At 41.4% G+C, this 57,671-nt stretch carries 52 protein-coding genes and 1 other RNA gene (1 of these 53 cut by a window edge); 33 read left to right on the top strand and 20 right to left on the bottom strand.

Translation table 11 applies throughout. From position 1 onward, the window contains the following. Positions 1-103: 103 nt before the first annotated feature. The 14 genes from F565_RS0107515 (at position 104) to F565_RS0107585 (ending at position 12,018) form a co-directional block, all read left to right on the top strand. Entirely contained in the window at positions 104-1,618 is a 1,515-nt protein-coding gene (locus F565_RS0107515) for a TROVE domain-containing protein (RefSeq protein ID WP_020212596.1), read from the top strand. A gap of 1,332 nt (positions 1,619-2,950) precedes the next feature. Beyond that, the gene (locus F565_RS0107525) at positions 2,951-4,375 is read left to right on the top strand and encodes an RtcB family protein (protein WP_026299942.1); all 1,425 of its coding nucleotides are present in this window, start codon (positions 2,951-2,953) and stop codon (positions 4,373-4,375) included. A 76-nt stretch (positions 4,376-4,451) separates the two neighbouring features. Then, positions 4,452-5,111 carry a M15 family metallopeptidase gene (locus F565_RS21315; protein ID WP_169336017.1) on the top strand — a complete coding sequence of 220 codons (660 nt, stop codon included), beginning with the start codon at positions 4,452-4,454 and terminating at the stop codon, positions 5,109-5,111. 96 nt (positions 5,112-5,207) lie between these two features. Beyond that, positions 5,208-5,984 carry a 3'-5' exonuclease gene (locus F565_RS0107535; protein WP_020212600.1) on the top strand — a complete coding sequence of 259 codons (777 nt, stop codon included), beginning with the start codon at positions 5,208-5,210 and terminating at the stop codon, positions 5,982-5,984. A gap of 16 nt (positions 5,985-6,000) precedes the next feature. Continuing rightward, a complete protein-coding gene (locus F565_RS0107540) occupies positions 6,001-6,612 on the top strand; it encodes a fumarylacetoacetate hydrolase family protein (protein ID WP_020212601.1) in 612 nt (203 codons plus the stop codon). Next, complete coding sequence (locus F565_RS0107545; RefSeq protein ID WP_020212602.1) at positions 6,612-6,956, top strand: Hpt domain-containing protein; 345 nt, start codon at positions 6,612-6,614, stop codon at positions 6,954-6,956. The genes F565_RS0107540 and F565_RS0107545 overlap by 1 nt, the downstream gene beginning before the upstream one ends. 3 nt (positions 6,957-6,959) lie before the next feature. After that, the gene (locus F565_RS0107550; protein ID WP_020212603.1) at positions 6,960-8,207 is read left to right on the top strand and encodes a competence/damage-inducible protein A; all 1,248 of its coding nucleotides are present in this window, start codon (positions 6,960-6,962) and stop codon (positions 8,205-8,207) included. Positions 8,208-8,287: 80 nt separating this feature from the next. Continuing rightward, positions 8,288-8,524, top strand: coding sequence for a 50S ribosomal protein L28 (gene rpmB, locus F565_RS0107555; RefSeq protein WP_020212604.1), 237 nt, complete (start codon positions 8,288-8,290; stop codon positions 8,522-8,524). 27 nt (positions 8,525-8,551) lie between these two features. Beyond that, positions 8,552-8,734 (top strand): 50S ribosomal protein L33, encoded by a 183-nt coding sequence (rpmG, locus tag F565_RS0107560; RefSeq protein ID WP_008253902.1) that lies wholly within the window; start codon positions 8,552-8,554, stop codon positions 8,732-8,734. A gap of 12 nt (positions 8,735-8,746) precedes the next feature. Further along, positions 8,747-8,899, top strand: coding sequence for a DUF4295 domain-containing protein (locus F565_RS22640; RefSeq protein WP_020212605.1), 153 nt, complete (start codon positions 8,747-8,749; stop codon positions 8,897-8,899). 105 nt (positions 8,900-9,004) lie between these two features. Then, entirely contained in the window at positions 9,005-9,958 is a 954-nt protein-coding gene (gene ftsY / locus F565_RS0107570) for a signal recognition particle-docking protein FtsY (protein WP_020212606.1), read from the top strand. Between the two features lie 14 nt (positions 9,959-9,972). Next, the gene (locus F565_RS0107575; protein ID WP_020212607.1) at positions 9,973-11,202 is read left to right on the top strand and encodes a porin family protein; all 1,230 of its coding nucleotides are present in this window, start codon (positions 9,973-9,975) and stop codon (positions 11,200-11,202) included. 100 nt (positions 11,203-11,302) lie between these two features. Beyond that, positions 11,303-11,722 (top strand): lipocalin family protein, encoded by a 420-nt coding sequence (locus F565_RS0107580; protein ID WP_020212608.1) that lies wholly within the window; start codon positions 11,303-11,305, stop codon positions 11,720-11,722. Further along, positions 11,722-12,018: a DciA family protein gene (locus tag F565_RS0107585; protein WP_020212609.1), complete on the top strand. Its 297-nt coding sequence runs from the start codon at positions 11,722-11,724 to the stop codon at positions 12,016-12,018. Before F565_RS0107580 ends, F565_RS0107585 begins: the two co-directional genes overlap by 1 nt. Before the next feature lie 49 nt (positions 12,019-12,067). Here F565_RS0107585 and F565_RS0107590 read toward each other — a convergent pair whose 3' ends face one another. Further along, positions 12,068-12,703 carry a porin family protein gene (locus tag F565_RS0107590; protein ID WP_026299943.1) on the bottom strand — a complete coding sequence of 212 codons (636 nt, stop codon included), beginning with the start codon at positions 12,701-12,703 and terminating at the stop codon, positions 12,068-12,070. An 89-nt stretch (positions 12,704-12,792) separates the two neighbouring features. Between F565_RS0107590 and xerD the strand changes: the two genes are divergently transcribed. The 3 genes from xerD (at position 12,793) to F565_RS0107605 (ending at position 15,671) form a co-directional block, all read left to right on the top strand. Then, complete coding sequence (gene xerD / locus F565_RS0107595) at positions 12,793-13,698, top strand: site-specific tyrosine recombinase XerD (RefSeq protein WP_020212611.1); 906 nt, start codon at positions 12,793-12,795, stop codon at positions 13,696-13,698. A gap of 82 nt (positions 13,699-13,780) precedes the next feature. Further along, positions 13,781-15,283 (top strand): PAS domain-containing sensor histidine kinase, encoded by a 1,503-nt coding sequence (locus F565_RS0107600; RefSeq protein ID WP_020212612.1) that lies wholly within the window; start codon positions 13,781-13,783, stop codon positions 15,281-15,283. After that, positions 15,270-15,671 (top strand): response regulator, encoded by a 402-nt coding sequence (locus tag F565_RS0107605; protein WP_020212613.1) that lies wholly within the window; start codon positions 15,270-15,272, stop codon positions 15,669-15,671. Before F565_RS0107600 ends, F565_RS0107605 begins: the two co-directional genes overlap by 14 nt. A 112-nt stretch (positions 15,672-15,783) precedes the next feature. On the opposite strand, the gene rny is transcribed toward F565_RS0107605, so the two are convergent. From rny to F565_RS0107620, 4 genes are all read right to left on the bottom strand, one after another. Next, on the bottom strand, positions 15,784-17,349 hold the full coding sequence (gene rny, locus F565_RS0107610) for a ribonuclease Y (protein ID WP_020212614.1): 1,566 nt from the start codon (positions 17,347-17,349) through the stop codon (positions 15,784-15,786). Between the two features lie 56 nt (positions 17,350-17,405). Further along, positions 17,406-17,511: non-coding RNA, 6S RNA (ssrS, locus tag F565_RS22645), on the bottom strand. A 60-nt stretch (positions 17,512-17,571) separates the two neighbouring features. After that, entirely contained in the window at positions 17,572-17,862 is a 291-nt protein-coding gene (locus F565_RS0107615; protein ID WP_020212615.1) for a cell division protein ZapA, read from the bottom strand. Positions 17,863-17,868: 6 nt separating this feature from the next. Continuing rightward, positions 17,869-18,159 (bottom strand): hypothetical protein, encoded by a 291-nt coding sequence (locus F565_RS0107620; RefSeq protein WP_020212616.1) that lies wholly within the window; start codon positions 18,157-18,159, stop codon positions 17,869-17,871. Positions 18,160-18,335: 176 nt separating this feature from the next. Here F565_RS0107620 and F565_RS0107625 point away from each other — a divergent pair, with 176 nt between their 5' ends. Genes F565_RS0107625 through F565_RS0107635 form a run of 3 tightly spaced genes read left to right on the top strand, consistent with a single transcriptional unit; the run spans position 18,336 to position 23,313 of the window. Continuing rightward, positions 18,336-20,057, top strand: coding sequence for a M23 family metallopeptidase (locus tag F565_RS0107625; RefSeq protein ID WP_020212617.1), 1,722 nt, complete (start codon positions 18,336-18,338; stop codon positions 20,055-20,057). Continuing rightward, positions 20,041-22,533 carry a TonB-dependent receptor gene (locus tag F565_RS0107630; RefSeq protein WP_020212618.1) on the top strand — a complete coding sequence of 831 codons (2,493 nt, stop codon included), beginning with the start codon at positions 20,041-20,043 and terminating at the stop codon, positions 22,531-22,533. The genes F565_RS0107625 and F565_RS0107630 overlap by 17 nt, the downstream gene beginning before the upstream one ends. 45 nt (positions 22,534-22,578) lie before the next feature. Then, the gene (locus tag F565_RS0107635) at positions 22,579-23,313 is read left to right on the top strand and encodes a hypothetical protein (protein WP_020212619.1); all 735 of its coding nucleotides are present in this window, start codon (positions 22,579-22,581) and stop codon (positions 23,311-23,313) included. Positions 23,314-23,462: 149 nt separating this feature from the next. Here the strand turns inward: F565_RS0107635 and F565_RS0107640 are convergent, their stop codons facing one another. The 6 genes from F565_RS0107640 to F565_RS0107665 all read right to left on the bottom strand — a co-directional run bounded on the left by F565_RS0107640 (position 23,463) and on the right by F565_RS0107665 (position 30,023). After that, positions 23,463-24,161: a hypothetical protein gene (locus F565_RS0107640; protein WP_020212620.1), complete on the bottom strand. Its 699-nt coding sequence runs from the start codon at positions 24,159-24,161 to the stop codon at positions 23,463-23,465. A gap of 12 nt (positions 24,162-24,173) precedes the next feature. Beyond that, positions 24,174-24,803: an HAD family hydrolase gene (locus F565_RS0107645; protein WP_169336018.1), complete on the bottom strand. Its 630-nt coding sequence runs from the start codon at positions 24,801-24,803 to the stop codon at positions 24,174-24,176. 138 nt (positions 24,804-24,941) lie between these two features. Continuing rightward, positions 24,942-26,771, bottom strand: coding sequence for an ABC transporter ATP-binding protein (locus F565_RS0107650; RefSeq protein WP_020212622.1), 1,830 nt, complete (start codon positions 26,769-26,771; stop codon positions 24,942-24,944). Further along, positions 26,771-28,498 carry a phospho-sugar mutase gene (locus tag F565_RS0107655; RefSeq protein ID WP_020212623.1) on the bottom strand — a complete coding sequence of 576 codons (1,728 nt, stop codon included), beginning with the start codon at positions 28,496-28,498 and terminating at the stop codon, positions 26,771-26,773. Before F565_RS0107655 ends, F565_RS0107650 begins: the two co-directional genes overlap by 1 nt. A gap of 35 nt (positions 28,499-28,533) precedes the next feature. Continuing rightward, positions 28,534-29,484: a glycosyltransferase family 2 protein gene (locus tag F565_RS0107660; RefSeq protein WP_020212624.1), complete on the bottom strand. Its 951-nt coding sequence runs from the start codon at positions 29,482-29,484 to the stop codon at positions 28,534-28,536. Then, complete coding sequence (locus F565_RS0107665; RefSeq protein ID WP_020212625.1) at positions 29,484-30,023, bottom strand: DUF4199 domain-containing protein; 540 nt, start codon at positions 30,021-30,023, stop codon at positions 29,484-29,486. Before F565_RS0107665 ends, F565_RS0107660 begins: the two co-directional genes overlap by 1 nt. A gap of 230 nt (positions 30,024-30,253) precedes the next feature. Between F565_RS0107665 and F565_RS0107670 the strand changes: the two genes are divergently transcribed. From F565_RS0107670 to F565_RS21320, 3 genes are all read left to right on the top strand, one after another. Further along, positions 30,254-30,529: a type B 50S ribosomal protein L31 gene (locus tag F565_RS0107670; protein WP_020212626.1), complete on the top strand. Its 276-nt coding sequence runs from the start codon at positions 30,254-30,256 to the stop codon at positions 30,527-30,529. 817 nt (positions 30,530-31,346) lie between these two features. Beyond that, positions 31,347-32,525 carry a GlmU family protein gene (locus tag F565_RS0107675; RefSeq protein WP_020212627.1) on the top strand — a complete coding sequence of 393 codons (1,179 nt, stop codon included), beginning with the start codon at positions 31,347-31,349 and terminating at the stop codon, positions 32,523-32,525. Beyond that, positions 32,525-33,142 carry a thermonuclease family protein gene (locus F565_RS21320; protein WP_020212628.1) on the top strand — a complete coding sequence of 206 codons (618 nt, stop codon included), beginning with the start codon at positions 32,525-32,527 and terminating at the stop codon, positions 33,140-33,142. The genes F565_RS0107675 and F565_RS21320 overlap by 1 nt, the downstream gene beginning before the upstream one ends. 166 nt (positions 33,143-33,308) lie before the next feature. Here F565_RS21320 and F565_RS0107685 read toward each other — a convergent pair whose 3' ends face one another. The 4 genes from F565_RS0107685 to F565_RS0107700 form a co-directional block, all read right to left on the bottom strand. After that, entirely contained in the window at positions 33,309-33,758 is a 450-nt protein-coding gene (locus F565_RS0107685; RefSeq protein WP_154652560.1) for a PepSY-like domain-containing protein, read from the bottom strand. Positions 33,759-33,903: 145 nt separating this feature from the next. Next, positions 33,904-35,214, bottom strand: a complete 1,311-nt coding sequence (locus tag F565_RS0107690; protein ID WP_020212631.1) for a sensor histidine kinase — start codon at positions 35,212-35,214, stop codon at positions 33,904-33,906. 36 nt (positions 35,215-35,250) lie between these two features. Then, positions 35,251-35,928, bottom strand: a complete 678-nt coding sequence (locus F565_RS0107695) for a response regulator transcription factor (protein WP_020212632.1) — start codon at positions 35,926-35,928, stop codon at positions 35,251-35,253. Positions 35,929-36,096: 168 nt separating this feature from the next. Then, the gene (locus tag F565_RS0107700; protein WP_020212633.1) at positions 36,097-37,698 is read right to left on the bottom strand and encodes an ABC transporter substrate-binding protein; all 1,602 of its coding nucleotides are present in this window, start codon (positions 37,696-37,698) and stop codon (positions 36,097-36,099) included. Positions 37,699-37,934: 236 nt separating this feature from the next. On the opposite strand from F565_RS0107700, the gene gltB reads away from it, so the two are divergent. The 4 genes from gltB (at position 37,935) to mtaB (ending at position 46,503) form a co-directional block, all read left to right on the top strand. Beyond that, on the top strand, positions 37,935-42,467 hold the full coding sequence (gene gltB / locus F565_RS0107710) for a glutamate synthase large subunit (RefSeq protein ID WP_020212635.1): 4,533 nt from the start codon (positions 37,935-37,937) through the stop codon (positions 42,465-42,467). 209 nt (positions 42,468-42,676) lie between these two features. After that, on the top strand, positions 42,677-43,270 hold the full coding sequence (locus F565_RS0107715; protein ID WP_154652561.1) for a hypothetical protein: 594 nt from the start codon (positions 42,677-42,679) through the stop codon (positions 43,268-43,270). A gap of 2 nt (positions 43,271-43,272) precedes the next feature. After that, the gene (locus F565_RS0107720; protein ID WP_020212637.1) at positions 43,273-44,790 is read left to right on the top strand and encodes a glutamate synthase subunit beta; all 1,518 of its coding nucleotides are present in this window, start codon (positions 43,273-43,275) and stop codon (positions 44,788-44,790) included. Positions 44,791-45,132: 342 nt separating this feature from the next. After that, complete coding sequence (mtaB, locus tag F565_RS21325; RefSeq protein WP_051087083.1) at positions 45,133-46,503, top strand: tRNA (N(6)-L-threonylcarbamoyladenosine(37)-C(2))-methylthiotransferase MtaB; 1,371 nt, start codon at positions 45,133-45,135, stop codon at positions 46,501-46,503. Positions 46,504-46,561: 58 nt separating this feature from the next. Here mtaB and F565_RS0107730 read toward each other — a convergent pair whose 3' ends face one another. From F565_RS0107730 to F565_RS0107750, 5 genes are all read right to left on the bottom strand, one after another. After that, a complete protein-coding gene (locus tag F565_RS0107730; RefSeq protein WP_020212639.1) occupies positions 46,562-47,182 on the bottom strand; it encodes a porin family protein in 621 nt (206 codons plus the stop codon). Between the two features lie 103 nt (positions 47,183-47,285). Beyond that, positions 47,286-47,921, bottom strand: coding sequence for a class I SAM-dependent methyltransferase (locus tag F565_RS0107735; protein WP_020212640.1), 636 nt, complete (start codon positions 47,919-47,921; stop codon positions 47,286-47,288). Between the two features lie 5 nt (positions 47,922-47,926). After that, positions 47,927-48,643 (bottom strand): 3-ketoacyl-ACP reductase, encoded by a 717-nt coding sequence (locus F565_RS0107740; protein ID WP_020212641.1) that lies wholly within the window; start codon positions 48,641-48,643, stop codon positions 47,927-47,929. A gap of 112 nt (positions 48,644-48,755) precedes the next feature. Next, a complete protein-coding gene (locus F565_RS0107745; protein ID WP_020212642.1) occupies positions 48,756-49,040 on the bottom strand; it encodes a GNAT family N-acetyltransferase in 285 nt (94 codons plus the stop codon). Positions 49,041-49,042: 2 nt separating this feature from the next. After that, entirely contained in the window at positions 49,043-49,768 is a 726-nt protein-coding gene (locus tag F565_RS0107750) for a pirin family protein (RefSeq protein WP_020212643.1), read from the bottom strand. 118 nt (positions 49,769-49,886) lie between these two features. Between F565_RS0107750 and F565_RS0107755 the strand changes: the two genes are divergently transcribed. The 6 genes from F565_RS0107755 to ilvN form a co-directional block, all read left to right on the top strand. After that, a complete protein-coding gene (locus F565_RS0107755; RefSeq protein WP_020212644.1) occupies positions 49,887-50,546 on the top strand; it encodes an alpha/beta fold hydrolase in 660 nt (219 codons plus the stop codon). Between the two features lie 202 nt (positions 50,547-50,748). Then, entirely contained in the window at positions 50,749-51,639 is an 891-nt protein-coding gene (locus tag F565_RS0107760) for a lytic transglycosylase domain-containing protein (RefSeq protein WP_020212645.1), read from the top strand. A 609-nt stretch (positions 51,640-52,248) separates the two neighbouring features. Beyond that, positions 52,249-53,148 carry a branched-chain-amino-acid transaminase gene (ilvE, locus tag F565_RS0107765; protein ID WP_020212646.1) on the top strand — a complete coding sequence of 300 codons (900 nt, stop codon included), beginning with the start codon at positions 52,249-52,251 and terminating at the stop codon, positions 53,146-53,148. 225 nt (positions 53,149-53,373) lie between these two features. After that, a complete protein-coding gene (ilvD, locus tag F565_RS0107770) occupies positions 53,374-55,053 on the top strand; it encodes a dihydroxy-acid dehydratase (protein WP_020212647.1) in 1,680 nt (559 codons plus the stop codon). Between the two features lie 17 nt (positions 55,054-55,070). Next, complete coding sequence (gene ilvB / locus F565_RS0107775) at positions 55,071-56,828, top strand: biosynthetic-type acetolactate synthase large subunit (protein ID WP_020212648.1); 1,758 nt, start codon at positions 55,071-55,073, stop codon at positions 56,826-56,828. A gap of 577 nt (positions 56,829-57,405) precedes the next feature. Next, on the top strand, positions 57,406-57,671 hold the start of the coding sequence (ilvN, locus tag F565_RS0107780) for an acetolactate synthase small subunit (RefSeq protein WP_035642085.1). It continues 322 nt past the right edge of the window; only the first 266 of its 588 coding nucleotides appear in the window; its start codon is at positions 57,406-57,408; its stop codon lies beyond the right edge, outside the window.

Genomic DNA, 57,671 nt, shown 5'->3' on the forward strand with positions numbered 1-57,671 from the left:
CATTTTCACTGCGCACCTGTGCATGCATATTTGCAATGTCAGGATGAGACAACAAATACTCTCCTAAACAACAGCAAGATAACTAACCTAAAAGATTTGTATTATGAAATTCAATTTTTTAAACAGGCAAAAAAACGTAACCGTAAACCATGAAGGAGCAAAGGCATACAAAATGACTCCGGAACTCGAACTGTATGCTGCCGTTGTAACAACCGGATTGAATGATACATTTTACGAATCAGGTAATGTAAGGCTTGAAAGAATAAAAGCACTGATAGTACAATGCGATGCTCAGTTTGTAGCTAAACTGGCAATATATGCAAGAAAAGAAATGTACCTGCGATCTGTACCAATGGTATTGCTGGTAGAACTTGCAAAACAGGCACAGGGCACTGCGGTGGTAAGTAAATCGGTAAGCAATGTTATACAGCGTGCCGATGAGATAACAGAGTTGCTTTCGTACTACCAGGTAGCCAACCAAAGAACCGGTACCAAGAAACTGAACAGCTTGTCTAAACAGGTGCAAAAAGGCCTTGCGGCTTCCTTTAATAACTTTGATGAATACCAGTTTGCCAAATATAACCGTGCAACCGATGTTAAGCTTAGGGACGCTTTGTTCCTGGTGCACCCTAAAGCAAAAGATGAGGCACAGCAAACCATATTTAATAAAATAGCTGCCAATACACTGGCTACACCTTATACATGGGAAACAGAACTGTCTGAACTTGGTAAGACCAGGTTTGAGAATGCAGAACAAAAGAAAAGGGCTGTGGCTGCTAAATGGGGCGAGCTTATAGAGAGCAAAAAAGTGGGCTATATGGCACTTATGCGGAACTTAAGGAACATTGTTGAAGCAGAAGTATCGGCAGAACATATACAGATGGTATGCGATTATATAGCCAACGAAAAGGCCGTTATGGCATCAAAACAATTACCGTTCAGGTTCCTTGCCGCCTACAGGGAAATAAAAACCCTTCAAACAGGTTATACATCGGCTATACTAAGTGCGCTTGAAGATGCTGTAATGCACAGTGCCAAAAATATTAAAGGCTTTGGCTTTGGTACATCGGTAGTAATTGCGGCAGACGTTTCCGGGTCTATGCAGCAGCCGGTATCGGCAAAGAGTAAAGTGCAATTGTATGATATAGGCCTTATGCTTGCCATGCTGTTGCAGTCGCAATGTAAAAATGTGGTAACCGGTATGTTTGGCGATACATGGAAGATAATCAACATGCCACAGCGCAATGTACTTGCCAATGTTTTGGAATTTTACAGGCGGGAAGGCGAAGTAGGGTATGCTACCAATGGTTATAAAGTTATAGATGACCTGATAGTAAGAAAACAAAAAGCCGATAAGGTAATGTTGTTTACAGATATGCAAATGTACAGCGATAATGGCCTGGGCTATTTTGAAACTTCATGGATGCGATACAAAGCAATAGCGCCAAATGCTAAATTGTATTTATTTGATTTGGCAGGCCATGGTGCACAGCCGCTTGATGTAAGGCGCAACGATGTTTACCTAATAGCAGGCTGGAGCGACAAGATATTTGATGTGCTTTTTTCTATGGAAGATGCAGGTAATGCACTAACTAAGATAAACAGCATAGAGTTGTAATAAAAACGCTTTAATTATTGCCTGTTAGCAGGGTTAAAGGTTAGGGTTGTGGGGATATCTGGGAGGAATTGCAGTATTCTATGATGGAATGGCTATAACCGCATGCAGGTTCGATTCCTGCTATCTGTAAAGATAGGTGCCCGAATAGGTAAAGGCTTGGAATATATGCGCCTCTCAGAGCCTTACATTTTTAAATTGAAATAAACAGGTGCCGTAAATAAGGGTTACTTCGCCATTCACGCCCTTGGTCGCGGGTTCGATCCCCGCCTTATCCCGACTCTGTTTACAGATCGGGTATGTAGCTCAGTTGGTTAGAGCAAGGATACAGTCCCTTTTTGTTTTTTGCCCTGTTAAAATATAAGTAGTGCTCCCGTAGCCAACGGATGTTGCGGGAGTTTATAAAAAATTAAAGTAAACGGCAGGTGTCGCAGATAAGGATTTCTTCGTCTTGGGTAGCGCAATGCAGGTTCGAATCCTGCTGCTATTGCTAACGCACAAGCATAGTCTAAAACAGGATATGACTCGTTAGTAAGGTCTTATCACTATATAACCCTGCTGAGTTTATTGTAGCAGTTCCCGCAACAGGATGGATGTTGCGGGAACATACAAAAGAGATTAAAAAGTAAGTGCCGTTACAAAGGGTTTCATCGTTGTGTCGTGGGTTCAATTCCCATCATTATTGGGTTTAGGCCCTGGTAATGTAGCTCAGCCGGTTAGAGCAAACACTCTCGGTAATTGTTGCCTTATGCAGTAGCTCTCCCGTGGCCGGCTGGATGCTGCGGGAGATTAATAAAATCAGGAATACTACCCGTTCAGGGTAAATAAAATACCGGTAAGTGTCGTAATTAAGGGTTACTTCGTTGGTTATTGCGGGTTCGAGTCCCGTCGCTGCTACTGTAAAGTTGCAGCGTTACAGTCCCTTTTTGCCTGTTGCCTTACCACCATTATACAGGATGCCGTAAGTGTGGGATACTTCGTCTCAACTCAGGGGAGGAATAGCGCAGCCGTTTTATGCGGCAAGGCTATCCGGTTCGACTCCGGCGCCGACACGCCCCATCATGCCCGCACCACCCTTTGCTCCTGTAAAAATATTAAGATGCCGTTTACAAAGCGTTACTTCGCCCGGCTGAATAGTTTGGGGTAACACCCGGCTATGCAGGTTCGAATCCTGCAAGTACAAAAGCGCTTGTTGCCATTGCTCTTAATAATAAGAGTGCCGTTGTTATGTGTTACTTCGAGTCAAAGAAAAACCCACACATTACACTTATTGCCTCTTTATTAATTTATTATTATTTAAAAAAAACTAATTTTAAACATCAAACCCATACCATTATGGAAACTTTAATAAACGGAAACGAATTACTAAACGCAGGGTATCAGCGAGGTGGCATATTAGGCTTTGCCTTAAAAATTGCCAACTCTAAATTTACAAGTCAACCAAAAGAAGATGTGATAGCTCTTTTTAAAAAAGTAAAAGACTATCCTGAAAGTTTTCTTGATGATGAGGTATTGCAGCCATTGGCATCGGCCATGATAGAAGAGGCAAATGCACCGGTAGAGGAAACCATCCCGCTAAAAGAAGAGGGTAGTCCTTACATAATATATGGCGAAGGCCAGATAGAGCAGGGTGCTAAAAACCAGATGGATATAGCCATGAAATTGCCTGTAACCGTTGCAGGAGCGTTAATGCCCGATGCCCACCAGGGTTATGGCTTGCCAATAGGCGGGGTACTGGCTACAAAAAATGCTATTATACCTTATGGTGTTGGGGTAGATATAGGCTGCCGTATGGCACTGTCTGTGTACGACATTCCCGAAGAGCACTTTCTGCTTAACGAAGCAAAATACAAAAGGGAGCTTATAGCGCATACTAAATTTGGCGCGGGGCATGGAAATCACGGCAGGTATAAAGCAGACCACAATGTGCTCGACAGCAACGATTTTAATCTTACTCCTTTTATAAAAAAGCTGCACGATAAAGCCTGGTCGCAATTAGGAACATCGGGCGGGGGTAACCACTTTGTAGAATTTGGTATTATAGAATTCCCGGAGCGCGATGAGGTGCTAAATATTGATAAAGGCCGTTACGTAGCATTGCTTACACACTCGGGTTCAAGAGGCTTTGGTGCAACTGTGGCGGGGCACTACACCCAGCTTGCCAAACAGCTATGCAAGCTGCCTAAAGAAGCTGCTAACCTGGCCTATCTTGACCTGGACTCTCAGGAAGGGCAGGAGTACTGGATAGCCATGAACCTTGCAGGCGATTATGCTTCGGCATGCCATCAGGTAATACACGATAAGTTAAAAGCGGCGCTTGGCGCACAGGTACTTGCTAAAGTAGAGAACCACCATAACTTTGCCTGGAAAGAAATGCTAAATGGCGAAGAGGTTATTGTGCACCGTAAAGGCGCTACACCTGCGGCTAAAGGTGTTATGGGTATTATTCCGGGAAGTATGACCGCACCGGGATTTTTAGTAAGAGGTAAGGGAGAGGCAAATGCTATAAACTCGGCATCGCATGGTGCAGGCAGGCAAATGAGCCGTACCCAGGCTATAAAAAGCATTACAAAAGACGATATGAGGCAGGTGCTCAAAGACCACGGTGTATCATTAATAGGTGCCGGGCGCGATGAAGCACCTATGGCTTACAAAGATATTAATGCCGTTATGGCATCGCAGACTGACCTTGTAGATGTTGTGGCAAAATTTACCCCAAAACTGGTACGTATGGCCGATGATGGAAGCAGGGAAGATTAATCTTATTACAATATTTTTTAAAGCAGCCTCATTTTGAGGCTGTTTTTTTATGTTTATATTTGTTTTTTACCATTATATGAAAATCCTGAAAAACATATTTCTGTTAAGTCTTATTGTACTGCTTTGTTCGGCAGTGGCAAAAGATCCGTTAGCTAACTTCAGCGAAAGCGATACACTTATACATCAGGATACGGTAAAAGAGTGGAGGGAAATCAACTTCGATTCGCTAAACATTGTTAATAGAATGGCTTATGCAGACACGGCTAACTTTATGCACGAAAAAATATATCCGTGCGCGCGCTGTTTCCTGCGCCCCGAAGTGGCCGATGCTTTAGAGAAAGCTAATGAAGCAGCACAGGATAAAGGGTATAAACTTATAATTTATGATTGCTACCGCCCGTATGGTTACCAGCATAAAATGTATGAAATTGTAAACAACCCACTTTATGTTGCCAAGCCCGGAAAAGGTTCTAACCACAACCGCGGTGCCGCAATAGACCTTTCCCTTACTGATGCCGAGGGTAACCTGCTCGACATGGGTGGTGCCTTTGATGACTTCTCTGAAATTTCACACTACGGTGCCACAGGAATTTCTAAAGCTGCTAAGAAGAACCGTAAGCTGCTGCGCAACATTATGGTTAAAGCCGGTTTTACACCATACGAAAATGAATGGTGGCATTTTGACTACCGACAAAAGCGCTATCCTACGGCAGGCTTTAAATGGGATTGTAAATAGTTTAGCCAGTCCATTGCATTTTTACCTGCAAATAGCGGCATAAAATCTTCTTTTTAAATATTTCTAAGCCTATATTTGTATTAGACAAATTAAAATATGGAACTTAAACTGAACAGGCCAATTTGTTTTTTTGACCTTGAAACAACCGGTACAGATATTTGCAAAGACAGAATTGTAGAGATCTCAATATTAAAAGTATATCCTAACGGAAATAAAGAAAGCAGGACCTGGCTGGTAAACCCGGAAAGGCCTATACCTGTGCAAACAATTGCTTTTCATGGTATAACCGATGACAAAGTGGCTAACGAGCCTACCTTTAAGCAGCTTTCGCACCAGATATACAGCCTTATTAAAGATTCTGACCTTGCAGGATATAATTCTGACAGGTTTGATATTCCTTTACTGGCAGAAGAGCTGCTTCGTGCAGGCCTTGATTTTGATATGAAAAACCGAGTATCGGTAGATGTGCAAACTATCTTCCACAAAAAAGAAGAGCGTACCCTTAGTGCTGCCTATAAGTTTTACTGCGGGCAGATACTGGAAAATGCGCATAGTGCAGAGGCTGATACTAATGCAACTTACGAGATTTTAAAATCGCAGTTAGACCGTTATGAAGACCTTGATAACGATATGAAATCACTATCTGAATTTACAACCCGTAAAAAGGCGGTAGATTTTGCCGGTTTTATTGCATTAGACGAAAATGGCGAGGAGATATTTACTTTTGGCAAGCATAAAAATGCAAAGGTAAATAAAGTGCTGGAACAGGAGCCGGGCTACTATGGCTGGATTCAGAATGCTGATTTCCCGCTGTATACAAAAAAAGTGCTTACGGCTATTAAGCTGAGAAAATTAAATAACAAACTGGCATAACCATTCGCTGTATAGTATGAAGATTATTTGCGTAGGGCGTAATTATGCCGACCATATAGAAGAGCTAAAAAACGAAAGGCCACAGGAGCCTGTACTTTTTATGAAGCCGGATACGGCGGTGCTGCAAAAGCAGTTTCCGTTTGTAATACCGGAGTTTAGTAATGAGGTGCACCACGAAATAGAGCTTGTGGTAAAAATTAATAAAGTAGGCAAGTACATAGATGCTAAATTTGCCCATAAATATTATGATGAGGTAACGGTAGGTATAGATTTTACCGCCCGCGACCTTCAGGATAAACTTAAGGCAAAAGGACTGCCGTGGGAAAAAGCCAAAGCTTTTGACGGATCGGCAGTTATAGGTGATTTTGTGCCGAAAACAGATTTTGAATCGTTAGATAATGTTAACCTGCAGCTTACCAGTAATGGTAACATAGTGCAAAATGGCAATACCCAAAGCATGCTTTGGAAAGTAGATGAGCTTATTGCAGAAATATCGCAATATTTTACGCTAAAAACGGGCGATGTAATTTTTACCGGAACCCCAAAAGGCGTTGCAAAAGTGAGCCCCGGCGATGTGCTTGAGGGCTTTTTAGAAGATAAAAAATTATTTAAGGTACAGGTAAAATAATGGCACTCAACTACAATTTAACTAAGGTATATGCAATTTCAGATAACGATACTGAATTTGCAAAGCAAATAGTGACGCTTTTTAATGAGGAGGTTCCGGCAGAAGTGAAAAATATTCGCAGCGGACTCAAGGAAAAAGATCACAACAAAGTATATCATGCCGCCCATAAAATTAAGCCAACGCTTGATTTGCTGGGTATGGACCTGGCGTATGAAGATGTGCTGGCTATAGAAAGCTGGAGCAAGGCAGAGGGTAAAAAGAAAGAAATTAAAGATGTTGTTAAAAACCTTAAAAATCTGGTAGGGCTTACTGTAAAAGAGCTTAAAAAAGATTACAACCTGTAGCTTATGAAAGCAGCCGTTGTTACCGTAGGCGACGAAATACTTATTGGCCAGATAACCGATACCAATTCGGGATACATTGCCAAGGCGCTCGATAAAATAGGTATTGGCGTGTTCGAAATGCTGTCTGTAAGCGATGACAGGCAGCATATAATTGATACCCTTGCTTTTTTACAAAACAGGGTAGACGTTGTTATTATTACCGGTGGCCTGGGCCCTACTAAAGATGATATTACCAAGAAAACCCTTTGCGAATATTTTGATGACCACCTTGTGGTTAACGAGCAGGTGCTTGTGCATGTGGTAGCACTTATAGAGAAGGCAATGCAAAGGCCGGCGTCTCAAATGAATAAAGACCAGGCACTCGTACCGTCTAAAAGTACAGTGCTGCATAATGCCGTAGGTACTGCGCCGGGAATGTGGATGAAGCGGGGCAATACCGTTTATATTTCCTTGCCGGGTGTACCTTACGAAATGAAATACCTTATAGATAATGAGGTGGTGCCAAAGCTGGTAACCGAGTTTGAGAGGCCTTATATTATACATAAAACTATAATGACCTACGGGCAGGGCGAAAGCCTTGTAGCAGAGCGTATAGAAGACTGGGAGAACAATTTGCCGGATTTTATAAAGCTGGCATACCTGCCTGCCCCCGGCAAGGTGCGCTTAAGGCTTAGTGCCCGCGGTACCGATGAAATTTTACTGCGCAACAGTATAGAAACCGAAGCAGCAAAACTTGATGGCCTTATTGGTGATATTATTGTGGGCTATGATGAAAATGAAACTATAGAGGTTGTTTTAGGCAGGCTGCTTACGCAAAATAAATTAACCCTTGCTGCCGCCGAAAGTTGTACCGGGGGTAAAATTGCACAGGTGTTAACGAGTGTGCCGGGGTCATCGGCTTATTTTAAAGGTAGTGCCGTAACCTATGCAACACAGGCAAAAATAGATATCCTGGGTGTGCCAAAAGAGCTTATAGAGGCAAATAGTGTGGTTAGTGCACCCGTTGCAGAGGCTATGGCGGCCAATGCTAAAAAAATCTTTCGTGCTGATTATGCGATTTCTACAACCGGAAATGCAGGCCCCGATAAGGGTGAGGCAGATGCCGAAGTAGGTACGGTATACATTGGCATTGCCACGCCTACAGGGGTTTACAGCAAAAAACTGGAACTGGGGCAGCCGCGTGAAAAAGTAATAGAGAGGGCGGCAGGTAAAGCACTGGAAATGATTTATCAGGAAATTTTAAAAAACTAACTGATTGTATTTGCGTAGTACTTTTATTTTTTGTTTCTTTGCACCCTGAATTTGAATAACGATATAAAAGCGAGAAAATAATGTCAAGAGTTTGTGCCCTTACCGGTAAAAGAGCGATGGTTGGAAACAATGTTTCCCACGCTATGAATAAAACTAAGAGAAAGTTTAGTGTAAACTTAGTGAAGAAGCGTTTTTATCTTCCTGAAGAAGACAGGTGGATCACTCTTAGGGTAGCTGCTTCTACTATCAAGACAATTAACAAAAATGGTATAGCTGCAGTTTTGAAAGAAGCTAAAGCTAACGGATTTATTAAATAATCCTTACCCAAATACATATACAGCAAGATGGCAAAGAAAGGCAACAGAATCCAGGTGATTTTAGAATGTACTGAGCATAAGACTTCAGGCGTTCCGGGTACTTCAAGGTATATTACCACAAAAAATAAAAAGAATACTCCTGACAGGTTAGAGATTAAAAAATTTAATCCTATTTTGAAGAGAGTGACTGTACATAAAGAAATAAAATAATAGTATTAAGTCATGGCAAAGAAAACCGTAGCATCGTTACAAACATCTTCAAAAAGGTTAACTAAGGCAATCAAAATGGTAAAATCGCCTAAAACAGGCGCTTATACTTTTGTTGAAAGCGTAATGGCTCCTGAAGAAGTGGATACTTTTCTTAAAAAGAAATAATTATCCGTACCAATATATAGAAAAGCTACTTTCAAATACTGAAAGTAGCTTTTTTATTTTTTATCTTTACCCTCGGAAAAAACAAAGACTATTTCTTACAAACCTATGAATTTCTTTAAAAAAATATTTTCTTCCGAAAAGAAAGAGACCCTTGATAAGGGGCTCGAAAAAACGAAGACTTCCTTTTTTTCTAAACTTACTAAAGCCGTTGCAGGAAAATCATCTGTAGATGATGAGGTGCTGGATAACCTTGAGGAAATCCTCGTAGCATCAGACGTTGGCGTAGATACCACCCTTAAGATCATAACGCGTATAGAGGAGCGTGTATCGCGCGATAAGTATGTGGGTACAGATGAGCTTAACCGTATATTAAGGGAAGAAATTGCAGGATTACTATCTGAAACCCATTCGGGCGAAGCTACAGAATTTGAAATACCGGCTAATAAAAAACCGTATGTTATTATGGTTGTAGGGGTTAATGGTGTAGGTAAAACTACAACCATTGGCAAACTTGCAAACCAGTTTAAAAAAGCAGGTTATAGTGTTGTTCTTGGTGCGGCAGATACCTTTAGGGCTGCGGCTATAGACCAGCTTCAAATTTGGGCCGACAGGGTGGGCGTGCCTATAGTAAGGCAGCAAATGGGCAGCGACCCGGCATCTGTAGCGTTTGATACGTTGCAAAGCGCCGTGAGCCAAAATGCCGATGTTGTTATTATAGATACTGCCGGGCGGCTACACAACAAAGTTAATTTAATGAACGAGCTTACCAAAGTAAAAAGGGTAATGCAAAAGGTTATTGATGATGCACCACATGATGTGCTGTTAGTGCTTGATGGCTCTACAGGGCAAAATGCTTTTGAGCAGGCTAAACAGTTTACTGCTGCTACAGAGGTTACTTGCCTGGCTGTTACTAAACTTGATGGTACGGCAAAGGGTGGTGTTGTAATAGGTATATCAGACCAGTTCCAGATACCTGTTAAATACATAGGAGTAGGCGAAGGTATAGAAGACCTGCAGGTATTTAACAAATATGAGTTTGTAGATTCGTTCTTTAAATAGATTCCATTCGCTTCATGAAGATAGTTACCTGGGTTACCTGTTTTTTGTTTTGTATAGTTAGTAGTGCGCAGGATGTTAAGGGGTATTATGTATTAAATGCCAAAACCAGGGTTGAAGGCTATTTTAAAAATACAGACTTTACCGATATATCTACTCTTGAATTTAAATCCTCATTGTTTAGCGATTATAAGACTATAGATATTGCACAGCTAACCGAATACGGTATGGGCAATAATTTTAAGTTTAAAAAGCTTACCATAAAATACGATAAATCTGATATTTATGATGACAGGCTAAGTACTGTAAAAGATCCTGAATGGGTTGAGGTTACTGCTTTTTTAAATATTATTGCCGAGGGTAGTGCTGTGTTATATTCTTATGTTAGCCCGCACGGCACAAAATTTTTTTACAGTACCAGGGAAAATGAAAATCCACAGCAGTTTATTTATAAAAAATATAAGGAGGATGGGCAAATAGCTGTAAATAATAATTTTAGGCAGCAATTATTTTCTAATCTTAATTGTGGTAATTTAAGTATAAGTAGTTTTTATGATATTGAATATACAAAAAACAGCCTTACATCTTATATAGAAAAATATAATTCCTGCAAGGGCTCAAAGACCGCTTTATATTCTAACAATTACCATCAAAAATCTAACTTTAAACTTACCATTTTTGCAGGTGTCTACAATACGTCATTTGGTATAAAAAATGCTAACCCTAAAATTAAAAATAATAGCTCTGTTACTTATAGTTTAGGTGCCGAGGCTGCTGTAACAGTAGCGTCTGGCCGTGCAGATATTTTTGGGAGGCTGGAGTATGAAAATGTTTCTGCAGATGCGAGTGGTACTGCCTATCAGGGTTATAATACGCTTACACATGTATATAAAATTAATACCGGTTTAGTAAATTTACACCTTGGACCGCGTTATAATTTACTTATTAATGATAATAATAAGCTTTTTGTAGATGCAGCTATAGTATTTAATTTTCCTTTAAAAAAATCTATTAACCGTGACAGCTACACTCTTACAGGAACGCAGTATACCTACGGAGGGCATGACGCAACATATAATCTTTCTACAGCTATAAGCGGCAATATAGGTATAGGTTATGTTTTTGGCAATAAATTTGGGGTAGACTTGCGCTATAAAACTAATCGCAATATGTTTAATGGTGTTTCTACTGGTTATACTACACATTTAAGTGGGTTAGGCCTTAGCATTAGGTATACTGTAAATTAATAAGGGTTGCAATGCAAAAAAAATATGTTTAAATCTTTAGCATATTAACTATTTGCAGAAATTTTTTAATGCCTAAATTTGCCTCCTGAATTATATTTACATGAAAAAAATTGCCCTGCTGCTTTTTACATCCTTTGCTATATTTTCATGCAGCAATAAGGTAGATATTGATGATCTGTCTAAAATTAACGGTTACTGGGAAATAGAATCGGTTATAATGCCTGATGGAAATGAGAAGGATTATACAGTAAACCCTACCATAGATTATTTTGAAATTAAAGGTAAATCAGGTTTCCGTAAAAAGGTAATGCCTCAGTTTGATGGTAGTTACAGGGTAAACGACCTTTCTGAAAAGATAACCATTATACAGAAAGATAATAAAGTTTACATGGATTATGCCACTAATTATGCCAAATGGCAGGAAGAGTTAGTAGAGCTTGATCATGACTTACTTGTGGTAAAAAACCAGCATGGCATAGAATACCACTATAAAAAACCAAAACCTTTTTCTGTAAAATAATGGCAAAGCGGCTTAACGAAAACAGCTCTATAGGCGATGTGCTTAAAGAGATCATGCAGGTTAATAACCTGCAGCAGGGAATGGATAAGATAGATGTGCGCGATGCCTGGAAAAGCTTAATGGGTAATGGCGTTAATAACTATACCCGCGAAATTATGCTAAAGGGTACCACGCTTTATGTAGAGCTTACATCGGCAGTATTACGTGAGGAGTTAAGTTACGGCAAGGCAAAGATAGTTAGCATGATTAATACCGAACTGGGCCGGGAAGTGGTTAAAGATGTGGTATTACGATAACAACAAAAGGCTGCATGTAGCAGCCTTTATATTTTATTTTTGATTGGTATTAGAATTTAAATCCTACGCCTAACTGGAAAACAGAGTTTTGTATGTTTGCATCTTTAGCAATATCTGTAAGGTCTCTTACGTATCTTGCAGTTGCAAATAAACCGCTTTCAGTCTGGAAAGTAAGTCCACCTGCTGCACCTACCTGGAATGTTTTAAAATCAGGAGCTGCCGGGTTGTCTTCTAAATCAATATCACCGTTGTCAGAATTTGGGTTAAAATCAAACTCATCATTTACAAGGAAGCTAAACTGTGGCCCTACCTCTATGCTAAGCCCTTTTACAATGTAAAATTTAGCTAATACCGGTACATTGATATAATCTAACTGTAGCTCTGCTTTATCGCCGTCACTGCCCCTAAAATCATATTCGGCACCCTGACCAGAATATAACGCCTCTACCTGTACAGAAAATATATCTGCGACAGGGATCTCTGCAAATGCTCCTACATGAAAACTTGTCCTTGAGTCCGGGCTATCAATATCGCCACCATCAAGTGTTGCAAAGTTTACACCACCTTTTACACCAAAGCTTACAGCCATAGAATCTTTGTTGCTTGCATCTTCCTGAGCATTTGCTACACTTACAGCACCTAATAAAAGTGCACTTACAGATAATAATTTAAATAGTTTCATCATTAAATAGTTTTAGTTTTGTGAGTTCAAAATTATATCAATAGTATTGCTGTAATTCCGAAGGAATTCTTAATTCACATAACTTTAACCGTATGAAAAGCTGGGTTAAATACATAAACGACTACAAATCCTACCTTAAAATAGAGCGTGGGCTATCGGTTAATTCGGTTACAAATTATGCGTTTGATATGCAAAAGCTAACTGATTACCTGACTGATAACTCTATTAATGTGTCGCCTGTAAATATTACAGATGATACCCTGCAACAGTTTATTTATGATGTATCATCTCAGGGATTAAGTGCGCGGTCCAGGGCACGGTTAATTTCGGGTCTTAAGAGTTTTTTTAACTTTTTAGTGTTCGAAGACTACCGAAAAGACATGCCAATGGAGCTTATTGAAGTGCCAAAAATAGGCAGGAAGTTGCCCGATACGCTTTCTACAGCCGAAATAGACAGCCTTATTGCAGCGATAAATCTTAGTACTGCCGAGGGCGAACGCAACCGTGCCATACTGGAAACCTTATATAGTTGTGGGCTTAGGGTATCAGAACTGGTTACATTAAGGTTGTCAGATCTTTTTTTCGATGAAGGTTTTATTAAAATTACCGGTAAGGGCAACAAGCAAAGATTTGTACCTATAGGCAGTTTTACTCAAAAATATATCGATCTGTATACAACAACTATACGCCCACATTTAAATATTAATAAGGGGCATGAAGATACTTTGTTTTTAAACAGGTGGGGCAGAGGGCTAACCAGAGCTATGGTATTTACAATTATAAAGCAGTTAGCTGTAAAAATAAATTTGCAAAAAAGTATTAGCCCGCACACATTCAGGCACTCATTTGCAACACATTTACTCGAAAACGGTGCCGATCTTAGGTCTATACAGCTTATGCTGGGACACGAATCTATAACAACAACTGAAATTTATGTGCATCTTGACCGAAAATTTCTTAATATTGTGTTAAATAAGTACCATCCAAGAAAAAACTAACTTTTTTTGAGATATATGGATAAAAAATATTTTTATTTAAGTATCTAAGCTTATTTTTGTAACTAAATTGGCTTTATTCACGATGTCCCAAATAGATGATGCAGAAAGCGATAGCGCTTTTTATAAGAAACTGATTGATGAGATTCCTGATCTCATATTTAAAGCCATTTTTAACGATGGTACATTTAAGGTGGTTTTTTGTAACGAATCGATAACTGATTTGTTAGAAATTACCCCTCAAATGTTTATGGATAATCCGGACACGCTAACTTATGAGCGTATTATACCCGACGACCAGCAGGTTTTTTTAAAAAAGATGCAGGTTTCTAAAAAAAAGCAGGAAAGATATAATCACGAATTTAGGGTAATGCTACCCAATAAGGGTTTGCGATGGATGCGCATAACGGGTAAGGCAGAAAAGATGGCCGATAAATCGGTTATGTTTTACTCGCGCATAAGCGATATTACTGATTTTAAGCAGCATGAAGAGAAAATGAAACTCGCCGATGAGCGTTTTGAATTTGCCATGAAAGCTTCATCTGAAGGTATTTGGGATATGAATATTATAGACGAGGAAGTTTACTTTTCCGGGCAGTTAATGAAAATAATTGGTAAGGAAGAGAAAGAACTTGTAGTACCGGCATCGTTCTGGACGGAGAGGATACATCCCGACGATATACAGCTTTATAATAATACAAGGCAAAAACACCTTACAAAAAAAACACCTTATTACGAGAGCGTTTACCGCGTTTTAACAGATCAGGGCAAATACCGCTGGGTATTGAGCAGGGGCAAAATTATAAAATATAACAGTGATGGTAAACCTTTAAGGGCTGTAGGTACTTTGCGGGACATTACCCAGATAAAGGATAAAGAGATACAGCTGGGCAATACCCTTAATATAATAGGCGACCAAAATAACAGGCTAAGCAATTTTGCGCACATAGTTTCGCACAACCTTCGGTCTCACGCCAGTAATTTAAAAATGCTGCTCGACCTGTTTAAAAATGCAGATAACGACGAAAGAGACGAGATGCTGCAACACCTCGAAGGTATATCAGATGGGCTTAGTATAACCATAAGCCACTTAAAAGAACTTGTAGAAATACAGACAGAGATAAAAAATGTAAAGGAAACATTAAACCTGAGACACTATCTTAAAAACATATTATCTATACTGCATAACGAAATTACAAAGCATAGTGTTACCATAGAAATTAATATACCGCTTGATGTAACGGTAGAATATAATCCTGCTTATTTAGAAAGTATATTGCTTAATTTTACCACAAATGCCATCAAGTATTCCAGCATAGACAAGAAACCTATCATATCATACGACTTTGGTATAGAAAATGGTTTCAAGGTACTCTCTGTATCAGATAATGGATTGGGTATAGATTTAAAAAAACATAAAAACTCGTTATTCGGGATGTATAAAACATTCCATAAAAATCAAAACTCAAGAGGTATAGGTTTATTTATAACTAAAAACCAGGTAGAGGCAATGGGCGGGAAGATTGAAGTTTTTAGTGAAGTGAACAAGGGTACAACTTTTAAAATTTATTTTGATGAGGAATATTAACAGTATGTATGTTATTGATGACGACAGGATATACCACTTTTTGCTTAAAAACCTGTTTAAGCAAAACGGGATTACTATTAATGCTACTTTTTTTAATAATGGCCAGGAGGCCATAGAGGCTATTAAACTCACTAAAACCGGCGAGACCGAAATGCCCGACCTTATTTTGCTTGATGTTAATATGCCTATCATGAATGGATGGCAGTTTCTGGAAGAATATTCTAAAATTAAGGATAACCTTACTAAAACATCTACCGTTTACATGATAAGTTCATCTAACGACGAAGTAGATATTAATAAGGCGAAAAGCTATGGCGATATTGTAAAAGATTATTTCCTTAAGCCAATATGCAAAGAAGATCTTGATAAGATATTTACATCTAATTAATCATAAATAGATACAAAATAAGAGAGCTGCCATTAGGCAGCTCTCTTATTTTGTATAAAGTAGTAAAGTAACTTTGGTTCTTAGTAACTAAGTGTCTAAGAACCAAAGAACCTTATTTAGCTATATTAACAGCCCTTGTTTCCCTGATCACAGTAATTTTTACCTGGCCCGGGTAGGTCATTTCTGTTTGTATTTTATGAGAAATATCAAAAGAAAGTGTAGATGCCATATCGTCGCTTACTTTTTCACTTTCTACAATAACACGAAGCTCACGGCCTGCCTGTATGGCGTATGCGCTTTTAACACCCTGAAAACCGTATGCAATATCTTCAAGGTCTTTAAGGCGTTGTATGTAAGAATCCAGTACCTGTCTTCTTGCACCCGGCCTTGCGCCAGATATGGCATCACAAACCTGTATAATAGGCGATAACATGTATTTCATCTCTATCTCGTCGTGGTGAGCACCAATGGCGTTGCAAACCTCTTCTTTTTCGCCATATTTTTCTGCCCACTGCATACCAAGGAGTGCGTGAGGAAGATCGCTTTCAGCATCCGGCACTTTACCAATATCGTGTAGTAAGCCCGCCCTTTTAGCAAGTTTAACGTTAAGGCCAAGTTCTGCTGCCATAATACCACAAAGTTTAGATACCTCGCGGCTGTGTTGCAATAGGTTTTGCCCGTAAGAAGAACGGTATTTCATCCTGCCCACAATTTTTATAAGTTCTGGGTGCAGGCCGTGTATACCAAGGTCTATCACGGTACGTTTACCTACTTCTATAATTTCGTCTTCAATTTGTTTAGCTGTTTTACCCACAACCTCTTCAATACGTGCCGGGTGAATCCTGCCATCTGTAACAAGTTTGTGCAGGGCAAGGCGTGCAATTTCTCTCCTTACAGGGTCAAAACAAGATAGTATAATAGCTTCCGGGGTGTCATCTACAATGATCTCTACGCCTGTAGCAGCTTCAAGCGCACGTATGTTACGTCCTTCACGGCCAATGATACGGCCCTTAACATCATCCGACTCTATGTTGAATACAGATACACAGTTTTCTACCGCTTCCTCTGTACCCACACGCTGAATCGTGTTAATGATTATTTTTTTAGCCTCCTGCTGTGCAGTAAGCTTAGCCTCTTCTATAGTGTCCTGAATGTGGCTCATGGCACTGCTCTTAGCTTCGGCCTTAAGGCTGTCTACAAGTTGGTTCTTAGCCTCATCGGCAGATAGGCCTGCAATAACCTCAAGTTGCTCTACCTGGCTTTTATGCAGCCTGTCTATCTCGGCCTGTTTTTTATCAAGGTGTTCTATACGGGTAGTATAGTCAGTAACTTTAGCTTCTGCCTCGTCTGATGCTTTTTTGGCTTTAGCCAACTCGCTCGATACCTGAGATTCTTTATCACGGGTACGTTTTTCTGCTTCTGCTATTTTTTTGTCTTTGCCTAAAATAACCTGCTCGTGCTCTGCCTTAAGCTCAAGAAATTTTTCTTTAGCACGCAGCTCTTTATCTTTTTTAAGGTTTTCACCCTCTGTAGTAGCATTTTTTATAATAGATTCCGCCTCTTTTTTCGCATTGTAGGTAAGGCTGGCAGAACTTTTCTTTTCAAGAAATTTAGCGATACCAAAGCCAATACCTGCTCCTGCAATTATACCAATAATTATAAATAAGATTGTGTCCATAGTTTTTGTTTGTGTGTATATAGAATAAAAAAAGCCTACATCAGTGGTAATTGTATAAACTCGATAAGACAAGTTTTGGGCTAACCCGCTGTTCAAGGATCTGCTCAGGGCAGCTTGCTATAGTAGCGACGATTCACCCATTTTAAAGAATTGGCGTTGAGTTTATCAAAAAAGTACTAATGTAGGCAGTATTATTGACGTATGTAAAGAACGTTATATTCGTTATTTGAGAAAGTCTCCCAGTTTTTCATCCATCAATTGCAGCCTTATAAGCGCCTCGTCCATATCGGCCGATTTGTCCAGCTGTTTTTGTTCTACCTGTGCTGCAAACTGTAGTGCACACATAGCAAGTACATCCTGCTTATCCCTTACGGCATAGTTTTCTTCAAACTGCTTTATCATGGCATCAATTTTTTTAGAAGCGCTGCGCAACCCTTCTTCCTGCGACGGGTCTACCGTAAGCGGGTATACCCTGTCTGCAATTGATATTTTTATCTTCAGTTTATCGTCCATTGCTTTCTAATCAGAAAGTTGTGCTATGCAATAATCAATTTCGCGGATCAATGAATTTATTCTGAGTTTTGTCTCTCTTTTGTTGTCGTCACTGCCCAGTAATGAGTTAGCCATCCTCAAAGTCTCGTTTTGCTGTTTAAGCATAGCGATCTCTTCCTGCTGCCTGCCTATAAGCGACGCCGATTGTGTTATTTCGTCCTCCATCTTCTGGTTAGCCCTTTGCAGGGTTACCAGTTTGTTCGCAAGCTTAATAAGCTTACCTTCAAGAGAATCAACTATTTCGGTTATTCCGCCCATGACAGCTAATTTCATTACATCATTGCACAAAGTTAAGATTACTTTAATTAGAAACAATAGGTACACTAAAAAATGTTCAACTTTTTTCGGTAAAGCGTAATAATTTACTGTGTAAATAGTTATAACTTTAAGCTAAACACTACTGTTTTTTTGCCGCTTTTTTATATTTTAGCCCCATGAGATGTTGTATTTTTTTTCTTTTATTTGGCTTAACGCTATGGGCACAAACCCCTTACCCACAGGATTATTTTCGTTCTCCTATGGATATTCCCATTCACCCCTCAGGAACCTTTGGCGAACTTCGTGGTAACCACTTTCACGCCGGGCTCGATTTTCGTACCAATCAAAAAGAAGGCCTGCCGGTTTTTGCTGCTGCTGCCGGTTATGTATCACGCATTAAAGTATCCAGCTATGGTTATGGTACCGCCTTATATATAGACCACCCTAACGGCTATACCACCCTTTACGGACATTTATCGTCATACGGGCCTAAAATAGAGGCTTACGTTCGCGCAAAGCAGTACGAAAAAAAATCGTTCGAGATAGAATTGTTCCCCAAACCGGGAGAACTCCCTGTTACCCAGGGCGAGCTTGTGGCATACTCCGGCAATACAGGTGGCTCCGGCGGGCCGCACCTTCATTTTGAATACCGCGATACCAAGACAGAGATGATCATCAACCCACTGCTTTTTGGGCTTGATAAAAAAATGAAGGACGATAAAAAACCGGGCATTACCGGCATAGTAGTATATCCGCTAAGTGATGATGCCGTGGTAAACGAGTCTAAAAAGCCCCTTATCATCAACCTGAAACTACAGCCTGACGGTACCTATATAGCCGACAAGATACTCGCAAAAGGTAAGATAGGTTTTTCTATAAGCACTACAGATAAGTCTACCGGGAGCATGGGTAACAATGGCATTTACAGGGTAGAAACTTACTTTAACGGCAGCCCTCATTTTAGCTATATGTTTAGCACTTTTGCGTTTAATGAGTCGCGCTTTGTAAATAATTTTATAGACTATCCGCGCTTTTACAGTACGGGGCAGCGTTACCAAAAGCTATTCGTAAAAACGCCTTACTCGCTATCGTTGCTTAAGCACAACAGCCGTAATGGCCAGTTTGATATAGTTAAAGACACAACAACGCAAAACTACCGCATAGAGGTGTACGATTTTCATGGCAACAAGGCAATGGTAAACGGCAGCATACAATATGCCGATGTGCCGGCTACCGTTACAGTACCCAAACATATTACCCCTTATTTTGTAAAGGCTGCTAACGATAATAATTACAGCAAGAACAATGTATCGGTATTTATTCCTGCCAATGCTTTTTATGAAGATTTTTACATGGATTTTGACGTGAAAGATTCTATACTGCATTTACATAACGCCACTGTGCCGGTGCACACTTTTGTAACCGTATCGTTTGATGTGTCGCACCTTTCTAAAGAGCAGTTGCAAAAAACGTTTATTGCCGGCTTTAGCGATAAGCGCATAAGCTATAACGACAGCTATATGGAAGATGGCAGGCTTACTGCCAAGGTAAAGCAGCTTGGTAATTTTAAGCTGGCCCAGGATGTAACACCGCCCAAAATATTTAGCCCAAGTTTTACCGAAGGAAAGTGGCTCACGGCCAATAAAACATTTAGCCTTAAAATGAGTGATGACCTATCGGGCATTGCAACGTATGATGCATGGCTTAACGGAAAATGGATATTGATGCACTACGATTACAAAACCCGCGTTATATACCATAATTTTAGCGATGGAGTAGTAGCCGAGGGCCGCAACGATTTAAAAGTTACGGTTACCGATAATGTTGGAAATTCTACTACCTTTGAAACACATTTTTTCAGAACACAAAACACCACCCCTGTTGAAAACGATAAATAAGCTTATAGCCCTACTGATATTATTTATAAGCACCACAGCCTTTGCGCAATCTAAACCTTTTATTTATGGTATAGTGCTCGACGAAAGCGGCCAGCCTATTGAAGGTGTATATGCATATTACGACACCAGTAAAGGCCGTGTGGAAACTACTACTAACCGCAACGGAGTTTATAAGCTTGATATACCTGTTATAGAAAAGGTAACGGTTTGGTTCTCTCACCTTAGTTTTAAGGGTTTATATGCAGAGATCGCTAACCTTAGTCCTGGTGAAAGTTTTGAGTTTAATTTTACATTCAAGCCGGACACTCAAGTAATGCCTATATTGGTTATCGACAAAGAAACCGGAAGAAAACAGTTAGAAGGGATTACTACAATATCACCAGATCTAATAAAAAATATACCAGGTGCCAATGCAGGCGTTGAAAATATTGTGAAGCTATTAGGCGGAAATTCTAATAATGAGTTAAGTACGGGCTATAACGTGCGCGGTGGTAATTTTGATGAAAACCTTGTGTATGTTAATGATATAGAAATTTACCGTCCGTTCCTTGTACGTTCAGGGCAGCAGGAAGGTTTAAGTTTTACCAATACCGCAATGGTAAAAAATGTTGATTTTTCTGCTGGTGGTTTCCAGTCAAAATATGGCGATAAGCTATCGTCGGTTTTAGATATTACCTACCGTACCCCGGAGCGTTTTGGGGCTGCGCTCGAAGCGAGTTTTCTTGGCGGAAGCCTTACCGTTGAAGGTGTCTCTAAAAATAAAAAGTGGGGCGCTATTGTAGGTGCCCGTTACCGCGATAACAGCCTTTTAGTAAACAGCCAGGAAACAGAGTCTAACTTTAGGCCTACGTTTACCGATATACAATCGTTGGTTACTTTTAACCCAAATGAAAAATGGGAACTAAGCTTTTTAGGTAATATATCTCAAAACAAATACCAGTACCAACCGCTCTCAAGGCAAACCAACTTTGGTACTATAGACGATCCTATTGCGCTGCAAATACTATATGACGGACAGGAAAAAGACGAATACCAAACCTATTTTGGAGCTTTTACAGCCAAACATAAAATTTCAGATACTTTCAGCCTTAAGCTCATAGGGTCTGTGTACCATACACAGGAACAGGAACATTATGATATACTGGCGCAGTATGCATTGGGCGATGTAGATACAAATATAGGGTCGGATACCTTTGGAGATATCCAGTTTGCCCGTGCGGTAGGCTCGCAGCTTACCCATGCCCGTAACGACCTTGATGCCCTTATTGCCAATGCCGAGGTGAAAGGTTACCACACTTTAGGCAAAAGCCAGATAGAGTGGGGCGCAAAATATACCCGCGAAGACATTCGTGACCGCCTTGTAGAATGGGAAGTAATAGATTCTGCAGGCTTTTCTATCCGCCCGCCGGTGGTAGATATCCGTAATGACCAGCCTTACAATCCTTTTACCGGCGATCTTGTTCCTTACAACAACATTCGTTCAACCAACTTTGTCACTATTAACAGGGTTTCGGGTTATGCGCAGTGGAGCCACAAAACTAACTGGGGCGACAGCGAAGTGTTTTTAAATGCAGGTGCAAGGGTGCACCAGTGGCAGGTAGATGTGCCAGATGGCAGCGGCAAAAGCCAGATAGTGGTTAGCCCGCGGGCGCAGTTTGCCATTAAGCCTAACTGGGAAATGGATATGCTTTTTCGTCTCTCCGGTGGGGTGTACCAGCAGCCGCCGTTTTACAGGGAGTTAAGAGATTCTACCGGTACGGTAAGGCCTAATGTTAAGGCACAAAAGTCGATACATATAGTTGCGGCCAACGAGTATAGCTTTAAGCTTTGGGATCGCCCTTTTAAACTGGTATCTGAAGCGTATTATAAAAAACTTGATGATGTAAATACCTATACTTTAGAGAATGTACGTATACGCTACCGTGCTGATAATGCTGCTACGGCTTATGCTTATGGTGTAGATGTACGTATGAATGGTGAGTTTGTATTGGGTACAGAATCTTGGGTGAGTTTAGGGTACATGAAAACCGAAGAGAACCTTAACAACCGTGGCTACATTGCCCGCCCTACAGACCAAAGGCTTAAAGTTGCAATATTGTTCCAGGATTATGTTCCTAATATCCCCAACCTAAAAGCGTACCTTAACCTTACGTATAATACAGGCTTGCCGGGAGGTTCGCCATCATACGCAGACCCTTACGACTATCAGTCGCGCCTTAAAGATTACCGCCGTGTAGATGCCGGTTTCTCTTATGTGTTTGTAAACGTAGGCGATAAAAAAATCACACCCCCTAAAGCGTCGTGGCTTAAACCCTTTAAAGAGCTTAGCCTGGGCTTAGAGATCTTTAATATGTTTGATAACCAAAACTCTATAACTAATACATGGGTGCGCGATGTGTATACCAAAAGCCAGTATGGGGTGCCTAACTACCTTACAAGCCGTGTTTTTAGCCTTAAGCTATTGGCAAGGATATAATTATTAAAACATTTTGCTTATTTTTGGTAGATACCTTGTAATACAATGAAAAAAGCCGCGATTATAGCCTTAGCCCTTACAGCAACCATTTTTGCAAGCTGCAAAGAGGAGAAGCCAACGCCTAAAGTAATTTATAAAAATAACAGTGAGGCAAAAGCCCAGCCTAAAAAAGTAGACTCTTCAGCGATTATTGTGGCCGATTTGCCTGTGCACATGGAGGGTACTAAATATCTTATACATCCTGTGGGCGGCATTAGGGTTTATGAAGATACCGGTAATAACAGCAGTTACGATAGCAGCCGGACTAACAACCCTGTTAGTTATGCAATATCTAACTACAATCGTTTTGAGATTACAGGTTACTTTGAGAACCTTAAATTTCAGCATGTTGATTCTACTGCGCTGCATTCCTTAACCGATTTAAAGGTACAGATACAAACTGCTACGTACTTAAGTACAATTGCCGATAAAATAAAAAAGCAAGTATTAGTTTACACCCTGGCAGACGCAGACACTAACCTTGACGGCAAACTTAATAGCAGCGATATTAAGTCGCTTTACATTAGCGATATTAGTGGGAAAGGATTTAAAAAACTATCGGGTAATGTGCAGGAGCTTGTAGACTGGAACCTTATAGAGGCGCAAAACCGTATTTATTTTCGCACTATAGAGGATATAAACAAGAACGGTGCTTTTGATAAAAATGACAAAATGCATTACCAGTACGTTGACCTTCTTTCTCCGGAATGGGTTGTAACGGCTTATGAACCTGTCGAGTAAGTTAACAGTATTCAGTCTCAGTTTGCAGGTCATGCATACCGAATAAAAACTATGGTTACTTATGACTGAATTTTTCTCTATAATTATGATTTCAATTCAGGTTGGTAGGCAGGAGTGAAGTTGCTGAAAACTGAGACTGCGACTGGAAACTAAATAAGTATATCACTCTCAAGATCTGATTTTTCTATCTTAAAATCAAAACCAAGCTGTTGCATTAACTGTATAACAAGATTTTTGTACCAGTTCTCTGACTTGGGGTGAATATAAATTTTCTCTATTAGCTGGTTAATATCTACGTTTACCTTAGCACCCTCATTAATGTGTAAGTTGTGCTTGGTAAGGTCGGATATTACACGAACCTCCCGCTCATACTGAAAGCTTTTTCGCTTAAAAAGAAAGGGGAAAAAGTTATTATCAAACGGTATGTACTCCTTTTTATAATCTATGTATTTTACCTCGCCAATGTGCTGCTCATAACGGTTTTCGGGCGCCATGGCATCTTTCATCCGCTGCACGGTACTTTGTATGGCAAGGCCTTCGTTATTCTTGGTAAATATCTGCCACATGGCATACGATTCGTACTCATTAATGTGCCAGCTGCTTATAACCACATTTTCGCGGTGCGACTTATAATTATCTACAAACTCCGGGTTGCTTTGTGCAATGCGCCTTATCTCTTCGAATGTAGGCTCGCTGAATGTGCCTTCATACTGGTCTTCAAACTTATCCGACCGCGACATAAACATTTGCCTGCACAGCAGCATATCTAAAAATTTAGACAGGTCCAGGTATTTCCATACAATGGTGTCAGGATCCGGAATGGTAATGTCATCAGTATGTACGTACATGTTTTGTGGTGTTTAGGTGCTAAAGGTATCTATAATAGTTATGAGTTCTTTAAAGTGGGCAATTTTATAATCGGCTTCTACAGCATCAGTAATACTATCTTTATCATACAAAACGGTAGGGATGCCCAATTCTTTAGCAGCTTTAATTTCGCTTTCGGGATCATCGCCTATAACCAACACTTCATGCGGGGCATAGTCGTAGCGGATTAATATATCAGCAAAAACCTCTTTTTTGCTGCTTATAACAGGGTTTACAATATGCACCTCATTAAAGTCATTTTCAATGCCCAGTTGTTTAATCTTGCTCATTTGCATGTTCTTAAAACCGGTGGTAACAAGAAAACGGTCGGCGGTAATGTTTTTAATTTCAGGGTAGTCTTCAAAAGTATCTATAGGCTCATTATAAGTAAGCGTTTCCTGTAGTTCTATAGCTTTATTGGTAAGTTCCGGGCTAAGGTTATGACGCTGCGCCACGATCCTGAAAGGGGTGCGCATGGTGGCATACTTAATAGCGTCCATCTGTTCGTTATGCAGGCCGCTTTCGGCAATAAGGTTAAACACCGGGCCAAACAATTTTTCGCCAATGGCGCTTACAGGAAATATGGTATTATCAAGGTCGTAAATAATAGCTTTAATAGGCATGTACATAGGGGATTTAAAAGTTAAAGGTACACCATAAAAAAATAGCTGCAAAAAATGCAGCTATCCTTAACTAAATATTATTGTTGTAGTTTGTCAAATCAACAAATCGCCGAATCGACAAAAATTATATTTAAAAATCTATTCAAAAGACTGCATCATAACCAGTTTGTGGTAGGTGCCGCCAAGTGCAATAAGCTCGTCGTGCGTTCCCTGCTCTACAATGCGGCCTTTTTGCATAACCACAATAAGGTCGGCTTTTTGAATGGTAGACAGCCTGTGCGCAATAACTACCGATGTACGGTTTTGCATCATGTTTTCCAATGCCTGCTGTACCAGTCTTTCACTTTCGGTATCAAGGGCAGATGTAGCCTCGTCCAGTATCATAATAGGCGGGTTTTTTAGTACCGCACGTGCAATGCTAAGGCGTTGTCTTTGCCCACCCGAAAGTTTGCTTCCGCTATCGCCTATATTGGTGTCAATACCCAGTGGCAAATGCTCTACAAATTCGAGTGCATTAGCTATCTTTAGAGCATTGTATATTTCTTCATTGGTAGCATTTTCTTTACCAATACGAATATTGTCGGCTATAGTACCATTAAACATAATACTGTCCTGTGTTACCAGGCCAAACAATTCACGCATTGGGTGTAATTTGATGTCTTTGAGCTCTACACCGTCTACAGCAATACTACCGGCAGAAATATCATAAAAACGGAGTAGTAAGTTAGCTATAGTGCTTTTACCCGAGCCGGACTGCCCTACGAGCGCTATAGTCTTACCTTTGGGTATCTCTAAAGAAAAATCCTTTAGTACCTTTTGCTCTTCATAAGCAAAAGTTACATTCTTTATAGAAATAGCGTTTTCAAAACCGCTGATATCTTTAGATGCAGGCGAATCCATGATTACGTTTGGTGTATCAAGTATTTCAAAAACACGCTCGGCGGCTGCAACACCATTTTTAACCTGGTAAACTGCTTTAGATATAGCTTTAGCAGGTGTAAGGATATTGTAAGCCAAACCTATATATGCCAAAAAGAGCGACCCGGTTAAAGATCCGTCCACTAAAACGAGGTTTCCCCCGTAAAACAATAAAACGGCAATAACTACAATTCCTAAAAATTCTGAAAGAGGGGAAGCAAGGTTATTCTTTTTTCCAATTTTGTTGGTAAGCACATACAGTCTTTCGGTAGAACCTGTGAAAATAGTACTGAAAAAAGATTCAGAGTTAAAGGCTTTAATTACCTTAAGGCCACTGAGTGTTTCTTCAACAATAGATATCATGAAACCGTTTTCCCGCTGTGCACGAATGGATTGCCCCTTTAATGATTTACCTATTTTAGATATTAAAAGGCCTGATACAGGTATAAATATAAAAACAAATAAGGTTAATTTCCAACTGATATTAAACATGGCTATCAGCGAGAAAATTATTGTAAGCGGTTCTTTAACAATGAGTTCCAATACGGCAAAAAAGGAGTTCTGTACCTCATTAACATCTCCCAGCATACGCGCCATAACGTCGCCTTTCCTTTTTTCAGAATAATATGAAACCGGCAACTCTACTATTTTGTGGTACATTTTATTGCGCAGATCGCGCAACACCCCCGATTTTAACTTCATAAGGTGCTGTAAGCCTAAAAAGTTAAACAGGTTTTTAAACAAAAAAGTGGTTATAAGTAATGATATTGTTAGTAACAGCGAGTAGTTTAACCCTTTAGTTTGATTAAGTTTGGTAATATAGTAAAACAGGGTTTGTTTTGCATAATTACCAATTTCCATTATACCATCAAACTTAGGTAATGATGTTACTTTCTCTCCATCACTAAAAAGTACATTCAAAACAGGGAAAACCAATACCATTCCCAACGTTCCGAATAACGCATATAATACGTTAAACGTTACATTCCAAATGATATTGGTTTTGTACTTTTTTGTATATGGAATTAATTTTTTTAAATTCTCATCCATTAGTTAAGTGCCATTTCGGCGATAATATTCTTAATTTTCTGGTCTAAAGCAGCTTCCACTTCTTTAAAGTTCGCTACATCATCCAGCGTGTCGTTTACGCTAAAGTAAAACTTAATTTTAGGCTCTGTACCGCTTGGGCGTGCACATATTTTAGTACCGTCTTCAAGATAGTAGATAAGTACATCACTTTTTGGCATATCCAGTACCTCTTCCTCGTTAGTAAGCAGGTTTTTAGCAATAGAAGACTGGTAATCTTCTACCATAACCACACGCTGACCGTTAATTTCTTTAAGCGGGTTGTCGCGCAGGCCTACCATCATTTGCTTAATTTCGGCAGCACCTTCCTGGCCTTTTTTAGTTATAGAGATAAGGTATTCTTTATAGAAACCATATTTAACGTATAGTTTTAAAAGCTCCTGGTAAAGCGAGCTGGCCTTAGCCTTAGCCTGTGCAGCAATTTCGCTAAGCAACAGGGTAGAGGTAACCGCATCTTTATCGCGCACGGCATCGCCCACCATGTAGCCAAAGCTTTCTTCGCCACCGCCAATGAATTCCTGCTCAGGGAAATCAACGATCATTTTAGCGATCCACTTAAAGCCTGTTAAACCTACTTTGCACTCTATACCGTAAGCCGATGCAAGTTCCTGCATCATAGGTGTAGACACTATGGTAGAGCCTATAAACTGCTTGCCGTTAAGCTTGCCTTGTTTTTTCCACTCCTCTAAAAGAAAGTTGGTCATGATAATCATAGTCTGGTTACCGTTAAGCAACGTCATAATGCCATTGCCATTTCGCACGGCAACACCCAGCCTGTCGGCATCAGGATCTGTACCCACAACAATGTCAGCATCAATCTGGTCTGCAAGGGCTACCGCCATAGAAAGTGCTTCGGGCTCTTCAGGGTTTGGCGATTTTACCGTAGGGAAGTTACCGTTTGGCACTGCCTGCTCCGGTACAATGTGTACATTGCTGTAACCGGCATCTTCTAAAAGGTCCGGAATTAACTTAACCGATGTACCGTGAAGAGGCGTGTACACTATTTTAAGTGCCTGCTTAGCTTCGGCAGGCGTATTAAACGATGCATTTACTAAAGACGACTTTATAAAAGCAGCATCTACTTCTTCATCTATAATTTGTATAAGGCTTTCGTTAGCGTCAAACTTAATTGCGCTGTACTCTAAAGCCTCAATAACATTAATTACTTCTTTATCGTGTGGCGGTACAAGCTGGCCACCATCCTGCCAGTATACTTTATAACCGTTATATTCCGGCGGGTTGTGCGATGCGGTAAGTACGATACCTGCCTGGCATTTGTAATATTTTACTGCAAAAGAAAGTTCCGGCGTAGGGCGTAATTCTGAGAAAAGGTATACTTTGATACCATTGGCCGAAAACACATCTGCCACCACTTTTGCAAGGGTATCACTGTTATTACGGCAATCGTAAGCTATGGCTACGCTAATATCTTCGCCGGGGAACTGTGTTTTTAAATAATCAGAAAGGCCTTGTGTAGCCTTGCCCAGCGTATATTTATTAATGCGGTTTGTGCCCGGGCCCATAACACCCCTCATACCACCTGTACCAAACTCAAGGTTACGGTAAAAACTGTCTTCCAGCTCTTTAGGTGATGATGTCATCATTTCTTTAATGGCAGTTTGCGTGTCTGTGTCAAACGTTGGGGTAAGCCATACGTTTACTTTATCCAGGATAGATTTTTCGATTTCCATGTTATGAGGTGTATAAGTGTTTGATCGGTTTAAAATTATAAAGTTTCGCTGATTTTATAACGTTCTTCGTTGTTTTTTGTGCGAAGAATTATTTCGCCAAGAAAGCCTGCTAAAAATAGCTGTGTGCCCAGTATCATTGTGGTTAGGGCAATATAAAACCACGGATTGTCTGTTACCAGTATTGCCCTTTCATGCACGGCAAGCTTGTACAGTTTATTAATGCCAATATAGCCTGCCGAAAAAAGGCCTATCATGAACATTATTACCCCGAGTGCCCCAAAAAGGTGCATGGGCCTTTTACCAAAACGCGAAAGGAACCATATAGTTATAAGGTCCAGAAAGCCATTGATAAAGCGTTCTATGCCAAATTTTGTTGTGCCATACTTGCGTGCCTGGTGCTGTACCACTTTTTCGCCAATTTTTGCAAAACCCGCATTCTTGGCAAGTACAGGTATATAACGGTGCATTTCGCCGGATACCTCTACATTCTTAACCACGGCATTTTTATACGACTTAAGGCCGCAGTTAAAATCGTGCAGGTATACGCCCGATGTTTTTCTGGCTGCCCAGTTAAACAGTTTAGACGGCATGTTTTTAAAGACTACAGAGTCATAGCGTTTCTTTTTCCAACCCGATACCATATCATAACCGCCGGCGGTAACCATGCTGTAAAGGTCGGGTATTTCTTCGGGGCTGTCCTGCAGGTCGGCATCCATGGTTATAATAACATCGCCCTGAGCTTTGGCAAAACCGGCATGCAATGCCTGAGATTTGCCATAGTTGCGCAAAAAGCGTATGCCTTTTACATTGGTGTTTTGTGCGGCAAGGCCTTCAATTACCTGCCATGAAGTATCGGTACTGCCATCATCAATAAAAATAACCTCGTAGCTAAAATTATTTTGTGCCATTACCTTAACGATCCAGCTGTGCAGTTCGTTTAGCGATTCTTCTTCGTTAAGCAGGGGGATAACTATAGATAGGTTCATTATACAGTAGCTGGTTTTTCTCTTCTTAAAAATGATCCTACTATAAAAGAGCCTATCATACCTATAAATGTATATACTATCATTACCATAGGTATTGTAATACCGGGCTGCATGCCCTTGCGGGAATCATCAAGAAATTTGGTCAATTCTGCCGGGGCTATTTTAGGCTCGTTGTGTAATTTTACTATTCGGGTTTGTTCTATAGAGCTTTCTATATATCCCGGTACGGCATTTACAAAAACAGCATAAAATAAGCAGTATAGTATTGCTCCTGTAAGAGTTATTATAAGCCCGTTTTTTAAGCATTGCGATACAGAGAGGTAGCCGCCGTTTCGTTTTCTAAATGCTATGCAGCCAAGGATAAGAAGTGTAAATGGGAAAACTATAAAATTGCAAAAATTTATAATAAGCCCTACCCAGCCATATTGTATAGGATCTAATTGTAAGGAGTATAATATTACAAGTTGTAAAATCATTATTGCACCAAAAATACCACCGTATAATAAGGCTGTTTTTGCAGGAGAAACACTTTCTTTCATTAAGGCATTTATTTTAATCTACAAATATACTAATATTGCCATTATGTGTTGCTAAAAAAGTGTTATGGTTGTGTGTAAAAAAATGCAGTAGTTTGTTTGATATATGGAAAATAAGTGTAATTTTGCACCCTGAATTAAAAGTTTACAAACAAAAAGCTTTAAGGCGTTTACACCTTTCTTTACCGGAAGCTTCAAAACGGATTACAGCCAAACAATAAAAATTTATCAAAATGAAACAAGGTATTCACCCGGAAAATTACAGATTAGTTGCATTTAAAGACATGTCTAACGACGAAGTTTTTATTACTAAATCTACTGCTGACACTAAAGAAACAATTACACACGAAGGAGTTGAATATCCGGTAGTGAAAATGGAGATCTCAAGAACTTCTCACCCTTTCTACACTGGTAAATCTAAACTTATTGATACTGCAGGACGTATTGACAAGTTTAAAACTAAATATGCTAAATTTAGCAAAGAGACTAAAGAAACTACTGAAGAGTAATCTTTATCTTTGTATACCATATAAGAAGCCTTCCGGAAACGGAGGGCTTTTTTTATGCTTATGCGCTAAGGGTCTTAGTGGCTTAGATACTTAGAACTTACGCGCCTATAATTTAAACTGTACCATATTCATCTCTCTCCTTTGGAGCTATAGTATGGACACATCTTTTTAACGATTTGAAAGTACTTAAGAGTGAGCATATATGAGTGAAGCTAAGGCCTTAAACTTCGTTGCGTTAAGCAAAATATAAGTTGAGGTGTTAAGAATCATTTGCTGTTTGAGCGTAGCGAGCTTGCCTGCCGGCATAGGCAGGTTCAAATGATTTAGCCGAAGCTTGTATTTTGTAGCATAAGAAGTTAGAGCCTTGTCCCGATAGCTATCGGGATTGCTTCTTTTGTTTCAAGACAAAAGAAGAGAATAAAGAATAATTAGCTGTGTCCATGCGATACTTTCGGAGAAGGGTTAGGGGAGAGGACTTTTCAAGAAGATACTTAGCTACTAAGGCTCTTAGTACCTAAGTTCCTTTTTTAGTTCTACAAGTATAAAAGTAAAATCAAGGCTAATTTATAACTTAAACATTTGAGTGTAGCTGCACCCTATCCTTCGGAGAGGGCTGGGGAGAGGACAGAAAATATGTCTACATTATACACTTTGGAGAGGGGTTGAGTGAGAGGACCTGGATAAAAACTCTTAGGCTCTAAGAACCTAAGTTCCTTAGAGCCTAAACTCTTATAAAAACCTAAGAAACTAAGTTTCTCAGAAACTAAGTGCCTTACTTTTTTTGTAACTTTGAAACAACTTTGTAACCCTGTAAAAAATGAACTACATTCTTTTTGACGGCCCGGTACGCAATACCCTGCTGCCGTTTACCTTTACCCGCCCCGTGGCAGATATCCGCATAGGCATACTTACCATTCGCGAAAAATGGGAAAAATACCTTGGCTATACCACAACTACTATAACTGAGGAATATCTCGCAGATAAATTCCCGATGGTGGAGATGGAGAAGAATGTAATGATTAATGCGGCCTACCTGCCTAATGAGGTTTTGGCTGAAATGGTTATGGCACTCGAAGAGAACCAGGCTATTTTTAGCGGTGATGAGGTTATTGCCTTTTATACTACAGATACTCAGGACGAAGTAGATTTTGATGAATATGATATTATAGAATATAGCGAAGAAGGGCTTAAGATAGAGCACGTTTGGGATATCTTTAAAAAGAATGACGCTGCCCTTCGTGAAGATTTTGAATTACTTACCGAAGACCGCATATCGCAGCGCATACCTGCCAGCGTAAATACTATATCACCCGAAAATATTTTTATTGAAGAAGGTGCTAAACTCGAATTTGTTACCCTAAATGCTTCTACCGGGCCAATATACATAGGTAAAAATTCCGAAATTATGGAAGGCTCTATTATACGCGGGCCATTTGCTTTGTGCGAAGGTGCCGTTGTAAAACTGGGTGCTAAAGTGTATGGTGCCACTACAGTAGGGCCGGAATGCAGAATAGGGGGCGAGGTAAGCAACTCGGTACTGTTTGGCTATTCTAATAAAGGCCATGATGGGTTTTTAGGAAACTCGGTATTGGGCGAATGGTGTAACCTGGGTGCCGATACTAATAACTCTAACCTTAAAAACAACTATGAAGAGGTTAAATTATGGAACTATGATAAAGGTAGTTTTGTAAAAACCGGACTTCAGTTTTGCGGCCTCATGATGGGTGACCATAGTAAAAGTGGTATCAATACCATGTTTAATACCGGTACCGTAGTGGGGGTTTGTGCCAATATTTTTGGCAGTGGCTTTCCGCGCAATTTTGTACCAAGCTTTTCGTGGGGCGGTGCAGCGGGTATGGTAACGTATGATGTTAAAAAAGCTTTTGAAACTGCCCGTGTAGTAATGTCGCGCCGCGATATAGAATTTACGCCTGAAGATGAAGCTATACTGGCTGAAGTATACCAGCAAACCGAAAAGTTAAGGACGAATAGCTAATGGCAGGACAAAGAAGAAGGTCTAAGCCAAAGTATAGTATTGCTACTCTTATTATATTACTGTTGCTTGCTGTTTTTTACAATTATAATGTAAAAGACACCAAGTCACCGGTTGATAAACACCCTACCGAAGCGCCCGCCAAAAAAGTACGCAAAGCCAAAAAGCCAAAACGTACCGAAGACCTGCGGAACCTTACGGTTTTTACAGGCAGGGTTATTGGTATAAAAGATGGCGATACGTTTGAAGTGTTATACGACGGGCAACCCGAACGTGTACGCCTTGCCGATATTGACTGTCCTGAAAAATCGCAGCCTTTTGGCAACAACGCCAAGCAGTTCTCGTCTGACTTGTGTTTTAATAAAACAGTTACCGTAACCTGCAATGCTAAACGCGACCGCTACGGCCGCCTTATAGGTACTGTTGTAACCGCTGATGGTGTAAACGTAAACGAAGCCCTTGTAAAACAGGGCTTCGCGTGGCATTATCTGCAATATTCTGATAAGGACGAGTTAACCGGTTACGAGGCTACCGCCCGTAAAAAACACCTTGGCCTTTGGGCTGATACCGACCCTACACCGCCGTGGGACTGGCGTCGTGAAAAGCGAAGCGCAAGATAGTTTACAGTCGCAGTCACAGTTTTCAGATGCTATGTGTACTAAATGCCAAAGGCGTAAAACCTATGTTTATGCAAAGCAGGAGTTCTATGCTACTATGTGGTGATTTTTTGAAGATAGATAAGGCAGAGTTTAAAACTGAAAACTGCGACTGCCACTGAAAACTTAATTAATCGTCTATTCTTAAAAATTTACCGTTAGCATCAAATTCTAACTCCAGGTCATTGGTGAATTCCAATTTATAGCCATAACGCTCTCTGTCTAATTTTTCTACAGATAAACCTTTGTAGTTTTGAGCTACATAGGCAGCTATGGCTTTTGGTAAAACCGATGCTGGTAGAGTACCCCTGTTGGCATCAAGTTCTTCCCAGTTGCCTTTTCCGTCAAATTCAATTTCGGTGCCGCCTGTAAACTGAACTTTATATTCTGTTTTGGTAATTTCCTTATCCTCTATAATATAGCTTGTAGCCTGGTTTGGGAAATTGGTTTTAATAAAAGTTTGTGCCGTTGCTGGTAATTCAGCAATTGTAATTTTGCGCTTTTGGGCATTGCAGGCAAAACAGGCTAATGATGTAACCGCTAAAATAAATGTCTTTGTGTATCCCATTGAAGTTTTCATGATATCTTGTTTTTAAATTATAGTACAAGATTATAACCTGAATCTGGAAACAAATGGGAATAATAAAAAAACCACGAATTGCACAAATTACCAAAAATCAAATTGGTGTTAATTAGTGAAATTCGTGGTTAAAATTAGGAGTAATTTATCGCTTATCAGGAAATTGGATGGTAAATGTATGAATGCCGGTATAGCTATATTTTACAGCCAGTTTATAGCTGTTGGCAATAGACCATACTATAGAAAGCCCTAAGCCGGTAGACTGCTCATTGTTAGAGCTTCGGTAAAAACGGTCGAATACCTGCTCGTCATCCAGCGGCTTATTGCTGCCCGTATTTTGTACCGAAAGGCTGTTGTGGATTATAGTAATGGTAACCATTCCGCCGGCATGGTTGTGTACCAGTGCATTTTTTAAAAGGTTGGTAACAAGTGTTAGTGCCAGCCCCTTATTCATAGGGAAGCTTAACTTGCCCTGTTGCACAACGTCTATTTTTATTTCCCTGAATTCTGCGAGGTCGGAAAAATCATCAGTAAGCTGGGTAATGAGTTCATTAAAGTTTACGGGCTCTTCATCGGCATATTGCCGGTTTTCAATTTTAGAAAGCAGCAACAGCGATTTATTAAGCCGGACCAAACGGTTAAGGGTATCGCTTATTTTGCCTATCTCCATCATTTGCTCATTAGGCAGGTTACTGTTCTCGGCAAACAACTCCAGTTTATTAAGGCTTATAGCTAATGGAGTTTGCAGCTCGTGCGATGCATTTTCTATAAACTGTTTCTGGCTTGAGTAGATAGCCTCACTACGGTGCAAAAGGTCTTCGAGTTCATGGCCTAAAACCTCAAATTCAGACACGTGCGATTCCGGTGCGGTAAACGCTTTACCGGTGCCCAGTTTATAATTTTTAAGTTTATCCAGTAGTTGATAAAATGATTTCCAGACTTTGCGAAGTATAAAGCGGTTAAGCAAAGCAATACTTACAACCAGCATAACATAAAGGGAAACCAGCGCGGTAAGCAGGTCTTCCAATAGTTCGTCCTCCTCAACCATGCTGGCACGAATGGTAAGTTTGTACGGATTGCCTTTGGCATCATTAAATACCGTTTCTAAAATACGAATGGGCTGGTCTTCATCATCATATTCAGAAAACTCGAATGTGCTTATTAATTTATTAGAAAAGTCGTAACTGCCTTTAGGGAGCGGTGTAATTTTAAACTGGTTAATTCCAAATTCGGGCGTGTTCAGAACATCCGGATTAGCATACGCTTCACGCTCGATCAGTATTTTAGAATTTTTAAGCCCGTCGTCTATATTGTCATATACTTCATCTAAAATCACAGCATAAAACAGCCCTGCCCATACGGCAACTACCACAAGTAGTGCTACAATCAGGTAGCGCAAAGTGTAATTTTGCAGCGAACTACTTTTTTTATTTGATGATGTATTTGTTGTATTCATAATCTTCGTTAGAGTAAAAAATGTTCCCTCCGGGGGTTAGGGGGCGGTAATTTTATAACCCATACCATACACGGCCTGTATGTCAGCTTCGGCGGCGGCATCTTTAAGTTTCTTGCGGAGGTTTTTTATTTGAGAATATACAAAGTCGAGATTATCGGCCTGGTCTATGTAATCGCCCCAAACCGATTCTGCTAATGCAGTTTTGTTAACCAGCCTGTTGGGGTTAATCATAAAATAATATAAGAGGTCAAATTCCTTGCGGTTTAGCGTCAGATAGTTATTATCAACGGTTACAGTACGCAATTCGGGCGATAATTTAATGTTTCCTAACGTTATAAAGCTGTCACCATCGTGGCTTTTTCTGCGTATAGCCGATTTTATACGGGCATGCAGCTCGGCTAAATGAAAAGGTTTGGCAAGGTAATCATCGGCACCAAGGTCGAGCCCGGTTACTTTATCATCAACACTGTCTTTGGCAGAAATTATAATTACGGCCTCTTTTTTATTAAGGTTTTTAAGTTCGCGAACCAAATCGAGTCCACTGCCATTAGGAAGCATAATATCTATGAGTACGCAATCATAATCATACGAACCTATTTTATCAATACCCGATATATAATCATGAGCGGTTTCTACAAGGTATTTTTCTTTTTCAAGCGATTCCCGAATTACTTCCCTAAGTCCCTGTTCGTCTTCTACAATAAGGATTTTCATGTTCCCGTGTGGTTTTACGTATATCAAATATACCAATTAACGCAGCAAGGAACGATTGGATTTTGGAAAGAATTAGGAATGGGTATTTTTCAGACACGAATTTCACAAATTTACACTAATTCTGTCTCCAAAATAATTCGTGTGAATTTGTGAAATTTGTGTAAAAAATTATTTTTTTCTTACCCGTTTTAATACCAATAAATTCAAAGGGTTAATCCCTAATCCAGTTACATTGCTGCGGGTAAAACGCGATGCCTTATCATAAAACAGGGGTACAACCGGAGCTTCCTGCATAACTAATTCATCCATCTTTTTATATAACTCAATGCGTTTGGCATCATCGGTTTCTAAAAAGGCGGCATCATATAGTTTATCAAATTCGGTATTTTTAAAATGCGTGTAATTAGGGCCGCCCGGCGAGAAATTTTTGCTGTAAAAAAGCGACAGGTAATTCTCTGCATCGGGGTAATCGGCAATCCAGCTGGCTTTAAAAAATCCCACTTTTCCGTTAGATACCGATTGTGTTAGCGTGCTCGGTGGGTTGACATCTACAGTAACATTAAGTCCCACCTTTTGCCATTCACGCTGTAAATATTCAGCAATATCAAGGTAGGAGGCACTGGTGCTCATTTGCACGGTAGGGTTGTTGTCGCCCGTTTGCTTTTTATAATCGGCAATCAGTTCACGGGCTTTAGCAGGGTTATAATCATAACCTTTGGCACCAAAACCCGGCAAGCCACTTGGTATCATCCCGTTTGTGGCAGCTGTACCCATACCGTTACGCAGGAATAAAATCATCTTCGCCCTGTCAAAACCATAATTCAATGCCTGGCGAATGCGTTTATCTTTCACGGCTTTATCACCACCATCGAGCCTGAAACCAAGATATTCGGTATTAAGGTATGGGCCGGTAATCATTTTTACATCCTTTTTATATATAGAAGCCAGCTCACCTTTAGGAGTAAGTATCTCATCTTTATAAGACGGGTCCAAGCCCGAAACAAAATCGAGCTTACCCTGAACGAACTGCAGGAAACCACTTTGCTTATCGGGTAAAAATGTAATGGCAACCGCTTCAAGATATGGGAGTTGTACACCTTGTTCATCTTTCTCAAAATATAAAGGATTTTTACGAAGTACAAGTTTTACATTCTCTTCCCAGATTTTAAACCGGAAAGGCCCTGTACCAATAGGGTTCGACCTGAAATCATATCCTGATTTTTCAAAAGCTTCGTGTGGTACAACCGATGCATACTTCATGGTTAGCAATCCTAAAAAGGCAGGGAAGGTTTTATTCAGCCTGATCTCGAAAACCGAATCGTTTACCGCTTCAAACTTCTCTACGCTTTGCAATATCCAGCGTCCGGGAGCTGCAATCTTTTCGTCGAGCAAACGGTTCAGGCTATAGGTAAAGTCAGATGCGACAACAGTTCGTGTACTGTCTTTCCCAAAAAGGCTGCTTTTATGAAAATACACATCGTTGCGCAAAATAAAAGTATAGGTTTTGCCATCGGGAGATATGGTCCACGATTTGGCAATATCCGGTTTAATATGCAGGCTGTCGTCAAGTTGCACAAGTCCGTTAAAAAGTTGGTTGGCAACCCATATTGATGGGCGAATTTTAGCAAATGCAGGGTCGAGGGAGTTTACAGCTGCGTTTTCGTTATAGCGAAACACAAGGTTGTCTCTTTGCTCCTCTAATTTTTTTGAGCAGGAAATAAAAAGTAACAAAAAACTAACAGGATACAGATATTTTAAAATATAGCGCATGTACTGGAAATAATATAACGATTAGTGTCTTTTTTAAATGCTAAATTGATTATTGTGTAAAACAATTCTATTTTACGTGCAGTAAATTTCATTATATCAGTGTTTTGGTTGTAAGTTGATTTAAATTTTAACATTTTATATATAAAATTTTCATAATTTAACCGCCCGCTTTTTACTAAGACCTTTATAGCTGTAAACGGCATAAAGATATTGTATTTGGCCTAAATAATGAAGCAATGGCAAATTTAATGGAGAACGAACAAAAGGGGCTTTACAATCCGGACCATGAGCACGATGCCTGTGGTATAGGGTTTGTAGCCAGTATAAAAGCAAGAAAGTCACATCAGCACATATCTGATGCGTTAACTATACTCGAAAATTTAGAACACCGGGGTGCCTGTGGCTGCGAAGACAATACGGGCGATGGCGCGGGAATATCGTTTCAGGTGCCGCATGAATTTTTAGTAGGCGAGTGCATTAAGATAGGTATTAAGCTGCCCGAAGCAGGCCAGTACGGTGTAGGCATGATGTTTTTCCCGAAAGGAGAATATTTTAATGAAGAGTGTAAAGAAATTTTTGCCAGCGCCGCAGAGCAGCTAAATCTTGATATTTTAGGTTACCGAAAGGTGCCGGTAGATCGTAGTAACATAGGTGATACTGCCCTGAGCGTGGAGCCGGAAATTGAGCAGGTATTCATAAAACGCCCCGAAGGCCTGGCAACAGATATAGAATTTGAACGCAAGCTTTTTGTGCTGCGCAACTATGCATCGCATACTATAAACAGTACCATACGCAAAAACGAAACGGGTTTTTACATTGCCTCGCTATCGTCGCAGACTATAATATATAAAGGCCAGCTAACCAGCAGCCAGGTACGCACTTATTTTCCTGATTTGCAAAATAAACGCCTTACAAGTGCTTATGCCTTAGTGCATTCGCGATTTGCTACTAATACATTTCCGTCGTGGGCACTGGCACAGCCGTTTAGGTACATTGCGCACAATGGCGAGATAAATACCTTACAGGGCAACCTTAACTGGCTGCGCACTAACGAACAGCGTTTTGCCTCACCGCACTTTACCCGGGAGGAGTTTGATATGCTATTACCATTAGTTCCCGGCAAGCAGTCGGATTCTGCGAGCCTTGATAATATGGTAGAGATGCTTATGCTTTCGGGCCGGTCGCTGCCACACGTATTAATGATGCTCGTGCCCGAAGCCTGGGATGGCAACGAAGCGCTTGACCCTATGCAAAAGGCTTTTTACGAATACCACTCCTGCCTTATGGAGCCGTGGGATGGCCCTGCCGCAATTTGTTTTAGCGACGGAAAAATGTTGGGCGCTACACTCGACCGTAATGGGCTTAGGCCAATTCGTTACAGTATTACCGCCGATGGGCGAATGATATTAGCATCAGAAACGGGCGTATTAGGTTTACACGCATCAGAAGTGGTTAAAAAAGGAAGATTACGCCCGGGCAAGATGCTGGCTATTGATCTTGAAAAAGGGGAGATACTTTTTAACGACCAGCTTAAAAAAGAGCTGTGTTCGCAACAACCGTATGCCGAATGGTTGGAGAAATATAAGATAACCATGAGCAAAGTGCCGGAACCGCGTATTATGTTCACGCCGCTGGCACACCATCAGGTATTCAGGTATCAAAAGGCATTTGGATATACTACAGAGGCTATAGAAGATATAATTATGCCTATGGCACTCACGGCAAAAGAACCGGTGGGCTCTATGGGTACAGATACCCCGCTTGCCGTTTTAAGTAAAGAGCCGCAACATCTTAGCAGCTACTTTAAGCAGTTGTTTGCGCAGGTTACCAATCCGCCCATAGACCCTATACGCGAAAAACTGGTAATGTCGCTGGCAAGTTTTGCGGGTACAAGCGGCAATATATTAGAAGAAGACCCTATGGCGGCGCACTGCATTGTATTGCGCCACCCCATATTAGACAATCATTACCTCGAAAAGATTCGCAGTATAGATACAGGTACTTTTCAGAGCAAGACCATACAATGTTACTTTAGGGCAGATGGCAGCCCCGATGCGCTTAAAAAAGCACTCGACCGCATTTGCCGCTACGCAGTAGATGCGGTTGAAGATGGCTACCGTATGCTCATCCTTCAGGACAGGGCTATCGATTCGAGGCATGCACCAATACCATCGCTGCTATCGGCTTCGGCGGTGCACCACCATCTTATACGCAAAGGTATAAGGGGCGAAGTGGGAATTATTGTAGAAGCCGGCGATGTATGGGAGGTGCAGCATGTAGCCTGCCTAATTGCCTTTGGTGCCACAGCCATAAACCCTTACATGGCATTTGCCACCATTCGCGACCGCGTTGCCGAAGGGCTTTGCGATACTGAAGTGCCGTTTGAAACGCTGCGTGAAAATTATATCGTGGCAATGAATAATGGCTTACTTAAAGTATTCTCTAAAATGGGGATCTCTACATTCCAGTCGTACCAGGGTGCACAGATATTTGAGATACTGGGGTTGGGTCGTGATGTGGTAAACCAATATTTTACAGGGGCAACATCTAATATAGAAGGGCTTGGCCTTGACGATATTGCCGAAGAAGCCTTAATTAAACATCGTTTTGCCTACAGCAACAAACAAATACCGGCCGACAGGCTGCCTGTAGGTGGCGAACTGCAATGGAAACGTAAAGGCGAGTTTCACCTCTTTAACCCGCAAACCATTCACTTGCTTCAACTATCTACACGTACAGATGATTATGCATTATTTAAAAAATATTCTAAACTAATTTTCGACCAGGGCGATAAGGCGTGCACCTTACGCAGCCTGTTAACCTTTGATAAAAAGCAAAAGTCGATCGCTATTGATGAGGTCGAGCCGGCAGAGAATATATACAAACGCTTTGCTACGGGTGCCATGAGTTTTGGCTCTATTTCGTGGGAGGCGCACACTACATTGGCATTAGCCATGAATAAACTGGGTGCCAAGAGCAATACCGGCGAAGGCGGCGAAGACGAAGCCCGCTACGAAATTGCCGAAGATGGCAGCAGTATGCGCAGTGCGATTAAACAGGTGGCGAGCGGACGTTTTGGCGTAACCAGCCGCTACCTTACCGAGGCTACCGAACTACAGATAAAAATGGCGCAGGGTGCCAAACCCGGAGAGGGCGGGCAGCTGCCCGGCGAAAAAGTGGATGAATGGATAGGCCGCACACGCCATGCTACGCCGGGGGTTGGATTGATTTCGCCGCCGCCGCACCATGATATTTATTCTATAGAAGATTTAGCACAGCTGATATTCGACCTTAAAAATGCTAACCGTGAGGCACGTATAAGTGTGAAACTCGTGAGTAAAGCAGGTGTGGGCACAATTGCTTCGGGGGTTACAAAGGCTAAGGCCGATGTAGTTATGGTATCCGGTTTTGATGGCGGTACTGGAGCATCGCCACTAAGCTCCATAAAACATGCGGGCCTGCCATGGGAACTTGGCCTCGCCGAAACCCACCAGACGCTCGTTAAAAATAAACTACGCAGCCGCGTGGTTGTTCAGGCCGACGGCCAAATGAGGACAGGCCGCGATATTGCCATTGCAGCTTTATTGGGTGCCGAAGAATGGGGGATAGCCACCGCCGCACTTGTGGTAGAAGGTTGTGTGCTAATGCGCAAATGCCACCTTAATACCTGCCCCGTGGGCGTTGCCACGCAGGATAAAGAACTGCGCAGCCGCTTTACCGGGGAGGTAGACCATGTGGTTAACCTGTTTAAATTTATTACCGAAGAGTTGCGCGAAATAATGGCCGAACTGGGTTTCAGGACGGTTGATGAAATGATAGGCCAGAGCGATAACCTGAAACAGCGCGACGATATTGAGTATTGGAAACATAAAAAAATAGATTTATCCCGACTGTTATATAAAGAGCCAAATCCGGATAACATAAGCATGTACTGTACCGAAAAGCAGGATCATGGGCTCGACGGAATATTGGACTGGCAACTGCTCGAAAAAGCGCAGCCTGCCTTGCTAAAAGGCGTAAAAATATCAGCTGAATTTAGAATTCGCAATACCGACAGGGCTACCGGAACATTATTAAGCAATGAAATATCTAAAGCATATAAGAGCACAGGCTTGCCCGAAGATACTCTGAACTTCCAGTTTTATGGGGCAGCGGGTCAAAGCTTTGGGGCTTTTGGGGCTAAAGGTTTAACCATGAGGGTGGAGGGCGATGCCAACGACTACTTTGGCAAAGGGCTTAGCGGAGCTAAACTGATTATTTGTCCGCCGCCTAATGCAGGCTTTAAACCCGAAGCCAACAGCGTTGTGGGTAACGTAGTGCTGTATGGTGCTACCAGTGGCGAGGCATATATTTATGGCCGTGCCGGAGAGCGTTTTGCGGTGCGAAACTCGGGGGCTACTGTAGTAGTAGAAGGCATAGGCGACCACGGTTGCGAGTACATGACCGGTGGCAGGGTAGTGGTTCTGGGTAAGATAGGCCGCAACTTTGGCGCGGGTATGAGTGGTGGTATTGCCTTTGTATATGATGTATATAAAGATTTTGCCGAACGCTGCAACCCCGAAATGATTGACCTTGAAAAATGTAACAACGCCGACCGCGAAGAACTTTTTGCTATGCTGCAAAAGCATCTGGAATATACAGGCAGTGCCACAGCTAATTTTATACTGAAGGATTTTGATAACCAGTTAGATAACTTTGTAAAGGTGTTCCCTAAGGATTATAAAAAAGCTTTGCAAAAACAACAGGAGGCAGATAAGGTGGGGAATTGATTTTACCACGTAGATACATAGGTTACATATTGGATTGAAGGTTAGATAGAAATTAATTTTCTACATAGGCTTAGCAAGCAGAGCTTCAAATTATGTATTCTTTGATTAATGGTAATATAACTTTAAAATCTATGTACCTATGTGGTAAATATAGAATAGAAATCATTCATATCGCAACTAATGAAGCAGGACAAAATAACAAGATGTTTATGAACCGATTATATATGTTGGCAATAGCGATTGTGCTTATTTCCTGTCAACAATCATCAAAAGAAGAAAAAATCACAGATATACCTGCGGTTGAAGCTTCCAAACCTAAAGAGTTGGAAAAAAATAAAATAACGATAGGCGAAAAAATAGAAGGCGACTTTGATAATGATGGTAAAAAAGATTTTGCTATTGCTGTTAAAATCAAAGAGGGTGTTGGTAACCCCGTTGAAGACGGAACACCGGCTGAATATGAAATTCAGTTTTCGAATAAACTAAAATCTATTAATGCCGGTTGTTGCGATATTATTTTTATTAACGAAGGCGACCTTAATAACGATGGGGCAGATGATATTTCGGTATTCCAGGCTCCGGGTAACGGCTGTGTTTATTCTATGGCAACCTATTCTTACATAAAGGGCAACTGGCAGAAAATTGTAGCTACGTTTTTGATTCCTACCGGATGCGAAAGTGTTAGTGAGGACGAATTACAAAAAAGGGTTTTTAAAGAAGGCAACTCAATTTACTTCTATGAATCAGACCTTAATGATGAAAATGGAGGTTTGGTAAAAAGAAAAGCAAGCATAAAGAACTGATCATGAAGCAGGATAAAATAACAGGATTTAAAGAATACGAACGTGAGTATCCGGCTACAGAGCCTATTGCTTCACGAATAAAACATTACAGCGAATTTACTGCTGCATATACGCCCGAGAAACTTAACCAGCAGGCATCAAGATGTATGGATTGCGGGGTTCCGTTTTGCCATAGCGGCTGCCCGCTGGGTAATGTTATACCCGAATTTAACGATGCAGTGTATAACAAGCAATGGGAAGAAGCGTATGAGATTTTGGCATCGACCAATAACTTCCCTGAGTTTACAGGAAGGATTTGCCCGGCACCCTGCGAGTCGGCTTGCGTGCTGAATATAAACCGCCCTGCCGTTGCGATAGAGGCGATTGAGAAACATATTATAGAAATAGCTTTTGAAAAAGGGCTGGTAAAACCCTTTTTACCCGAAGGCCGTAGTGGCAAAAAAGTGGCTATTGTGGGCAGTGGGCCCGCAGGTATGGCCGCCGCCGACCAGCTGAACGCCGCAGGGCACTGGGTTACCATTTTTGAGAAAGACGATGCCGCCGGTGGGTTACTGCGTTACGGCATCCCGGATTTTAAGTTGGAAAAAAGCGTGATAGACAGACGCGTTAAGGTAATGGAGCAAAGCGGTATTATCTTTACATACCATGCGCATGTGGGGGTAAACATATTCCTGTCTGACATACTGCAGGAGTTTGATGCCGTGGTTATGGCGGGGGGCAGTATGGTTCCGCGCGAGTTGGCGATACCCGGACGTGAGCTTAAAGGCATTCATTATGCAATGGAATTCTTAAAGCAGCAAAACAAGCGCGTTATGGGCGCCGATCCATTAGCTTTTGCTGACATTGAAAGCAATATTATTAGTGAAGAAATTACCGCTGAGGGTAAAGATGTGGTTATTATAGGCAGCGGCGATACAGGATCTGACTGTATAGGTACAAGCGTAAGGCAGGGAGCAAAGTCGATAACGCAACTGGCGCTTATGCAGCAACCGGGAACCGCGAGGCCTATGTATACGCCGTGGCCGCAGTACCCGCAGATACATCGTGTATCATCATCTCAGGAAGAAGGTGCAGAGCGATTGTTTGCTACTGTAAGTAAAGAATTTATTGGCGATGGCAATGGTAAACTTGTAGCTTTAAGAGTGGCAGATTTGGAATGGGAATTTGGCCCTAACGGCAGGGCAGTAAGCTCCCGCGAAAAAGAAGGGTCAGAAAGGATCATTCCGTGCGATATGGCGCTTATAGCCATTGGCTTTTCGCAGCCGGAGCAGTTGCTTGTAAACCGTTATGACATTGCTACCGATGCCCGCGGCAATATCCTTGCCGATGAGAAGAACTACCGCACAAGCTACCACAAAATATTTGCGTGCGGCGATATGCGCCGCGGCCAGAGCCTTGTGGTATGGGCCATTAGCGAAGGCCGTGAGTGTGCCCGTAATGTAGATGAGTATTTAAATAAAGAAGCATCGGTGCTGGAAAACAGGGATGCGAATTTAGAAACGGAAGCTTTCGCTAAATGATGGAACGCGGATGACGCGGATGCTTCGCAATCGCGGATTTTCACGGATTAGCGACAACTAATTTAACTGAGTGAGACATTCGAGTGAAGCTGCTCCCCTCTTGAGAGGGGTTGGGGGTGTGTTTAGATTAAATATATAATTTATCAAAGGAATAATTCTAAACCCTCTCAAGACGGAGCCAGCCCCCAACGCCGGAAATCTTCTGAATAAAAGATTGCTTTGTTCCTCGCAAAGACAATGCGTGAAGAAAGGAAGTCTTCATCCACCAAAAAACAGCATTTTTTAAATGGATTTTTGTTTGTAACTTTGCAGGCTTATTTATAAGGCTTTAGGTTAATGATTATGGAAGCAAGAAAAAAAGTCGCTTTTTATACTTTGGGATGTAAACTGAATTTTTCGGAGACCTCTACCATTGCGCGCAATTTTCAGGAAGAGGGTTTCGACCGGGTTGATTTTGAAGAAGTTGCAGATATCTATGTTATTAATACCTGTTCTGTTACAGAGAATGCCGATAAGCAGTTTAAACAGATTGTACGCAAAGCATTAAAGCATAACGATAAAGCTTTTGTGGCGGCTGTGGGCTGCTACGCCCAGTTAAAACCCGAAGAGCTTGCCGCCGTAGACGGTGTAGACCTTGTTCTGGGTGCTACCGAAAAATTTAAAATTACCGACTATATAAACGACCTTAGCAAGAACGATATGGGCGAGGTACACTCGTGCGAAATATCGGAGGCTGATTTTTATGTGGGCAGCTATTCTATAGGCGACCGTACCCGTGCTTTTTTAAAGGTTCAGGATGGCTGCGATTACAAATGTACCTATTGTACCATTCCTCTGGCAAGAGGTATTTCGCGTAGCGATACATTGCAAAACGTACTGGATAATGCCAGGGAGATATCATCGCAAAACATACGCGAAATTGTACTTACCGGCGTAAACATAGGCGACTATGGTAAAGGCGAATTTGGTAATAAAAAGCATGAGCATACGTTCTATGAGCTGGTTCAGGAGCTTGATAAGGTAGAAGGGATTGAGCGTTTACGCATCTCTTCTATAGAGCCTAACCTGCTTAAAAATGAGACTATAGAGTTTGTTTCTAAGAGCCGTACTTTTGTGCCGCATTTTCATATTCCGCTGCAAAGTGGCAGCAACGATATTTTAAAATTAATGCGCAGGCGTTACCTGCGTGAAATATACACAGAGCGTGTTAATAAAATTCGCGAAGTAATGCCGCATGCCTGCATAGGGGTAGATGTTATTGTGGGATTTCCGGGAGAAACTGATGAGCATTTCCTTGAAACCTACAATTTCCTTAGCGAAATGGATATTTCGTACCTGCATGTGTTTACCTATAGTGAGCGCGACAATACCGCTGCTGCGACTATGGGTGGCGTTGTGCCAATAAATGTTCGTAATAAACGTAGCAAAATGCTTCGTGGCCTGTCGGTTAAAAAGCGACGTGCTTTTTACGAAGGCCAACTTGGTTCGACCAGAACGGTTTTGTTTGAGGGGGACAACAGGGAAGGTTATATTACCGGTTTTACAGAGAATTATGTAAAAATAAAAATGCCGTGGAACCCTGAACTTATCAATACCCTGCAGGAAGTAAAATTGCTTACTATTGATGAAAACGGACTTGTTAAGGCTGAATTTACGGATGTTACCCTTATCAATAACGGAATATCAAATGCTTTCGAAGCTTTACTGGCGTAACTAGCAGTATTGAAATATAAAAGAAGAGGCTGCCTTATTAGACAGCCTCCTTTGGTTTTTAGAACTTATATCCTACCGAAAAGGAGAATACATTGTTAGTTATTTTGCCCGATCCTTCAGAATCTTTACCAATGTCTGACAGTCCTGCATTGTATCTTGCCTGAAAGAAAACGCCTATCGGCAAATCGTAGCCTATACCACCAAAGACAGCAAAGTCTATTTTTTCATATAAATCTTTTGCATCAACTTCAGCAGATACTTCCCTTCCGCCTTCTGTAGTTTTACCTTTAAGTTTAGCACTTACTAAAAAGCCTATTTGTGGCCCAGCCTGAATGCTTAATCCTTCAATAATATAATATTTTAAGGCAATAGGCACATTAATATAGCTAAGTTTAGAGGTGTATTCAAAGTGCTCGCTTAGTACACTTCCGGAATATATATTATAATCAATCTTAGTTCCCTGCTGCGAATAAACAATTTCCGGCTGCACAGCAAAATTTCCGAATTTGATCTCGGCTAATACGCCTGCATTAAATCCGGCCCTTACATTCGTATTTTCGGAATCTCCACCAAAGTCGGCTATATTAAGGCCGGCTTTCACACCATATTTAATTTCCTGTGAGTGTGCGGTAAGTGCAATAGCAAATAATGTTGCAATTGAAAAGATAATTTTTTTCATGAAGAGTGGTTTGTTGGTTTTTGTGGCGAATGTAATATTTTTATATTAAAAGTCAATAAAGTTTTCCGTTGTAGACAATCTAATATCAAAGAACAGAAAAAAGTTACAATCCCAAAATTACCATCCTGCCCTGTATTGTAAGTGTTTTAAAACCAAATTCCTGCCGTATATATTCAAAGGCCTTTGCATGGTATAAAAAAACATGGGTAGGGTCGGTTTTATAAAACCAGGTACTAAAGTCGCGATCAGGGTCAAACCTGTCGGTCATTACATACAGCTTGCCATTGGGTTTTAAGAGGCTGCACAGTTGTGCAAACTCGGTATGTGGATCTTTAAAATGTTCAGCCGTTTCGCTGCACGCTATGTAATCATACTTTTGCTGTAATGCCTGTAGGTCGTTATGAAAATAGAGGTCGAACTCCCTAATGTCATATCCATTATCTGTAAGGACTTTTAAAATAGGGGAGCCGGTACCGGAGCCAAAGTCCAGTCCTTTATGCTGCCGTTGAAAATCGGCAAGGATAGCATTAGTAACAGGGCTCACAAAGTTTTGATACCTTATGTCATCAGGGTCATTGTTATGACACAGGTAATGCGCCTGTTCGGCTTCGGGAGTCAAATAATCTTTAGGGTGCGTAAAAACCGAAAGGCAAAGGGAGCATTGTAAAAACTCCCTTTGCCCTTGTGTATAAAAGTTATTTGATGAAGCGCCGCAAAGCGGGCATACAACATTTTTCATACCGTTTACGGATTAGTACTCCAGATACCGCTGTCTTTTATAAATACCCTTTTATTTAGTTTTAGCTGCGCCACAATAAGTTCGGCAACATCTTCCGGCTGCATCACTTTATCGGGGTTACCATCGGTAAGGTTAAGGTCTTTAGCCATATCTGTAGCAACGGTGCTTGGTGTAAGTGCCGTAACGCGAATGTTATGCTTGCGCACCTCCTGCATAAGCGATTCGGTTAAGCCCATCACGGCAAACTTAGACGCACTGTAAGCGCTTGTTGCTGCTGCACCACGCAATCCTGCTGTAGAAGATATGTTAATAATATCACCGCTTTGCGCTTCTATCATTCCCGGCAAGACAGCGCGGGTAGCGTAGAACGTGCCAAAAAGGTTGATTTTTATGATGTCTTCAAACTCGGTAGGGGAAAGGTCGAGGAATTTGCCAAATTTACCCACGCCGGCATTGTTAATTAAAATATCTATGGTTTTAAATTGCGCCAGGGCTTTGGTTACAGCCCCGTTAACCGAATTTATATCGGCAATATCTGCCGTAACAATAAGGGTTTGCACACCAAAAGCCTGTGCTTCGGCAGCAACGGTTTCAAGGTCGGTAGTGGTGCGGGCAAGTAGTATAACATTAGTGCCTTCGGCAGCAAGGGCCAGTGCCACAGCTTTGCCTATGCCTTTACCGGCACCCGTAATAAGCGCATTTTTTCCTTTTAAACTTTGCATTCTGTTTTGTCTATTATTATGTTTTTGACACAAATTTCACAAATTCTCACTAATTCATTAGTGTCAATAAGTGAAATTTGTGTCTTGTAATTTATAGTTAATTTGAGTGATTCTATAACCTTATGCCCGGTGGCAGTAAATCTTTATACTTAGGGTTTTTCCTAAAAAAGGCTGCTACCTTTGGGTGTGTGGGCACAACACGAAAACGGCGATCTTCGGCAATCTCTAAAATGTCCTTTATAAAGTCGCTCACAAAAGGGTCTTCGTCTACACCTTCCGGTACGTTTATCCGTGTAAGGAACAGCTTGCGCTCCTGTACAGAATATTCTATAGATGCCATTTTGCCATTTACAGTGGTTTCAAACTGCCTCGAGAATTCGTTGTCTTTAATTTCCATAGCTACTCGTTAAATTGCATTGGTACTTCGATAATAAGAATTTTAGCAGGTGTCCTGGTACTTATAGGCAGTATATCAAAGTCTACGGCGCCAAAGGCATCGCGTTCATTAATAACCTGCCCGTCTATTTCCAGTTCCCCCTCTATCAAAAATATATAAACTCCGTTTCCGGGTATTTTAAGATCATATTCTATGGCCTGCCCTGCATCATAAACGCCCAAATACAGGAAAGCCTGCTGGTGTATCCATAAAGCATTGCCATCATTTTTATCTTGCGGTGACACCACATTTACAAGTGTGTTGCGGTTACTTTCCAGGTCAAAACCCTTTTGGTCATAACGGGGTTCTACGTTTTGGCGTTCAGGAAAAATCCATATTTGCAATGTCTTGGCACGGTCATTTTTGCTGGCATTCATTTCAGAATGCTGCACACCGGTGCCGGCACTCATAACCTGTACTTCGCCAAAGCTAACGGTAGCCTCGTTGCCCAGGCTGTCGCGATGGGTAAGGCCACCCTCAAGCGGTATGGTAATAATTTCCATATTGTCGTGTGGGTGGTCGCCAAATCCCCTGCCTGCATCTATAGTATCATCGTTAAGTACGCGAAGCATACCAAACTGCACACTATCAGGGTTGTAATAATTACCAAACGAAAAGGAGAAGTTAGCCTGCAGCCAGCCGTGGTTAGCGGTGCCGCGTTCGCTTTTTAGGAATAGTCGTGTTCTCATAATTTTATTGATAAATTAAAATTTTTATGTCGGTAAGGTTGGCACAAAAACTTTAATTTTATACAAATTTCGGAATAAAAGTTCAGAGTACACTTATTTGTACGTTAAATCACACTACATGCACAAGATACCGGTATATTTTATGCCCGGGCTGGCTGCCAGCCCAACCATTTTTGAAAATATAGTGCTGCCTGCTGAACAGTTTGAGTGCTTTTACCTGGAGTGGATAATCCCCGTACCTAACGAACCGCTTGCAAATTATGCCAAACGCTTAGCCGAAAACATAAAACATGAGAACCCCGTACTTATAGGAGTATCTTTTGGCGGGGTTATTGTACAGGAGCTGGCAAAGGTTATAGCGGCGCGCAAGGTTATAATAATATCGAGCGTGCGGTGCAATGCCGAATTTCCGAGGCGTATGCGGTTTGCAAAAATAACGCATGCCTACTGGCTTTTCCCTACGCGGCTGGTAAACAGTGTGCCGTTGTTTGCTAAAATGTATAAGGGCAATAGCGTAATCGCAAAAAGGCTTGAACTGTACGATAAATTTTTATCGGTGCGGGATAAGAAATACCTCGACTGGGCGTTAAAGTCGATAATACTATGGGACAGGGCAGAGCCCGCAGCAGATGTAATACATATTCATGGCGACGCCGATGAGGTTTTCCCGCCCAGATATTTAAAAGATTACATACCAGTAAAAGGAGGTAAGCACATAATGATAATTAATAAGGCTAAGTGGCTTAACGAAAATTTGCCTGGGCTGATATTGAGGTAAAAATATAGATTAAATTGAGCTTTACCACATAGCTACATAGGAGGAGATTGTTATAAAGATGGCATAGAAATAAATTTTGCACATAGTTTTTAGAAGCGGAGCTTCATATAAGGTGAACTTTGTTACCTTATAATTGCTGATCTGCTATGTACCTATGTGGTGGAAAAAAAAATTAAAATATTAAACAGATAAACGATAAAGGATGGAATGGGTTAAGAAAACCGGCGTAATAGCCTCGATGATATTAATTAGCGGCGCGATAGGGCATAACATAGCCGACAAAAAAGCAGAGGTTAAAGAAGTAAAGAAGGAACGCTATTTTCCTGCCAAAATAGATTTTGCAGGAGAGAAAGCTCCGCTTAATATATCTGACGTTCATGAGCGCCTGGACAGGGAACTGCTTGTGAACGCCAATCTTGATGCTACTACGGTACTTATTATAAAACGTGCTAACAGGGCGTTCCCGGTTATAGAGCCCATCCTTAAAAAGTATGGCATACCAGACGATTTTAAATACCTGGCCGTAATAGAAAGCGGACTTGTAAATGTGGTATCTCCGGCAGGGGCAAGGGGCGTATGGCAATTTATGCCCGATACCGGTAAAGAACGCGGCCTCGAAATTAACGATATTGTAGATGAGCGTTACCACCTTGCAAAATCTACAGAGGCGGCGTGTAAATATTTGCAGTCGGCGTATGCTAAATTTGGCTCATGGACACTTGCCGCAGCATCTTACAACGGAGGTTTTGGTGGGGTAAATAAACAGATCACGTTTCAGGGTGTGACTAATTATTACGACCTTTTACTTACCGATGAGACAGCCCGTTACGTGTTCAGGATACTGGCACTTAAAGAAATTATGCAACATCCGGTGTCTTACAACTTTACGGTATTGCCTACAGAGCTGTACCCTGTAATTCCTGTAAAAACAGTAGATGTTACTGCCAGCATACCAGACCTTGCCGTGTTTGCCAAAGAGCAGGGCATTAATTACAAGGTATTAAAAATACACAACCCGTGGCTTCGTGACCGCAAGCTTACCGTTGCCGACGGTAAAAAATATACTATGGAGATTCCGCTTTCGGGATATTAATCCAGATTTATAGATTATTGGATTGTTAGACAATCAGAGACTTACTTATAATAACTCCCACTATTGCTTTGTGCAGTTGTGGGAGTTTTTATTTGGGGCTTATGTTTGTAGTAAGAACCTTATTTATTGCCGCATTTTTTCATAATCCGAAATAGAACAGCATTAAATCAGATTTAAATTTAAAATTGTCATTCAAATAAGTTTTTAATTATTGATAATTCAATTTAATTAAAAATATTTTATCATTAATAGTGTTAATAAATCGTTATTAGTAAAAAAAGTTCAATAAAATCATTGTTTTGTTGATGGAATGTTTTAAATTCGCTTTAACAATGAAAAACAACATTAACATAGCAGTCGCCATCATCAGCATTATTGTCATTCTCAATAAAGCCTGAGGGATACTGTCGTTATATATAAGAGTATAAAAGCCGTTCCCTCATAATAAAGGAACGGCTATTTTTTTGAAATTATGAGAACATTTAAACAGTTTCACATTATTGTCATTATTCACTTGCATACGTGAGAAGGTTGCCTGCACATTATATTATCGTCGGCCCTTCTCAAAACGAGCAGGGCTTTTTTATAAAATCTATTTACTAAATTACTATGTACTATAACAATAATACCATCATTTACTTTAACGGAGACTTTGTTAAGGCATCCGAGGCTTCTGTAAATCTTTACGGTCAATCCCTTCATTATGGCTATGCCGTTTTTGAAGGTATTAAATCGTATAACACGGGTGGTGGTACTAAAATTTTTAAAGCAAGAGAACATTACGACCGCCTGCGCCGTTCGGCAGAGTTAATGCATATTCCATTTAATTACACTACAGATGAGCTTACCGCACTATCTTATGAGGTATTGGAACTTAACGGATTGTCTGATGCTTATTTGCGTCCTATAGTAATGTGCTCGCCTAATATGTCGTTGTCTAAGGGTAAAGAAAGTTACCTGGCCATAGAGGCGTGGGAGTGGAGCAACGGCTATATGGCAAACAAAATGCGCATCATGACCTCTACGTTCGAGCGTCCTAACCCTAAAGCTTTTAAGGTGGAGGCTAAAGTAAGCGGGCACTATGTAAACTCTATACTGGCGTGCCAGGAGGCAAAAGATGCCGGTTATGACGAGGCATTGGTGTTAGACGGTAACGGTTATGTAGCCGAGAGTAGCGGAGCCAATGTTTTTTACGAAAAAGACGGTAAGTTGTACACTCCCGCAAAAGGCAGTATACTACCCGGAATTACCCGCGCCACCGTCCTCGAAATATGTGCCGAACTGGACATTCCAACAGAGGAGAAACTTTTTAAACCCGAAGAAATGCGTGGTGCCGATGCTGCCTTCTTTTGTGGTACCGCTGCCGAAGTACTGGCGTTAGATTCTCTTGATGATGTACCGTTTACCAAGAACTGGGAAGACAGCCTTAGTGCAACAGTACAAAAGGCATACAGAAATTTGGTAGTAGGTAAAAATTTAGAAGAGTTTAAGCTGCAGTTGGGGTACTAAGCAATTTGCAATAGACAATATGCAATTAGCAAAAAAAACTACTTCCTAACTTTAATAGGTAAACCTCAGGCTCATTAGTATGAGTGTACCTGTTCCCCTCTCCTTTGGAGAGGGGCTGGGGGAGAGGACAAAACACAAACAAATTAATACCCGAGGCTCATTTTCAAGAGTGTAGCTATCCCCTCTCCTTCGGAGAGGGCTGGGGGTGAGGTCAAACAAAAAATAATGGAATTAAATAAATATTCAAGGGTTTTTACCCAGGACGATACACAACCCGCAGCCCGCGCCATGCTTTACGGAATAGGGTTTGACGACGACGATATGAAAAAGGCCCAGGTGGGCATAGCCAGTATGGGTTATGACGGCAACACCTGCAACATGCACCTTAACGAGCTGGCTGCCGTGGTAAAAAAAGGCACATGGCAAAGCGGATTGGCAGGACTTGTATTCAATACCATAGGCGTAAGCGATGGTATGAGCAACGGTACCGACGGTATGCGCTACTCGTTAGTGAGCCGCGATGTAATTGCCGATAGTATAGAGGCTATATGCGGAGCACAGTATTATGATGCGCTAATAACGTTGCCGGGCTGTGATAAAAATATGCCGGGCAGCATTATGGCAATGGGCAGGCTAAACCGCCCGTCTATCATGGTATATGGTGGTACTATTGCACCGGGATGCTATAAGGGTGAAGAACTTAATATTGTTTCGGCATTTGAGGCTTTGGGCCAAAAGATAGCCGGGAACATGAATGAGGAAGATTTTCAGGGCGTAATTCGTAATGCATGCCCAAGTGCCGGTGCCTGTGGCGGTATGTACACTGCCAATACTATGGCTGCTGCAATAGAGGCTCTGGGTATGAGTTTGCCCTATTCTTCAAGCAATCCGGCATTAAGTCCGGAAAAGCAACAGGAATGTATAGATGCCGGCGAACATATAAAACTACTTTTAGAAAGAGATATAAAACCAAGCGACATCATGACGCGCAAAGCATTCGAGAATGCCATGCGCATAGTGGTTGTACTTGGTGGCAGCACTAATGCTGTACTGCATTTTATAGCCATGGCTAAAAGTGTAGACGTTGTAGTAACGCAGGACGATTTTCAGCGTATGAGCGATGTTACGCCCGTATTGGCCGATTTTAAACCGAGCGGTAAATACTTAATGCAGGATTTACACAACAACGGTGGTATCCCTGCCGTTATGAAGTATCTGCTTAAGATGGGCTTGCTGCACGGCGACTGCCTTACCGTAACCGGAAAAACGGTTGCCGAAAACCTTGAAAGTGCCGCCGACCTTGACTTCGATACCCAAAAAATAATCCGACCAATATCAGATCCTATAAAAGCTACAGGCCACCTGCGCATACTGTATGGCAATTTGGCACCGGGCGGCAGCGTAGCAAAAATTACAGGTAAAGAAGGAGAGAAATTTACCGGCCCAGCCCGTGTTTTTGATGGCGAGAAAAACCTTATTGCCGGTATATCCGACGGGAAAGTGCAGCACGGCGACGTGATCGTTATCCGTAACGAAGGCCCTAAGGGTGCGCCGGGCATGCCAGAAATGCTGAAACCTACCAGTGCGCTTATAGGTGCCGGGCTTGGTAAAAGCGTTGCCCTTATTACAGATGGGCGTTTTAGCGGCGGTACCCACGGTTTTGTCGTAGGGCACATTACCCCCGAAGCTTTTGAAGGCGGAACGATAGGGCTTGTAAACGACAATGATATTATAGAGATAGATGCGGTAAACAACACGCTTGTACTGCAGGTATCAAACGAGGAGCTTGAAAAAAGAAGACAGGCATGGCAACAGCCAAAACTTAAAGTAACTAAAGGATTATTGTATAAATATGCCCGCACGGTATCGTCGGCAGCAGAAGGCTGTGTGACCGATGAGGGGTAACTAAACACAATGCACGTATGGAAAAGACTATGGAAAAAGCTGCACCGGCCGAGCCTGCACAACAGGACGCGGTAACCCTTACGGGCGGGCAGGTATTGCTTGAGGCATTTATACAGGAGGGGGTAAGCACTATTTTTGGCTATCCCGGCGGTGCCATTATGCCCATTTATGATGCACTTTACGATTATAACGAAAAGCTGGAACATATACTGGTACGCCATGAACAGGGTGCCATACATGCGGCACAGGGCTTTGCACGGGTATCGGGCAGGACAGGCATTGTGTTTGCCACAAGCGGGCCCGGTGCCACCAACCTTGTTACCGGCCTTGCCGATGCCATGATAGACAGTACACCGCTGGTTTGCATTACCGGACAGGTATTTGCGCACCTTTTAGGCACCGATGCTTTTCAGGAAACTGATGTGATTAATATTACCATGCCGGTTACAAAATGGAACTATCAGGTTACCGATGCCGAAGAGATCCCCGCTATAATTGCCAAAGCTTTTTACATTGCGGCTTCGGGGCGTCCGGGTCCGGTGCTTATAGATATTACCAAGAATGCCCAACTGCAAAAAATGCAGTTTACAGGCTATAAAAAATGCAATTTCATACGCAGTTACAGGCCTAAGCCTGTGGTGCGTCCTGAATATATTGAAGAGGCTGCCAGACTTATTAATGCTGCCGAACGCCCTTTTATCGTGTTTGGGCAGGGTGTATTGTTAGGTAAAGCCGAAGAGGAGTTTAAAGCATTCATAGAAAAATCGGGTATACCCACAGCATGGACAATACTGGGTATGAGCGCCATCCCTACAGACCACCCGCTGGGTGTGGGTATGGTGGGCATGCACGGTAACTATGGGCCAAATAAACTGACAAACGAGTGCGATGTGCTTATTGCTATAGGTATGCGTTTTGACGACCGCGTTACCGGCCGACTTGATATGTATGCCACACAGGCAAAGATCATTCACCTGGATATAGACCCTGCCGAAATAGATAAAAATGTAAAAGCCGATGTGCCGGTGTGGGGCGACTGCAAAGAAACGCTTCCGTTGCTTACTGCCCTTGTAGAGAAGAAATTACATGGCGCATGGCACCGCAAGTTTACCGATTGTGCCAAACAGGAACAGGAAAAGGTCATTAAAGATGAACTGCACCCTACAGATGAGGTGCTTACAATGGGTGAGGTTATTCGTAACCTTAACGAACTTACGGGCGGCAATGCCATTGTTGTAACCGATGTAGGTCAGCACCAAATGGTTGCCTGCCGCTATGCAGAGTATGTGCATTCACGCAGTAATGTAACCAGCGGTGGCCTTGGTACTATGGGGTTTGCACTTCCGGCGGCTATTGGTTCAGCTTATGGCGACCCAAGCCGCACTACTGTAGCTATAATTGGCGATGGCGGCATCCAAATGACCATTCAGGAACTTGGAACCATAATGCAGTTTAAGCCAAATGTGAAGATCATGATACTGAACAATTGCTTTTTAGGAATGGTGCGCCAGTGGCAGCAACTGTTTCACGAAAAAAGGTATTCGTTCGTTAATATAGAAAGCCCCGATTTTGTGCAGGTGGCTAAAGGCTACGGCATACCGGGTAACAGTGTTTCGCAACGTGAAGATTTGCGCCATGCAATGAAGACCATGCTCGACCATGATGGCAGTTACCTGCTGGAAGTTATGGTGGGCAAAGAAAATAATGTATTCCCTATGGTTCCGCAGGGTAAAAGCGTAAGTGATATTGTGCTGAGCAGGGAGGAGATAGTTTAGAGTTGTTGAGATGCAGAGTAGCAACGTTACAAAGTGGCAAATTTCAATGACTTAAAATAGCAGCCGTTGGACTCCCCTCCTTCAGAGGGGCACCCGTAGGGCGGGGTTGTTGAAAACCGGAGAAGACGTAAGGAACACACCCCTAACCCCTCTCAAGAGGGGAACCAGCTTCACTTGGCTGTTGTGCAGAGTGGTAAAGGGTTTGAGTGTTCCCCTCTTGAGAGGGTTAGGGGTGTGTTGCAGCTAATAATGTTTCGAGTATCTCCTGCAAGGTTTTAAAAACCTTGTAGGTATAATTTGAAAACATAAAACCTACAAGGTCTCAAAGACCTTGCGGGTTAAGAACCGGGTTTGAGTGAAGCTCCGCGTGAGGGATAGAAGCGATATCCCCGGAGCGCAGTGAAGGGATAAAGCAGATAGCCCGACCCGGGCATTGGCCGAAGTAAGGGAAGGGCACGCCCAGGAAAGATTTAAGATTTCAGATTGTTGATTTTTATTAGTAATGGATAGAAATTTGAACAAAAGATAAATTTTGATACAAAATAAGGTGACCGAAAACCTTGATAATAATAGTAGTATGAAAAAGGAATTCACCATAAGCGTCTATACAGAGAACCATGTGGGCTTGTTAACCCGCATTGCGATTATTTTTTCGAGGCGTAAAATTAATCTGGAAAGCGTTAATGTAGGGCCAAGCGAGGTAGAGGGCATAAGCCGTTTTACACTGGTTATTAACGAAACCGAAGAGGTAGTGCAAAAAGTAGCGCGACAGATAGAAAAACAGGTTGAGGTGTTAAAGGTATTTTTTAATACCGATGAGGAAATCGTGTGGCAGGAAATGGC

Source organism: Flavobacterium rivuli WB 3.3-2 = DSM 21788 (assembly GCF_000378485.1).
GTDB lineage: Bacteria > Bacteroidota > Bacteroidia > Flavobacteriales > Flavobacteriaceae > Flavobacterium > Flavobacterium rivuli.

What these genes read in the sequence shown, in the direction of transcription:
- ilvE (WP_020212646.1), top strand. Translation starts at nt 52,249, where the DNA reads ATGTACTATAACAATAATACCATCATTTACTTTAACGGAGACTTTGTT.
- F565_RS0107535 (WP_020212600.1), top strand. Translation starts at nt 5,208, where the DNA reads ATGGAACTTAAACTGAACAGGCCAATTTGTTTTTTTGACCTTGAAACA.
- gltB (WP_020212635.1), top strand. Translation starts at nt 37,935, where the DNA reads ATGGCAAATTTAATGGAGAACGAACAAAAGGGGCTTTACAATCCGGAC.
- ftsY (WP_020212606.1), top strand. Translation starts at nt 9,005, where the DNA reads ATGAATTTCTTTAAAAAAATATTTTCTTCCGAAAAGAAAGAGACCCTT.
- F565_RS0107715 (WP_154652561.1), top strand. Translation starts at nt 42,677, where the DNA reads ATGAACCGATTATATATGTTGGCAATAGCGATTGTGCTTATTTCCTGT.
- F565_RS0107525 (WP_026299942.1), top strand. Translation starts at nt 2,951, where the DNA reads ATGGAAACTTTAATAAACGGAAACGAATTACTAAACGCAGGGTATCAG.
- rpmG (WP_008253902.1), top strand. Translation starts at nt 8,552, where the DNA reads ATGGCAAAGAAAGGCAACAGAATCCAGGTGATTTTAGAATGTACTGAG.
- rpmB (WP_020212604.1), top strand. Translation starts at nt 8,288, where the DNA reads ATGTCAAGAGTTTGTGCCCTTACCGGTAAAAGAGCGATGGTTGGAAAC.
- F565_RS21315 (WP_169336017.1), top strand. Translation starts at nt 4,452, where the DNA reads ATGAAAATCCTGAAAAACATATTTCTGTTAAGTCTTATTGTACTGCTT.
- F565_RS0107605 (WP_020212613.1), top strand. Translation starts at nt 15,270, where the DNA reads ATGAGGAATATTAACAGTATGTATGTTATTGATGACGACAGGATATAC.
- F565_RS0107600 (WP_020212612.1), top strand. Translation starts at nt 13,781, where the DNA reads ATGTCCCAAATAGATGATGCAGAAAGCGATAGCGCTTTTTATAAGAAA.
- F565_RS0107685 (WP_154652560.1), bottom strand. Translation starts at nt 33,758, where the DNA reads ATGAAAACTTCAATGGGATACACAAAGACATTTATTTTAGCGGTTACA.
- ilvB (WP_020212648.1), top strand. Translation starts at nt 55,071, where the DNA reads ATGGAAAAGACTATGGAAAAAGCTGCACCGGCCGAGCCTGCACAACAG.
- F565_RS0107590 (WP_026299943.1), bottom strand. Translation starts at nt 12,703, where the DNA reads ATGATGAAACTATTTAAATTATTATCTGTAAGTGCACTTTTATTAGGT.
- F565_RS0107550 (WP_020212603.1), top strand. Translation starts at nt 6,960, where the DNA reads ATGAAAGCAGCCGTTGTTACCGTAGGCGACGAAATACTTATTGGCCAG.
- F565_RS0107635 (WP_020212619.1), top strand. Translation starts at nt 22,579, where the DNA reads ATGAAAAAAGCCGCGATTATAGCCTTAGCCCTTACAGCAACCATTTTT.
- F565_RS0107735 (WP_020212640.1), bottom strand. Translation starts at nt 47,921, where the DNA reads ATGAAAAATGTTGTATGCCCGCTTTGCGGCGCTTCATCAAATAACTTT.
- F565_RS0107745 (WP_020212642.1), bottom strand. Translation starts at nt 49,040, where the DNA reads ATGGAAATTAAAGACAACGAATTCTCGAGGCAGTTTGAAACCACTGTA.
- F565_RS0107545 (WP_020212602.1), top strand. Translation starts at nt 6,612, where the DNA reads ATGGCACTCAACTACAATTTAACTAAGGTATATGCAATTTCAGATAAC.
- F565_RS0107620 (WP_020212616.1), bottom strand. Translation starts at nt 18,159, where the DNA reads ATGGGCGGAATAACCGAAATAGTTGATTCTCTTGAAGGTAAGCTTATT.
- F565_RS0107645 (WP_169336018.1), bottom strand. Translation starts at nt 24,803, where the DNA reads ATGCCTATTAAAGCTATTATTTACGACCTTGATAATACCATATTTCCT.
- F565_RS0107760 (WP_020212645.1), top strand. Translation starts at nt 50,749, where the DNA reads ATGGAATGGGTTAAGAAAACCGGCGTAATAGCCTCGATGATATTAATT.
- F565_RS0107730 (WP_020212639.1), bottom strand. Translation starts at nt 47,182, where the DNA reads ATGAAAAAAATTATCTTTTCAATTGCAACATTATTTGCTATTGCACTT.
- F565_RS0107700 (WP_020212633.1), bottom strand. Translation starts at nt 37,698, where the DNA reads ATGCGCTATATTTTAAAATATCTGTATCCTGTTAGTTTTTTGTTACTT.
- ilvD (WP_020212647.1), top strand. Translation starts at nt 53,374, where the DNA reads ATGGAATTAAATAAATATTCAAGGGTTTTTACCCAGGACGATACACAA.
- F565_RS0107615 (WP_020212615.1), bottom strand. Translation starts at nt 17,862, where the DNA reads ATGGACGATAAACTGAAGATAAAAATATCAATTGCAGACAGGGTATAC.
- F565_RS0107580 (WP_020212608.1), top strand. Translation starts at nt 11,303, where the DNA reads ATGAAAAAAATTGCCCTGCTGCTTTTTACATCCTTTGCTATATTTTCA.
- F565_RS0107650 (WP_020212622.1), bottom strand. Translation starts at nt 26,771, where the DNA reads ATGGATGAGAATTTAAAAAAATTAATTCCATATACAAAAAAGTACAAA.
- F565_RS0107540 (WP_020212601.1), top strand. Translation starts at nt 6,001, where the DNA reads ATGAAGATTATTTGCGTAGGGCGTAATTATGCCGACCATATAGAAGAG.
- F565_RS0107625 (WP_020212617.1), top strand. Translation starts at nt 18,336, where the DNA reads ATGAGATGTTGTATTTTTTTTCTTTTATTTGGCTTAACGCTATGGGCA.
- F565_RS0107670 (WP_020212626.1), top strand. Translation starts at nt 30,254, where the DNA reads ATGAAACAAGGTATTCACCCGGAAAATTACAGATTAGTTGCATTTAAA.
- F565_RS0107585 (WP_020212609.1), top strand. Translation starts at nt 11,722, where the DNA reads ATGGCAAAGCGGCTTAACGAAAACAGCTCTATAGGCGATGTGCTTAAA.
- F565_RS0107755 (WP_020212644.1), top strand. Translation starts at nt 49,887, where the DNA reads ATGCACAAGATACCGGTATATTTTATGCCCGGGCTGGCTGCCAGCCCA.
- F565_RS0107740 (WP_020212641.1), bottom strand. Translation starts at nt 48,643, where the DNA reads ATGCAAAGTTTAAAAGGAAAAAATGCGCTTATTACGGGTGCCGGTAAA.
- F565_RS0107640 (WP_020212620.1), bottom strand. Translation starts at nt 24,161, where the DNA reads ATGTACGTACATACTGATGACATTACCATTCCGGATCCTGACACCATT.
- F565_RS21320 (WP_020212628.1), top strand. Translation starts at nt 32,525, where the DNA reads ATGGCAGGACAAAGAAGAAGGTCTAAGCCAAAGTATAGTATTGCTACT.
- F565_RS0107575 (WP_020212607.1), top strand. Translation starts at nt 9,973, where the DNA reads ATGAAGATAGTTACCTGGGTTACCTGTTTTTTGTTTTGTATAGTTAGT.
- xerD (WP_020212611.1), top strand. Translation starts at nt 12,793, where the DNA reads ATGAAAAGCTGGGTTAAATACATAAACGACTACAAATCCTACCTTAAA.
- F565_RS0107695 (WP_020212632.1), bottom strand. Translation starts at nt 35,928, where the DNA reads ATGAAAATCCTTATTGTAGAAGACGAACAGGGACTTAGGGAAGTAATT.
- F565_RS0107655 (WP_020212623.1), bottom strand. Translation starts at nt 28,498, where the DNA reads ATGGAAATCGAAAAATCTATCCTGGATAAAGTAAACGTATGGCTTACC.
- F565_RS22640 (WP_020212605.1), top strand. Translation starts at nt 8,747, where the DNA reads ATGGCAAAGAAAACCGTAGCATCGTTACAAACATCTTCAAAAAGGTTA.
- F565_RS0107660 (WP_020212624.1), bottom strand. Translation starts at nt 29,484, where the DNA reads ATGAACCTATCTATAGTTATCCCCCTGCTTAACGAAGAAGAATCGCTA.
- mtaB (WP_051087083.1), top strand. Translation starts at nt 45,133, where the DNA reads ATGGAAGCAAGAAAAAAAGTCGCTTTTTATACTTTGGGATGTAAACTG.
- F565_RS0107675 (WP_020212627.1), top strand. Translation starts at nt 31,347, where the DNA reads ATGAACTACATTCTTTTTGACGGCCCGGTACGCAATACCCTGCTGCCG.
- F565_RS0107690 (WP_020212631.1), bottom strand. Translation starts at nt 35,214, where the DNA reads ATGAATACAACAAATACATCATCAAATAAAAAAAGTAGTTCGCTGCAA.
- F565_RS0107665 (WP_020212625.1), bottom strand. Translation starts at nt 30,023, where the DNA reads ATGAAAGAAAGTGTTTCTCCTGCAAAAACAGCCTTATTATACGGTGGT.
- F565_RS0107750 (WP_020212643.1), bottom strand. Translation starts at nt 49,768, where the DNA reads ATGAGAACACGACTATTCCTAAAAAGCGAACGCGGCACCGCTAACCAC.
- rny (WP_020212614.1), bottom strand. Translation starts at nt 17,349, where the DNA reads ATGGACACAATCTTATTTATAATTATTGGTATAATTGCAGGAGCAGGT.
- F565_RS0107720 (WP_020212637.1), top strand. Translation starts at nt 43,273, where the DNA reads ATGAAGCAGGATAAAATAACAGGATTTAAAGAATACGAACGTGAGTAT.
- F565_RS0107515 (WP_020212596.1), top strand. Translation starts at nt 104, where the DNA reads ATGAAATTCAATTTTTTAAACAGGCAAAAAAACGTAACCGTAAACCAT.